The following is a 57,671-nucleotide window of genomic DNA, read 5'->3' as shown; positions in this document are numbered from 1 at the left end:
CCGCGCATCGTGCCGAAGTAATGGTCGAACGAGCGATTCTCCTGCATCAGGATCACGATGTGTTCGATGTCGCGGATCGTGCCGGTACGGCGGTTCGCGGGAATGGCGAGCGCATCGCGGATCACGGGCGGGAACAGGTTCAGCGCGGCGGCGCCGGCGGTGCCGGCGGCGACGCGAAGGAAGTCACGACGGTTCGATCGGGTCATGGTCGTTATCGTGCGGTAAAGGGGGGAGCCGGTTGGCGGGACATGCGGAAAGAGTCGGCGCGGCCGGGCGCAGGATGCGGCTGCGCCGGTCGTGCCGCCGCGAGCATAGCGAGGAATCGGTGTCATTCATGTGAAGTCCGGAAACGTTTGCAGGTGCGGACCGGACAGGACTCGGACGGCGTTGTGCCGACGATCGGACTGCGCAGGAGGAGCGCGGCGGCGGCGCGAGTGGCACGCCGGAGCGGCGAGGGGGGACGGCGGCGGCGCGATGCGGGGGCGATGCAGGGGGGCGATGCGGGCGCGTCAGGCGTCGGTCACCCACGCGCCGAACCATTCGCTCGGGCGCGCGATTTCATCCTGCGCGGCGACGAGTTCGAGCTCGTAGCGGCGCGCGTCGTAGGTCGCCTTCACGACCGCATGCACGGCCGCGAGCGTGTGCTCGAACGCGGCGCGCACGGAGTCGCCGCGCAGCCGGCGCGCGACGAAAATGGCGCTGGTGAGGTCGCCGACGCCGACCGGATGGCGCGGAAACGCGTACAGCGGCCGCTGGCCGATCCACGCTTCGGTTTCGGTGACGGCGAGCATGTTGAAGCGGTCGGCCGGGCTGTTGCGGTCGTGCAGGTGCTTGACGAGGACGATCTTCGGGCCGCGGCGGATCAGCGCGCGGCAGGCGTCGACGGCTTCAGCGACGGTCTCGATGCGCCGCCCGGCGAGCTTCTGCAGCTCGGTGTGGTTCGGCGACATGCCGTCGGCGAGCGCCGGCACTTCCTGGACGATGAATTCCTCGACGCCGGGCTCGGGCCGGATGCCGCCCGTCTGGCCCATCGCCGGATCGCAGAAGTACCATGCGTTCGGGTTCATCGCCTTCACCGAGCGGACGATCTCGACGGCCGCGCGCGCTTGCGGCGGCGAGCCGAGGAAGCCGGACAGCACCGCGTCGCAGCGCTTGAGCGCGCCGATTGCAGCGATGCCGTCGACGAGCTGTTCCATCTTGGCGGCGTCGATCGCGCTGCCGGCCCAGTGGCCATACTGCATGTGATTCGACAGCTGGACGGTGTTGAGCGGCCAGACGTTGACGCCGAGGCGCTGCATCGGGAACACGGCCGCGCTGTTGCCGGCATGTCCGTAGATGACATGCGACTGAATGCTGAGGACGTTTTTCATGGATGTTCGCCTGCAGGCGTTTCAGGGTCACGTCACACGATACCCGAGTTCGTCGCGCGCGCGGAAGTCGCACGGCCATCGAGTGTTGCGCGCCGTCGTCAGCCCGACCGCGTAGAATCGCGGTGCACGAAGCCGCCCGGCTGCCCGCGTGCATTTCCCATTACCGTGATCGCCCGCCATGCCTTCGATTTGCAAGATGTTGTCCCTCGCGTGCGCCGCCGTGCTCGGTGCGGGAGTCGCCGCCGCATGCGCGACGTCAGTCGCGGCCGCCGTCCCGGCACCGGCCGGCAATGACGGGCCCGCGTACGGCCCCCGCCTGGAAGGTTTCGCCTATCCGGAGCCGGTGCACCGCTACGCGTTCGTGTCGCAGCGCGAAACCCTCGAGATGATGTACATGGACGTGCAGCCGACGCACCCGAACGGCCGCACCGTCGTGCTGCTGCATGGGAAGAACTTCTGCGCGGCGACCTGGGAGGACACGATCGGCGTGCTGAGCCGCGCCGGCTATCGCGTGATTGCGCCGGACCAGATCGGCTTCTGCAAGTCGTCGAAGCCCGAACGCTACCAATATAGCTTCCAGCAGCTCGCGCGCAACACGCATGTGCTGCTCGAGTCGCTCGGCGTGAAATCGGCGACGATCGTCGGGCATTCGACGGGCGGGATGCTCGCGATGCGTTACGCGCTGATGTATCCGAAGGCGACCGACCAGCTCGTGCTGGTGAACCCGATCGGCCTCGAGGACTGGAAGGCGCTCGGCCTGCCGCCGCTGTCGGTCGACTACTGGTATGCGCGCGAGCAGAAGACGACGGCGGACGGCATCCGCCGCTACGAGCAGGCGACCTACTACGCGGGCAAGTGGGCGCCGTCCTACGAGCGCTGGGTGCAGATGCTCGCCGGCATGTATCGCGGCCCGGGCCGCGACGCGGTCGCGTGGAACTCGGCGCTGATCTACGACATGATCCTCACGCAGCCGGTGGTCTACGAACTCGGTGCGATCCGCGTGCCGACGCTGCTGCTGATCGGCGACAAGGACACGACCGCGATCGGCAAGGACGTGGCGCCGCCCGACGTGCACGCGAAGCTCGGCCGTTACCCGGAACTCGCGAAGCGCACGCAGGCGGCGATTCCCGGCGCGCAGCTCGTCGAATTCCCGGCGCTCGGCCACGCGCCGCAGATCCAGGACCCGGATGCGTTCCACAAGGCGCTGCTCGACGGGCTGGAGGCGGCGCACCCGCAGTGACGCAACGGCGGGCGCACCTGTCCGGTCAGCGGGTTTCGTTCGCGAGTTCGTCGCGGATCTGCGCCGCCAGTTCGAACGAGCGCACCCGCGCGGCGTGATCGTGGATCTGCGCGGTGATGATCACCTCGTCCGCGCCCGTCTGCGCGATCCGGTCGCGCAGCTTGTCGCGCACCGTGTCGCGCGAGCCGACGGCAGCGAATGACAGCGCGTGCGCGACGTTCGCGAGTTCGAACTCGCTCGCCTCGAGCGCGTCGACGGGCGGCGGCAGCTTGCCCGGCGTGCCGCGGCGCAGGTTGATGAACTGCTGCTGCAGCGACGTGAAGAGGCGCCGCGCCTCGTCGTCGGTATCGGCCGCGAACACGTTGACTCCGACCATCGCATGCGGCTTGGGCCACGCGGCCGACGGCCGGTACTGCGCACGATAGAGCTCGAGCGCCCGCATCAGGTAGTCCGGCGCGAAGTGCGACGCAAACGCGAACGGCAGCCCGAGCATCGCGGCGAGCTGCGCGCTGAACAGACTCGAGCCCAGCAGCCACACGGGCACGTCCAGCCCCGCGCCGGGCACCGCGCGCACGCGCTGGCCGGGCACCGGTTCCTCAAAATAGCGCTGCAGCTCGGCGACGTCGTCCGGAAACGCGTCGGCGCTCCCGATCAGGTCGCGGCGCAGCGCGCGCGACGTGGTCTGGTCGGTGCCGGGCGCACGGCCGAGCCCGAGGTCGATGCGCCCCGGATACAGGGACGCGAGCGTGCCGAACTGCTCGGCGATCACGAGCGGCGCATGGTTCGGCAGCATGATTCCGCCCGAGCCGACGCGGATCGTGTTCGTCGCGCCCGCGACATGACCGATCACGACGGCGGTCGCCGCGCTCGCGATACCGGGCATGTTGTGATGTTCGGCGAGCCAGTAGCGCCGGTAGCCCAGGCGCTCCGCGTGCCGCGCGAGATCGACGGTGTTGCGGAAAGCCTGCGCGGCGTCGGCACCGTCGGGGATGGGGGCGAGATCGAGTACGGAAAACGGAATCATCGGGTGGCCTTCGAAAGGGAGGAGCGCGGTGATGCGCATGCGCAACAGAGGCTGACGATTTTGCCAAAGGGTTCCGGAACGCGCTGGCGACGCACGGATACCCATGCGCCTTTCAGGGGTGCAAGGTGAGGTGTCGTGATCGTCGCAAAAATCGTTCTAATCGCCAAATAATTACTAATCTTTACGGCGATTGGGCATGTCTTCGCATCGACGTACAAAATTCCACGAAACGTTTGATTTTCAAGACTGCAATACGCCTGCAAAGTGCTTACGCTAACGTGAATGTAGTGGCACCAGAATGGTTCCGCGGCCGCACAGCTTTGCTGAAATCGCACCAGTCCGTTTCGCGAGGTGCCGCGCGCGGGCTGGCGCGGGCTGCTAAAATCCGGCGCCTGTCCATGTTGTGCCGATGATAGCCATTCGAATCTTCCCGCATCCCGTCCGGGCATCGCGCGAGGATGTGCCACGCGAAGCCGGGCATGGCCGCTTTCGGGGAATGGGCCGTGCCTCCCCATTACAGACGCTGCTGGAACAAGGAGTCGGGTCGTGCTCGCGTTCGTTGCTGTCGGAATACCCAATCACGTTCAACCCGGTTCGATCGATCGGCGGGGTGCCCACGTCGCCGGAGGGCGTCGCGCATGACACCGACCGTCACGCTGCTTGACTGGCTTCTGATCGTGTTCACGCTGGCCGCGGCCGGCTATGCGCTCGTTGCGGCCTTCGCGCCGCGCCCGCGCACGCCGCGCACCGCCGCGCGCGACGGCTTCGAGCCGGTCAGCGTGCTCAAGCCGCTGTGCGGCGCGGAGCCGCACCTGTACGAGAACCTCGCGACGTTCTGCGAGCAGCGCCACCCGCGCCATGAAGTGCTGTTCGGGGTCGCGTCCGCGGCCGATCCGGCCGTCGCCGTCGTCGAGCGGCTGCGCGCCGACTATCCGGAATGCGACATCACGCTGGTGATCGACGCGCGCGTGCACGGCAAGAACCTGAAGGTCAGCAACCTGATCAATCTGGCCGAACGCGCGAAATACGGCCGCATCTTGATCGCCGACAGCGACATCGCGGTAAAGCCGGACTATCTGGAGCACGTGACGGCGCCGCTCGCCGACGCGTCGGTCGGTGTCGTCACGTGCCTGTATCATGCGCGCAGCGTCGGCGGGTTCTGGACGCGGATCGGCGCGCAGTTCGTCGATGCCTGGTTCGCGCCGTCGGTGCGGATCACGCACCTCGGCCGCTCGAGCCGCTTCGGCTTCGGCGCGACGCTGGCGCTGACGCGCGACACGCTCGAGCGGATCGGCGGTTTTCTCGCGTTGAAGGACGAGCTGGCCGACGACTTCTGGCTGGCCGAGTTGCCCCGCCGCCTCGGGCGACGCACCGTGCTGTCCGAGGTCGAGGTCGCGACCGACGTGATCGAGCCGTCGTTCGGGCCGCTGTGGCACCGCGAGACACGCTGGCTGCGCACGATCCGTTCGCTGAACCCGACCGGCTTCGCGTTCCTGTTCATCACGTTTACCGCGCCGTGGCTCGTGGTCGGCGCGGCGCTCGCGCTGCGTCTCGACGGCACCTTCGTCGGCACGCTGGCGGGGGGAGCGGCCGTCGCGGGCGCGTTCGGGCGGCTGGTGCTGCACGCGCGCGGCGAGGACGGCTGGCGCGCGTTCTGGCGCGATCTCCCGCTCGTCGCGGTGCGCGACACGCTGCTCGCGCTCGAATGGCTCGCGGCCGTGTTCGGCACGCAGGTCGTGTGGCGCGGCGCGAGGATGACGGTCGTCGGCGCCGAACGCGCGACGGCGGCGGTGGAAGGCGGGGACGGCCGCTGAGGTACGTTCCCCGAGGGAGCCGGCCATGCGCCCGTTCCCGATCGAATCCGGCCGGCGGGCCGAGACGTGCCGCGCGGCCGGCCGCGCGACGCGACATGACAGAGAGGCGGGCGCCGGCAGGGCGGCCCGCGGTTGATTGACTGAATCGTTGAAACGAATCGAACTATGCAGGCTACCGGAGCATTCATGAAAACGCTGTTCTTGCAGGCCCCTTCGTATGACGGCTTCGACGGCGGAGCCGGTTCGCGCTATCAGGCGAAGCGCGAAATCCGTTCCTTCTGGTACCCGACGTGGCTCGCGCAGCCGGCCGCGCTCGTGCCGGGCAGCCGCGTCGTCGACGCGCCGGCCGACGGCCTGTCGGTCGAGGAGACGCTGAAGATCGCCAACGACTACGACCTCGTGATCATCCACACGAGCACGCCGTCGTTCCCGACCGACGCGATGTTCGCGCAGGACCTGAAGAAGATGAAGCCGTCGATGCTGGTCGGCATGGTGGGCGCGAAGGTGATGGTCGATCCGCACAACTCGCTCACGGCGAGCGAGGCAATCGACTTCGTGTGCCGCGAGGAATTCGACTACACCTGTAAGGAAATCGCCGAAGGCAAGCCGTTCCCACAGATCAAGGGCTTGAGCTGGCGCGCGAAGGACGGCTCGATCGAGCACAACGAAGCGCGTCCGATCCTCGAGAACATGGATGAACTGCCGTTCGTCGCGCCCGTCTACAAGCGCGACCTGAAGATCGACAACTACTTCATCGGCTACCTGAACTATCCGTACGTATCGATCTACACGGGCCGCGGCTGCAAGTCGCGCTGCACGTTCTGCCTGTGGCCGCAGACGGTCAGCGGCCATCGCTACCGCACGCGCTCGGTCGAGAACGTGCTCGCGGAAGCGAAGTGGATCCGCGACAACATGCCGGAAGTGAAGGAACTGATGTTCGACGACGACACCTTCACCGACGACTTGCCGCGCGCCGAAGCCATCGCCATCGGCCTGGGCAAGCTCGGCATGACGTGGTCGTGCAACGCGAAGGCGAACGTGCCGTACAAGACGCTGAAGGTCATGAAGGAAAACGGCCTGCGCCTGCTGCTGGTCGGCTTCGAATCCGGCGACGACCAGATCCTCGTGAACATCAAGAAGGGCGTGCGCACCGATTTCGCGCGCCGTTTCAGCGCGGACTGCAAGAAGCTCGGCATCAAGATCCACGGCACCTTCATCCTCGGCCTGCCGGGCGAGACGCAGGACACCATCAAGAAGACGATCGAGTACGCGAAGGAAATCAACCCGCACACGATCCAGGTGTCGCTCGCCGCGCCGTATCCGGGCACGACGCTTTACAAGCAGGCCGTCGAGAACGGCTGGATGGAAGAGAACAAGACCATCAACCTGGTGAGCAAGGAAGGCGTGCAACTGGCGGCGATCGGCTATGCGCACCTGTCGCGCGACGAGATCTATCACCATCTCGAGCAGTTCTATCGCCAGTTCTACTTCCGTCCGTCGAAGATCTGGGAGATCGTCCGCGAGATGCTGACGAGCTGGGACATGATGAAGCGCCGTCTGCGCGAAGGCGTCGAGTTCTTCCGCTTCCTGCGCGCGCACGAGGCCTGATTCGTGACGACGCAGCGGGCGGCGCGGGCGCTGATCTTCACCGCGGACGACTTCGGGCTGCATCCGCGCGTCAACGCGGCGGTCGAGCGCGCGCATCGCGACGGCGTGCTGAACGCCGCGAGCCTGATGGTCGGTGCGCCCGCGGCGCAGGATGCGATCGAACGCGCGCGGCGGCTGCCGTCGCTCGCGGTCGGCCTGCATCTCGTCCTCGCGGACGGGCCGGCCACGCTGCCCGCGCATGAGATACCCGCGCTCGTCGGCCGCGACGGGCGGTTCGGCGACGCGATGGCGAAGGACGGCTGTCGCTTCTTCTTCCTGCCGCACGTGCGTGCGCAACTGCGCCGCGAGATCCGTGCGCAGTTCGACGCGTTCGCGGCGAGCGGCCTGCCGCTCGATCACGTGAACGCGCACAAGCATTTCCACCTGCACCCGACCGTGCTGTCGCTGATCATCGAGATCGGCCGCGACTACGGGCTGCGCGCGGTGCGGCTGCCGTACGAAACGAGCGCGCCCGCGCTGCTCAAGCCGTGGATCGCGCTCGTGCGCGCCCGGCTCGATCGCGCAGGGCTCGCACACAACGACTACGTGGTCGGGATCGAGCATACGGGCGCGATGGACGAGCGCGTGCTGCTCGACGCGCTCGCGGCGCTGCCGCCCGGGGTCGGCGAGATCTACTGTCATCCGGCCGAAGCCGGCGACGGCCCGATCACGCCGACGATGGCCGCTTACCGTCCGGTCGACGAACTGGACGCGCTGCTGTCGCCGCGCGTCGCGGCCGCGCTGAAGGCGGCCGGCGTCGCGACCGGCGGGTTTGCGGACGTGTTCGGCCAGTCCGCGGCGCGGCGCGGCACACGCGCGTCGCGCGAAGCGGGGGCGCAGCCGTCATGACCAAGTGGATCAAATGGCTCGGCTGGCCGGTCGGCATCGGGATCCTGCTCGCGCTGGGGCTGCACGAAGGCGTCGGCGACGTGTCGCGGATGCTCGAGCGCGCCGGCTTCGCGCTGCTGTGGCTCGTGCCGTTCCACGCGCTGCCGCTGCTGCTCGACGCATATGCGTGGCACCAGCTGCTCGACCGGCGCGCGTCGCTCTCGTTCCTGTGGTGGATCGCGACCGTGCGCGAAGCCGTGAACCGGCTGCTGCCCGTGGTCGGGATCGGCGGCGAGCTGGTCGGGATCCGGATGGCGCGCTGGCAGGTGCCCGACGCGAGCCGCGTGACCGCGTCGGTGATCGTCGAGGTGCTGGTGACGATCGTTGTCCAGTATGCGTTCGCGGCGCTCGGCCTCGTGCTGCTGCTCGCGACCACGCACGACATGGGCGGCGGCACGATCGGCCTTGCGCTGCTGCTGACGCTGCCGCTGCCGGTGCTCGGCGTCGTGCTGATGCGGCGCGGCGGGATCTTCCACGCGATCGAGCGGTTCGCGGGGCGCCTGCTCGGCGATTCGCACCGGCTGCTGCAGGGCGTCGACGGCCGCCGGCTCGATGGCGACATCGACGCGCTGATGTCGCGCACGGCGCTGCTGTTCAGCGCGTTCTTCTGGCAATTGTCGGGCTACGTGCTCGGCGCGCTCGAAATCTACTGGGCGCTCGCGCTGCTCGGTCATCCGGTATCGATCGGCGGCGCGATCGCGATCGAGGCGATGACGCAGGCCGTGCGGCATGCGGCGTTCATGGTGCCGGGCGGCCTGGGCGTGCAGGAGGCGACCGTCGTGCTGCTCGCGCAGATGTTCGGCGTCGATCGCGAGACGGCGCTGTCGCTCGCGCTGGTCAAGCGCGGGCGCGAGGTGCTGTTCGGCTGCCTGGCGCTCGGCTCGTGGCAGCTTGCCGAACTCGTGCGCACGCGCCGCCGCATCCGTGCGGTGCCGGCCGTGCCGCGCGCACCGCACGCGCGCCGCGAGGCCGACACGCAAACCGAAACGACGCATTGAACACGAGACGGGCCGCACGCCCGTCTCGCGCTTTTGGCGTGGCGCGGGTATCCTTGCCGCGTGTTTTCTCGACGCGTATTTCTTCCGATGATTTTCCGTTTCCGGCTGCTTCCCGTGACGATGCTGGCCGCCGCGCTGGCGCTGACCGGCTGCGACGACAAGCAAGGCAATCTCGACGTGCAACGCATCAGGGATTTTTTCAACGCGATCAAGCCGGCGCCGCTGCTGCTCAAGGGGCTGAAGGCCGGCGTATCGACCGAGGCCGACGTGCGCGGCACGATGGGCAAGCCCGAGACCGAGCGCACCTTTACCGACGGCTCGAAGCGCCTCGAATATCCGCGCGGCCCGATGGGCAACCAGACCTGGTTCGTCGACCTCGACGCGAGCGGGCACTACATGGGCGCGACGCAGGTGCTGACCGCCGAGAACTTCGCGAAGGTGCGCCCCGGGATGAACGAGGACGAGGTGCGGCGCCTGCTCGGCAAGCCGGGCGACATCGCGCAGTACCCGCTGAAGCCCGAGACGGTATGGAGCTGGCGCTGGCTCGAGGACGGCGTCAACACCGACGCGTTCTTCAACGTCCATTTCGGCCCGGACGGGCTTGTCTATACGACTTCGCGCTCCGACATCCTGAAGGGGCGGTGAACCCGCGTGCGGCGCTATATCGAAAAAGCGACCGGAAAATTGCAAAAAGCCCGCTTCCCGGTGTGTTATCCGACTGTCAGGAAGCGGCTTTTTTCCTTTTGAAACAGCAGGCTACGCGTTGCCGGCAAATGATGGGATGAATTGCTGCAACGCAGCAATCGCATGCGAGGTGATTTGAGGCAATCAATTTCGCTTGCGACTATCCGCGTCAGCCCGGCGCGGAACAGATATGTGCGCCGGTGTTCATATCAACACTGGAGACGCGCGTGTTCCTTTACGGCTTTGGTCCCGTCCTCTGGGCCGGCACCGTGCAGACCATCGAGCTGTCGGTGCTGTCGCTCGCCGCTGCGGTGGCGCTGGGGCTGATCGGCGCGGTGGCGAAGCTGTCGCACAACCGGGTGCTGCGAGCGATCGCGACCGGTTATACGACGCTGATCCGCTCGGTGCCCGATCTCGTCCTGATGCTGCTGTTGTTCTACAGCATCCAGATCTGGTTGAACCAGTTCACCGACCTCGTCGGCTGGGACCAGATCGACATCGATCCGTTCGTCGCCGGCGTGCTGACGCTCGGCTTCATCTATGGCGCGTACTTCACCGAGACGTTCCGCGGCGCGTTCCTGTCGGTGCCGCGCGGCCAGCTCGAGGCCGGCGCGGCGTACGGGATGAGCGGGATGCGCGTGTTCGTGCGGATCATGTTTCCGCAGATGATGCGCTTCGCGCTGCCGGGCATCGGCAACAACTGGCAGGTGCTCGTGAAGGCGACCGCGCTGGTGTCGATCATCGGCCTCGCGGACGTCGTGAAGGCCGCGCAGGACGCCGGCAAGAGCACGTTCAACATGTTCTTCTTCATCCTCGTTGCGGCGCTGATCTACCTCGCGATCACGACCGTTTCCAACCTCGTGCTGATCCAGCTCGAGAAGCGTTATTCCATGGGCGTGCGGCACGCAGAACTATGATCGAGATCCTCCAGGAATTCGGCCAGGCGTTCCTTTACTGGGACGGCCAGCGCCTCTCCGGCCTTGCGGTGACGCTGTGGCTGCTCGTCGCGTCGATTTCGCTCGGCTTCGTGTGCGCGGTGCCGCTCGCGGTCGCGCGCGTGTCGAAGAAGAAGTGGCTGTCGATGCCGGTGCGGTTCTACACGTACGTGTTCCGCGGCACGCCGCTCTACGTGCAGCTGCTGCTGATGTACACGGGCATGTACAGCCTCGAGTTCGTGCGTTCGCACTCGCTGCTCGACGCGTTCTTCCGCAGCGGCTTCAACTGCGCGATCCTCGCGTTCGCACTGAACACCTGCGCGTACACGACCGAGATCTTCGCGGGCGCGATTCGCGCGATCCCGCACGGCGAGGTCGAGGCGGCGCGTGCGTACGGGATGTCGCCGTTCACGATGTACCGCCGCGTGATCCTGCCGTCGGCGCTGCGCCGTGCGCTGCCGCTGTACAGCAACGAGGTGATCCTGATGCTGCACGCGACCACCGTGGCGTTCACGGCGACCGTGCCCGACATCCTGAAGGTCGCGCGCGATGCCAATTCCGCGACCTACATGGCGTTCCAGTCGTTCGGGATCGCCGCACTGATCTATCTTGCGGTATCGTTCGCACTCGTCGCGGCGTTTCGCCGGGCGGAGCGCCACTGGCTCGCGTATCTCGCGGCCGGCCGTCATTGATTTCACTTCGAGGAGAGCCAGTTGGCCGAGATCACTCAAACGAGCGCGTCCGCTTCCGTCAAGCTTGCCGCGGTCGATATTCACAAGCGCTATGGCGATAACGAGGTGCTCAAGGGCGTGTCGCTGAACGCGAAGGCCGGCGACGTCATCAGCATCATCGGCGCCAGCGGTTCGGGCAAGAGCACGTTCCTGCGCTGCATCAATTTTCTCGAGCGGCCGAATGCGGGGCAGATCGTCGTCGACGGCGAGGCCGTGCGCACGAAGACCGACCGCGCCGGCGCGCTCGAGGTCGCCGATCACAAGCAGTTGCAGCGCATCCGCACGAAGCTTGCGATGGTGTTCCAGCACTTCAATCTGTGGGCGCACATGAACGTGCTCGAGAACGTGATGGAAGCGCCGGTGCACGTGCTCGGCATTCCGAAGAAGGAAGCCGAGGAGCGTGCGCGCGAGTACCTGGAGAAGGTCGGCCTCGCGCCGCGCGTGGAGAAGCAATATCCGTCGCACCTGTCGGGCGGTCAGCAGCAGCGTGTCGCGATCGCGCGCGCGCTGGCGATGCATCCGGACGTGATGCTGTTCGACGAGCCGACGTCGGCGCTCGACCCGGAACTCGTCGGCGAAGTGCTGAAGGTGATGCAGAAGCTGGCCGAGGAAGGCCGCACGATGATCGTCGTCACGCACGAGATGGGTTTCGCGCGCAACGTGTCGAACCACGTGATGTTCCTGCATCAGGGGCGGACCGAGGAAGAGGGCGATCCGAAGGAGGTGCTGGTGCGCCCGCAGAGCGAGCGTCTGAAGCAGTTCCTGTCGGGCAGCCTCAAGTAACGCGAAGGGCGGGTTTCATACGTGGTACCGGTGTCTCGTCCCGCAGGCGCCACCCGCACGACGCAGGTGGTGATCGTTGCATTGCCGCCCGTGTCGATGTCGGGCGTGGGTCCGATCGTCGATGCGTTGCATCTCGCGAACGAGATCGACGGGCGCTTGCTGTATCGCTGGCAGGTGTGTTCGTGGGACGGGCGGCCGGTGCCGCTCGTGGGCGGTGCGCAGTGGCATGCCGATGCGGCGTTCAACGATGCGATCGCGTGCGACTGGCTGATCGTCGTGTCGGAGCGGTTTCAGCAGTTTGCCGATTATCGGCTGTTTCTCGCGAGTCTCGCGCGGGTCGGGCAGCGCACGCCGGTCGTCACGGGTATTCACCACGGCGTGTGGTGGCTCGCGATGGCCGGGCAGCTTTCCGGATATCGCGTGAGCGTGAACTGGGAGACGTATCAGCAGTTCGCCGAGCAGTTCGAGCGGTCGATCGTCACGCAGCAGATCTTCGAGATCGATCGCGATCGGGCGACCTGTGCGGGTGGGCAAGCCACCGTTGACTTCATGCTGGCCATGATCGGCCGCGAACATGGGGCGGATCTTGCGGAGCGGATCGCCGATGCGCTCGGGGCCGGGACGCTGCGGAGTGGTGAGGAGCGCCAACGGATTCCTTTTGTTACCGCGCCCGGTGAGCGGCATCCTCGGTTGAATGATGCTTTGCTTTTGATGGAAGCCAATATCGAGGATCCTTTGACGACCGATGAGATCGCCGGGCTCGTTGGCGTTTCACGCCGGCAACTGGAGCGGCTCTTTCGGCAGTATCTCGGGGCGATGCCCTCCAAGTATTACCTCAATCTCAGATTGCTCAAGGCAAGGACGCAGTTGCAGCGGACCAGCAAGTCAGTCGTTCAGGTCAGTCTCGCTTGTGGGTTCTCTTCTGCTGCGCATTTTTCCAATGCGTACCGCGAAAGGTTTGGGGTCACACCTCGGGAAGATCGACGGGCGTGGCTCGAGAAGCAGACGGGCGGTGGCAGCGAGCCTCGCGGGGGCGCGCTTGTGGAGCGCGGGAAGGATTAAGTGGTTTGTTGCGGGGCGCCTGCGTTTGACGTGAAGCACCTGTGATCGTGTCGGTCTATTAGCGTCGCCCCTGCGCGGGGCGGCGGTTACTTTTCTTTGTCTTGCCAAAGAAAAGTAACCAAAAGAAAGGCGCTCGGATAACGCATGACTTCCCGGTGCCGTAGCCATCGGAGTGGCCCTCGCCTAAGTGTCGGCGCCAGTCGGGAACCCGGAGTGGTTCGAGCAATGGTTCTGACCCGCCACACCACCCAACAGAGCGGTATACCGCCCGCTAGCTCCGTCCTCGCTTCGCTCGGCCGACGGGTCCAAACATCCCCCCTTTGCAACGCTATCGGTCGATTGGTTTCCACAATCGTGGCGGGTGGCGCATCAATCCAATAAATCGAAATCGTCGTTGCAGTGCAACGGGCACTTCACTGATTGGGGGAACTGATCAGTCGGTGTTTGTAGGTGGTGCGCAGGCGCATGAATTGCGATTGAAGAACCTTGCAGCCGAGCGTAGCGAGGATGGAGCTAGCGGGCGGTATACCGCTCTGTTGGGTGGTGTGGCGGGTCAGAACCATTGCTCGAACCACTCCGGGTTCCCGACTGGCGCCGACACTTAGGCGAGGGCCACTCCGATGGCTACGGCACCGGGAAGTCATGCGTTATCCGAGCGCCTTTCTTTTGGTTACTTTTCTTTGGCAAGACAAAGAAAAGTAACCGCCGCCCCGCGCAGGGGCGACGCTAATAGACCGACACGACCCCAGGTGCTTCACGAAAACGCGAGCGCACCGCCAGAACCCCCCCAAACCACAGCCCCCACCCGAAAGGGCAAAATATCCCGAAGAAAAGCGCTTCCGATAGAACCCGTCGCAAATCTGCAAGACGCTTGCGCCACCCTTACCTAAACTTGATCCTGTTGAACCCTCTTACGAAACCGAAAGGAACGACCATGACGACCTCGACCGTGACCCGCCAGACATTCGACGAAGTGATGGTGCCGGTATTCTCCCCCGCGCCGTTCGTGCCGGACCGTGCAGAGGGCTCCCGCGTGTGGGACACGGCCGGCCGCGAATACGTGGACTTCGCCTGCGGCATCGCCGTGACGTCGCTGGGCCACGGCCACCCGGAACTGCTGAAGGTCCTGGACGAACAAGGCCGCAAGCTCTGGCACATCGGCAACGGCTACACGAACGAGCCGGTGCTGCGCCTCGCGAAGCGCCTCGAATCGCTGACCTTCGCCGACCGCGCATTCTTCGCGAACTCGGGCGCGGAAGCGAACGAAGCCGCACTGAAACTCGCACGCCGCGTCGCATTCGACCGCCACGGTGCCGACAAGTACGAAATCGTGTCGTTCGTCCAGTCGTTCCACGGCCGCACGTTCTTCACGGTCAGCGTCGGCGGCCAGCCGAAATACTCGGAAGGCTTCGGCCCGGTGCCGGCCGGCATCAAGCACCTGCCGTTCAACGACATCGAAGCCGCGAAGGCCGCGATCGGCCCGCAAACCTGCGCGGTGATCGTCGAGCCGGTGCAGGGCGAAGGCGGCGTGATTCCGGCCGATCCGGCCTTCCTGAAAGCGCTGCGCGAAGCATGCGACGCCCACGACGCACAGCTGATCTTCGACGAAGTGCAAACGGGCGTCGGCCGCACGGGCCAGTTCTACGCCTACATGGACACGGGCGTCACGCCGGACATCCTCACGACCGCGAAGGCGCTCGGCAACGGCTTCCCGATCGGCGCGATGCTGACGACGAACGAACTGGCCGCGTACTTCAAGGTCGGCGTGCACGGCACGACGTACGGCGGCAACCCGCTCGCCTCGGCGATCGCGGACAAGGTCGTCGAACTGATCGGCGACCCGGCCCTGCTCGAAGGCGTGCGCGAACGCAGCGCGCGACTGAAGGGCGCGCTGGAACGCATCAACGCACGCTTCGGCCTCTTCAAGGACATCCGCGGCAAGGGCCTCCTGGTCGGCGCGGAACTCACCGCCGCATTCGACGGCCGCGCGAAGGACTTCGTCACCGCCGCCGCCGACAACGGCCTGATCATGCTGATCGCGGGCCCGAACGTGCTGCGCTTCGTGCCGTCGCTCGTGATTCCGTTCGACCTGCTCGACGAAGGCGTGAAGCGCTTCGAGAAGGCGGTCGAGCAGGTGCTCGCGGCTCAGGAAGCCACCGCGCGCTGATCGGCGCACCCATCGCAGACAGGAACGACGATGCTATTTGTTCGCCCCGGCAAACTCACGGATCTCGATGCGCTCGCGCACATGGCGCGCACCGCGCAGCCGGTCCTGCACTCGCTGCCGCACGACCGCGCCGCGCTCGAAGCGCGCGTGGCGCTCTCCGAGGATTCGTTTCGCGCGGATGTCGACTTCGCCGGCGAGGAGTTCTACCTCTTCGTGCTCGAGGATTCGTCGACGGGCAAGCTGCTCGGCACGGCGAGCATCGTGGCCGCGGCCGGCTACTCGGAACCGTTCTACGCGTTCCGCAACGACGCACTGATCCACGCGTCGCGCGAGCTGCACGTGAACCGCAAGATCCACGCGCTCACGATGTCGCACGAGCTGACCGGCAAGAGCCGGCTGGCGGGCTTCTACGTCGATCCGTCGCTGCGCGGCGACGCGGCCGCGCACCTGATCTCGCGTGCGCGGATGATGTACATCGCCGCGAACCGCCGCCGCTTCACGCCGGAAGTGTTCACGCTGCTGCTCGGCGTGAGCGACAACACGGGCGCATCGCCGTTCTGGGAAGCGGTGGGCCGCAAGTTCTTCGGCCGCGACTTCACCGACGTCGACATCGCATCGGGCGGCCGCAGCCGCACGTTCATCGCGGAAGTGATGCCGGCCTATCCGCTCTACGTGCCGCTGCTGCCGGAAGCCGCGCAGCGCGTGCTCGGCGAGCCGAACGAAACGGCACTGCTCGCGTATGACATCCATCTCGAGGAAGGCTTCGAGCCGGACCGCTTCGTCGACATCTTCGACGCGGGCCCGGTGCTGACCGCGCAGGTCGACCGAACCGCATGCGTGAAGCACGGCGCGGAGCGCACCGTGCGCGAAGCGGCGCGGCAGCAGGGCGATGTCGCGTACATGGTGTCCACCGGCAGCGGCGAATCGTTCCGCTGCGTGCTGGCCGACCTGCCGGGCGGCACGGCCAATGCGCCGCTGGCCGGCGACGCGCGCGCGGCGCTCGATGTGAAGGATGGCGATGTCGTGCGCTGCGTGCCGCTGCACCGCCGCGACGATGAAGACATGAAGGGAGACGCAGCATGATCGTCGTTCGGGTCGTACAAACGGGCGACGTTGACGCGCTCGTGTCGCTCGCGAAGGAAACCGGGCCGGGCCTGACCACGTTCAAGCCCGACCGCGACGCGCTCGCCGCGCGCATCGAGCGCACGCGCCGCACGCTCGAGGGCGAGGCCGCGCCCGGTGAAGCCGGCTACTTCTTCGTGATGGAAGAGTCGAAGACGGGCGACATCGCGGGCGTATGCGGGATCGAGACGCAGGTCGGTCTCGAACAGCCGTTCTACAACTATCGCGTGAGCACGGTCGTGCACGCGAGCCAGGAGCTCGGCGTGTGGACGCGGATGTCCGCGCTCAACATTTCGCACGACCTCACGGGCTATGCGGAAGTGTGCTCGCTGTTCCTGAGCCCGCGCTATCGCACGGGCGGCGTGGGCGGCCTGCTGTCGCGCTCGCGCTTCATGTTCATCGCGCAGTTTCGCGAGCGCTTTCCGGAACGCATCTGCGCGGAACTGCGCGGCCACTTCGACGAAGACGGCACGTCGCCGTTCTGGCGCGCGGTCGGTTCGCACTTCTACCAGATCGATTTCAACGCGGCCGATTACCTGAGCTCGCACGGCCGCAAGTCGTTCCTCGCGGAACTGATGCCGCGCTACCCGGTGTACGTCGACCTGCTGCCGCAGGATGCGCAGGACGCGGTCGGCCTCACGCACCGCGACACGCTGCCGGCGCGCAAGATGCTCGAGGCGGAAGGGCTGCGCTACCAGAACCACGTCGACATCTTCGACGCGGGCCCGGTGCTCGAATGCCACGTCAACGACCTGCGCACGGTGCGCGAGAGCGTCGTCGTGCCGGTCGCGATCGGCGTGCCTGACGCACGGGTCGATGCGCCGCGGTCGCTCGTGTCGAACACGTCGCTGAACGATTTCCGCGTCGGCGTCGCGCCGGGCGTGGTCGCGAACGATTCGTTCGTGTTGTCGGCCGACGATGCCGTCGCGCTCGACGTCAAGGCCGGCGATCCGGTGCGCGTGCTGCCGCTCAAAGTCAAACAGGGATAAACGAATCATGACGGAACTCTTCATCGATGGCGCCTGGGTCGCAGGCTCGGGCCCCGTGTTCGCCTCGCGCAACCCCGGCACCGACGCGATCGCATGGCAGGGTGACAGCGCGTCGGCGGCCGACGTCGACCGCGCGGTCGCGAGCGCGCGCCGCGCGTTCGCCGGCTGGTCGGCGCTCGACTTCGAAGCGCGCTGCGCGATCGTCAAGCGCTTCGCGGCGCTGCTCACCGAGCGCAAGGAAGCGATCGCCACTGCAATCGGCCGCGAGACGGGCAAGCCGCTGTGGGAAGCGCGCACCGAAGTCGCGGCGATGGCCGCGAAGGTCGGCATCTCGATCCAGGCCTATCAGGAGCGCACCGGCGAGAAGCGCCAGGACATGGCCGACGGCGTCGCGGTGCTGCGCCATCGTCCGCACGGCGTCGTCGCGGTGTTCGGGCCGTACAACTTCCCCGGCCACTTGCCGAACGGCCATATCGTGCCGGCGCTGATCGCGGGCAACACGGTCGTGTTCAAGCCGTCGGAGCTCGCACCGGGCGTCGCGCGCGCGACGGTCGAGGTGTGGCAGGAAGCCGGGCTGCCGGCCGGCGTGCTGAACCTCGTGCAGGGCGAGAAGGACACGGGCATCGCGCTCGCGAACCATCGGCAGATCGACGGCCTCTTCTTCACCGGCAGCTCGGATACCGGAACGCTGCTGCACAAGCAGTTCGGCGGCCGTCCGGAAATCGTGCTCGCGCTCGAGATGGGCGGCAACAACCCGCTCGTGATCGGCGAAGTCGAGGACATCGACGCGGCCGTGCACCACACGATCCAGTCGGCGTTCCTGTCGGCCGGCCAGCGCTGCACGTGCGCACGCCGCATCTTCGTGCCGCAGGGCGCGTTCGGCGACCGCTTCCTCGCACGCTTCGCCGACGTCACGTCGAAGATCACGGCCGACGTGTTCGACGCCGATCCGCAGCCGTTCATGGGTGCGGTGATCTCGGCACGCGCGGCCGCGAAGCTCGTCGACGCGCAGTCGCGCCTGATCGAGCAGGGCGCGAAGCCGATCATCGCGATGACGCAGCGCGATCCGCGCCTGGGTTTCGTGAACGCGTCGATCATCGACGTGACCGGCGTCGCGAACCTGCCCGACGAGGAGCACTTCGGCCCGCTCGCGCAGATCGTCCGCTACGCGACGTTCGACGAGGCGATCGAGCGCGCGAACGACACGGCATTCGGCCTGTCCGCCGGCCTGCTCGCGGACGACGCGAACGCATGGACGCACTTCCGCCGCACGATCCGTGCGGGGATCGTCAACTGGAACCGCCCGACCAACGGCGCATCGTCCGCGGCGCCGTTCGGCGGCACGGGCCGCTCGGGCAACCATCGTCCGAGCGCGTACTACGCGGCCGACTATTGCGCATATCCGATGGCGTCGGTGGAAAGCACGCAACTGACCTTGCCCGCGAGCCTGTCGCCGGGCCTGCATTTCTGATCGAGGGAACGACGATGAACGCACAAGAAGCCAATTTCGACGGACTCGTCGGCCCGACCCACAACTACGCCGGGCTGTCGTTCGGCAACGTGGCGTCGCTCAACAACGAGAAGTCGGCCGCGAATCCGAAGGCGGCCGCGAAGCAGGGGCTGCGCAAGATGAAGCAGCTCGCGGATCTCGGCTTCGCGCAAGGCGTGCTGCCGCCGCAGGAGCGGCCGTCGCTGCGCCTGTTGCGCGAGCTGGGCTTCTCCGGCAAGGACGCGGACGTGATCGCGAAGGCCGCGAAGCAGGCGCCCGAACTGCTCGCCGCGGCGAGCTCGGCGTCGGCGATGTGGACCGCGAACGCGGCCACCGTCAGCCCGTCGGCCGACACGAGCGACGGCCGCGTGCACTTCACGCCGGCCAACCTGTGCAGCAAGCTGCATCGCGCGATCGAGCACGAAGCGACGCGCCGCACGCTGTCGACGCTGTTCGCCGATCCCGCGCACTTCGCGGTGCACGAGGCGCTGACGGGTACGCCGGCGCTCGGCGACGAAGGCGCGGCGAACCATACGCGCTTTTGCGCGGAATACGGCCAGCCGGGCGTCGAGTTCTTCGTGTACGGCCGCGCGGAATACCGCCGCGGGCCGGAGCCGAAGCGCTTCCCGGCGCGCCAGACCTTCGAGGCGAGCCGCGCGGTCGCGCATCGCCATGGTCTTGACGAAACGGCGACGGTCTATGCGCAGCAGGATCCGGACGTGATCGATGCGGGCGTGTTCCACAACGACGTGATCTCGGTCGGCAACCGCGACACGCTGTTCACGCACGAGCGCGCGTTCGTCAACAAGCAGGCGATCTACGACACGCTGACGGCCGCGCTCGATGCGCGCGGCGCGCGCCTGAACGTGATCGAGGTGCCCGACGCGGCCGTGAGCGTGAACGACGCGGTCACGTCGTATCTGTTCAACAGCCAGCTGCTGTCGCGCGCGGACGGCTCGCAGGTGCTCGTCGTGCCGCAGGAATGCCGCGAGAACGCGAACGTCGCCGCCTATCTCGACCAGCTCGCGGTCGGCAACGGCCCGATCCGCGACGTGCTCGTGTTCGACCTGCGCGAAAGCATGAAGAACGGCGGCGGCCCCGCGTGCCTGCGCCTGCGCGTCGTGCTGAACGACGCCGAGCGTGCGGCCGTCACGTCGAACGTGTGGATGAACGACACGCTGTTCGCGTCGCTCGACGCGTGGATCGAGAAGCACTACCGCGACCGTCTCGCACCGGAAGACCTCGCCGATCCGACGCTGCTCGACGAATCGCGCACGGCGCTCGACGCGCTCACGCAGATCCTGCGCGTCGGGTCGCTTTATGATTTCCAGCGCTGAGTCCCGCATGTCGGCCGCCGCGCTGCTCGACGACTTCCTCGCGTTCACGCTCGCGGGTGACGCGCCGGACGTGAAGGACGGCGCGTGCGCGGACGGTGCGGTGCGCTGGCAATGGCTCGGCGACGGGCTGCTCGCGCTCGAGCCGGCGGCTGGCGACCATGCCGATGCTTCGGCGCGCGCGAGCGTGCTCGTGTCGGCCGGCGTGCATGGCGACGAGACCGCGCCGATCGAGCTGCTGTCGATGCTCGTGCATGATCTCGCAGCGGGCACGCTGCCGCTCGCGTGCCGGCTGCTCGTCGTGCTCGGCAACGTGCCGGCGATGCGCGCGGGCGAACGCTATCTCGACGACGACCTGAACCGCCTGTTCAGCGGTCGTCACGCGCACGTGCCGGCGAGCCGCGAAGCGCCGCGCGCGAAGCAGCTCGAAGCGGCCGCCGCCGCGTTCTTCGCGGCCGCGCCGGCGGGCGGTGCGCGCTGGCACGTCGACATGCATACGGCGATCCGCGCCTCGGTGTTCGAGCAGTTCGCGCTGCTGCCGCACACGGGCACGCCGCCGACCCGCGCGATGGTCGAATGGCTCGGCGACGCGCGCATCGCCGCCGTGCTGCTGCATACCGCGAAGGGCAACACGTATTCGCACTTCACGGCCGAGCAGTGCGGTGCGCTCGCATGCACGCTGGAGCTCGGCAAGGTGCGGCCGTTCGGCCAGAACGACCTGTCGCGCTTCGCGCCGGCCGACCGTGGGGTGCGCAGGCTCGTGTCGGGCGCCCCTCGCGATGTCGACGCTCGGGGCGGCCATCCGCCGTTGCCGCGCGTGTTCACCGTGATCGACCAGATCACGAAGCAGAGCGACGCGCTCGAGCTGTTCGTCGCGGCCGACGTCGCGAACTTCACCGCGTTCGCGCGAGGCACCGTGCTCGCGCAGGACGGCGACTACCGCTACACGGTGAAGCACGACGAGGAGCGCATCGTGTTCCCGAATCCGACGGTGAAGCCGGGTTTGCGCGCGGGCCTGCTCGTCGTCGACACGACGCGCGACACGCTCGCCGCACTCGTCTGACCCATGACCGGTTGCGCGCGGCTGCGGTGATCCGCGGCCCGCGCGTCGCCGCGCGGCATCCCCGTTTTACGATGACGCCCGCACACGCCGCGCAGACGGCCCGCGCGTCGCGCTTGCGTATTTGCGACATCGTCTTGCGAGTTCGATGGGCCGCCCGGTCGCCGCCGGCGCACGCAGCGCAGCATCGCGCGCCGGCGGCTGCTTTGGCGTATCGGGCCGCGCGGATTGGTACAATCGCGGCCTTGCGGCTGTTGCGCCGCATCAAGGCGCGGCATCGGGATTGTCGTTGTCATCCGACCCTGCAATGATGCATGCGCCCGTAGTTCCGGAACATTCGAGTATCGAGGAGAACACCTGATGAAGTTGGATTGGCGTAAAGTGGCCGCGCACGCGGTAGTGGCGGCATCGGCCGTGGCGGCAGGCAGCGCGATGGCTGCGGATCTGAAGGAGATCCGGTTCGGCGTCGAGGCCTCGTACGCGCCGTTCGAATACAAGACGCCCGACGGCAAGCTGACCGGCTTCGACATCGACATCGGCAACGCGGTGTGCGCGAAGCTGAAGACGAAGTGCGTGTGGGTCGAGAACGACTTCGACGGCCTGATCCCCGCACTGCAGGCGCGCAAGTTCGACGCGATCAACTCGGACATGACGATCACCGACCAGCGCAAGCACGCGATCGCGTTCACCGATCCGATCTACACGATCCCGAACCAGCTGATCGCGAAGCAGGGCAGCGGCCTGATGCCGACCCAGCAGGCGCTGAAGGGCAAGCGCGTCGGCGTGCTGCAGGGCACGATCCAGGAAGCGTACGCGAAGAAGAAGTGGGCGCCGGCCGGCGTCGAAGTCGTGCCATACCAGACGCAGGACCTGGCCTACGCCGACCTGAAGTCGGGCCGTCTCGACGCGACGTTCCAGGATTCGGAAGCGGGCTCGAAGGGCTTCCTGTCGAAGCCGCAAGGCCAGGGCTTCGGCTTCGCCGGCGGCACGGTCAGCGATGCCGAGATCCTCGGCTCGGGCGTCGGCTTCGGCCTGCGCAAGAACGACGCGGCGCTGAAGACCGCGCTCGATCAGGCGCTGAAGGAGCTGAAGGCCGACGGCACGATCGACAACCTCGCGAAGAAGTACTTCAGCGTGCCGGTCACGCTCAAGTAAGCGTTTCGATCCGTCGCACGATGCAGCCGGCCGCTTTCGCGGCCGGTTTGCGTTTGGGGCACCGCGTGTCGCACACGTGCCGGCGGGGCGGCCGCCGGTTGCGTGCCGCTTGCGTCACGCGGGGAAGAACCGCCCCAGTTCGCGCGCGAGCTCGTTGAGCACGCTCATCTCCTGCTGCGTGATCTTGCGCGCGGGCTGCGCGCCGGCCCAGTCGCCGTACAGAAGCGCGACGGTCTTCGTGCCGACGCGCACGGGCAGCAGCACGAATGCGCGCGTATCTTCCAGCGCATCGAGGTACCACGCGGGCAGGCGCTTCACCATCTTCGGCTCCTGCGCCTGCTCGATGAAGATGCCGACCGAGTTCGTGATCGCGAGGTGGAAGACATCCGGCTCGAAGCGCTCGTCGAAGCACAGCCGGTCGAGCGCCGCGTCGACGCCCGGGCCGAAGCCGAGACGCGCGGCGAACCTGCCGTCGTCTCGTCGCACGAACATCACGGTGCGCGTGAACGCGAGGCCCGCGAGCAGGCTTTCCGACGCGAGCGCGAGCACCGGCGTCAGCACGTGCTCGGACGGCAGCGCGCGCAGGTCCGCGAGGCCGGCTTCGAGGCACGCCTCGGGCTCGGCCTGCGCCCGTGCGATCGCATCGGCGTTCGCGCGCAGCTCGACGATCTCGCGCATCACCGTGTCGCTTGCTTCCTCGCGCGCGAGGCGGTCGGCGATCTCGACGAGCGCGTCGGAATCGATCTCCAGCGCCGTGCCGTAGTGCTGCGCAAGTGCCGCGATGCGCGCGTCGCGCTGCGGGCTCGCGGGCATCGTGAGCGCACTGGCGAAGTCGGTCGAGCAGCGGCTCACCGCGCGCAGCCAGTGCACGCGGTCGGGGCTGTCGTCGGCCGATGCATCGGGGGCGCGGCGGCGGTCGTCGTCATCGTCATCCTCGTCGAGCCTGTCGGCGTGCGCGGCGCGACCGTCGCCGTCGGCCATCCCGGCGCGGATCACGTCGGGCAGCCGCCAGCTCGCGGCGGCCTCGAGGCCGATCTCGTCGAAGCCGACGCCCAGCACGTCGATGCACGCGGCCGCTTCGTCGCCGTTCAGCTCGGCGGCGCGGCGGCGGATCCGGTCCCATTCGCTGTCGAGATAGCAGACCACCAGCAGCTTGCCGACCTGGCGCATCAGCGTGCAGACGACGGCTTCCTCGCCGCCGCGCAGCTCCGCATGCTCGGTCAGCTTGCGGGCGACGCAGCCGGACAGCAGCGCGCGGTTCAGCTCGAGTTTCGCGTCGATGCGGCGCGGCGTGCTGTGATGGAAGTGGTCGACGAGCTTCAGCCCGACGACGAGATGGCCGACCGTGTCCATGCCGAGCACCATCAGTGCTCGCGTGACGGTCGTGATGTTGCCGCCGAATGCCATGTACATTGCGGAATTCGCGAGCCGCAGCACCTTCTGCGTGAGCGCGAAGTCCGACAGCACGACGCGCACGAGCGCGGTGAAGTCGAGGTCGTCGTTCTTCATCGCGGCCATTGTCGCGCGCAGCGATTCCGACAGCAGCGGGAAGTCGCCCCGTTCGTTCATCCGGGCCCACAGTTTGTCGAGCAGCGCCGAGCGGGACAGGTGTTCGGTGATTGACATACGGATTTGTCCGGTTCGCCGCGCGTCAGGCGGCGTGCAGGCGCAGTTGCCGTGCCTCGAAGCGCCGCGCGAGCTCCTCGGACGGCAGCGCCTGGCAGACGAGCCAGCCCTGGATATGGTTGCAGCCCATCTCGGTCAGCAGCTCGCGCTGCGCCTCGGTCTCGACGCCTTCCGCGACGAGCTCGAGCTCGAGCGTCTGCGCAAGGCCGACCACCGCCGACACGATCGCGCGATCGTTGCGCGACGTCAGCAGGTTCTCGACGAAGCTGCGGTCGATCTTCAGCTTCGCGAGCGGGAAGCGCTGCAGGTACGCGAGGCTCGAATAGCCGGTACCGAAATCGTCGATCGCGAAGCGGATGCCGAGCTCGGTCAGCTCCTCGAGCAGCACCTTCGCCTGCACGGGATCGTGCATCAGCAGGCTCTCGGTGATTTCCAGCACGATGCGGCGCGGGTCGATGCCCGTCAGCGCGATCGCCTCGCGCACGCTCTGCGTGAAGCGCGGGTCGCGGAACTGCTGCGGCGACACGTTGACCGCCACATACTGCAGCGCGAGCCCCTGGCGATCCCAGGCGACGAGCTGCATGCACGCGGCCTTGAGCACCCAGTTGCCGAGATAGTTGATCAGGCCGATCGATTCGGCGAGCGGAATGAAGGTCGCCGGCGGCACGAGGCCGTGCACCGGATGACGCCAGCGGATCAGCGCCTCGACGCCGTCCACCGCGCCGGACTGGCTGCGCGTGATCGGCTGGAAATGGAGCGAAAACTCGCCGTTGCGCACGCCGTCGTACAAGTCGGCCTCGAGCTTGAGCCGTTCCGCGTCGGCCGGGTCGCCGACCGGCTCGTGAAACGCGAGCGCATTGCCGCCCGACGCCTTTGCCTGCGCGAGCGCATGGTCGGCGCGGCGCAGCAGCGGGCTGTGGTGCTGCGCGCGATGGGGCGCCGCGCGTTCATCCGGGTACAGCGCGATGCCGATGCTCGCGGACAGGTGCACGGTCTGCCCCTGGTACGCGTAGGGTTCGCGCACCGCGGCCTGCAGCCGGCGCGCGAGCGCGTCCGCGGCGTCGCTTGCGCGCGTGCGGTCCGGTGCGGTGAACACGATCGCGAACTTGTCGCTCGCGACGCGCGCGAGTTGCTCGCCGGGCGCGACGAGCGCCTGCAGCCGCTGCGCGGTGTCGCGCAGCAGCGTGTCGCCGGCGTCGTAGCCGAGTGCGCGATTGATGCGCTGGTAGTCGTCGAGGTCGAGCAGCAGCAGCGCCGCGCACGTGCCGCTCTCGTCGGCGGCCTCCTGCGCGCGCATCAGCGCGGGCACGAGCGCGGACAGGTTGTCGAGCCCCGTCATCGGGTCGTGATGCATCTCGTACGTCAGGCGAGCTTCGAGCGCGCGCCAGGCCGACACGTCGAACGCCGCGATCGCGAAGCCGTCGACGCCGTGGTGGCGGCTCTTGAACGCGCGGATCTCGACGTCGAGCGGGTAGGTGAGCGACTTCACGATGCACATCGTCGCCTTCTCGACCTGGCCGGAACGCGCGGCGCGCGCAAGCAGGCCTTCGAGCGCCGCGGTATCCTGTTCCGCGATCAGGTCGCGCAGCGTCAGCGTGTGCAGGTAGTCGCGGTGATAACCGATGAAGCGCAGGCTCGCGTCGGATACGTACAGAAAGCGCAGCTCGCGGTCGACATGGGCGAGGAAATCCACCGTGCCGACCGTCTGTTCCAGCCAGTTGCGCACGGTGTCGTCGCGTCGCGGCGTGCCGGCGCGCGCAGGCATCAGCGCGCCGCCCGACCAGGCGAAGCGGCGCAGCGTATGCAAGGCATTGCGCCAGGAGCCCTTGCGTGGCGTCTGTTTCCTGTTGGCTTCCATGTGTCTCGCTGACGTGAAGGGCTGGAACCGGTTGTCCGGAAGGAATAACGGCAGGCGGCGCGGAATCTTTAACCGGCCGGCGGCGGCTGGCGCTGCCGCTCGACCGGGTTGTGCACACCGGTGTTCGACAGGCGAACGCCGGTGTGGCCTACATCGAGGCTGACTTTATAAGAAATGAGGACGCAGATGAAGCGAAAACTGTTGGCGGGCGCCGCGGCGGCGCTGCTGGTGGCCAGTCATGCGCGGGTCGCGCAGGCGGAACTGAAGCCGGGCGACACGGCGCCCGGCTTTACGACGCAGGCGTCGCTGGGCGGCAAGACTTACACGTACTCGCTCGCCGATGCGCTGAAGCGCGGGCCGGTCGTGCTGTACTTCTACCCGGCCGCGTTCACGAAGGGTTGCACCATCGAGGCGCATGCGTTCGCGGATGCGGTCGATCGTTACAAGGCTTACGGTGCGACGGTGATCGGCGTATCCGCCGACAACATCGACACGTTGACGAAGTTCTCGGTGAGCGAGTGCCGCAGCAAGTTCCCGGTCGCGGCCGATCCGGACGCGAAGATCATCCGCGAATACGACGCGAAGCTGCCCGCGCTCGATCGCGCGAACCGCGTGTCCTATGTGATTTCGCCGGAAGGGAAGGTGCTGTACGAGTACACGAGCCTGTCGCCCGACAAGCACGTCGAGAACACGCTCGGCGCGGTGAAGGCGTGGGCCGACGCGCATCCGAAGCAGTAAGCCGCGGGCAGCAAGCCTGCTGCAAAGCGGCCCGCATCGCGGGCCGCGGGCACGGACGCAACGCGCCGCCCGGCGGCGGCGCGGGCATGCATTACGCGCGCAATGCCTGTTCGATCGGCACGCTGCCGCCGACGAAGCCGACGACCTTGCGCGAGATGCCCAGCTTGATCGCCTCGATCGCGGCCCATGCGACATCCTGGCGCGACACCGGCGGCGCCGCGTCGAGCGGCGCCTCGGTCAGCGCGATCTTGCCGACGCCCGGGCCGTCCGCGAGCGGGCCGGGGCGCAGGATCACGTAGTCGATGCCCGACGCGATCACGTGCTCGTCGCCTTCGCGCTTCATCTGCGAGTAGTGGCGCAGCGCGTCGCCGCTGCGCTCCGGCCAGTACGCGGTCAGCGAACTGATCACGACCAGCTTCTGCACGTTGTAGGCGAGCGCATGCTCGGCCGCGCGCGCGACCGCGTCGCGGTCGATCTGCTCCTCTTCGGCGGGGCCTTCCGATTCCGCCGAGCCGGCCGCGTAGATCACGTGCGTGATGCCCTGGAACGCGTGCGAGAAATCGCCCGTCAGATCGGCCTCGACGACCTTCGCGCCCGGCAGCGCATAGCCGTGCCGGCGTACCAGCGCAGTCACCTCGAATTCCGGCTGCTCGAGCAGCAGATCCGCGCAGGCCCGGCCCGTGCGGCCGGTCGCGCCAATCAGCAATACCTTCGTCGTCATGAAACCGCTCCTTGCTCGATGCGTCATCCTTCCAGATAGGGACGGACGACCGATACTCAAGTGTATGTCGATTTGGGCCGGCGGCGCGCGGGTAATTGGGGCTGTACCGTCCGAGGCGTGCCGGCGCGGCCGTGCCGGGCCCCGTCGGCACGCCGCCGCGCGCATGGATTGCGGGATCGACCCGCCGACCGGCTATCATGTGCGCGATGCATTTTTCGCCGCCACGCAATACAACGCGGCGGCCAACCGGTTGGAGTACACATGGCATTACCCCTGGACAACGTCAGCATGGCCGTGTTCTGCGACTTCGAGAACGTCGCGCTCGGCGTGCGCGACGCGAAGTACGAGAAATTCGACATCACGCCCGTGCTGGAGCGGCTGCTGCTGAAGGGCAGCATCGTCGTGAAGAAGGCGTATTGCGACTGGGAGCGCTACAAGGGCTTCAAGGCGTCGATGCACGAGGCGAGCTTCGAGCTGATCGAGATTCCGCACGTGCGCCAGTCGGGCAAGAACTCGGCCGACATTCGGCTCGTGGTGGACGCGCTCGATCTCTGCTACACGAAGTCGCACGTCGATACGTTCGTGATCATCAGCGGCGACTCGGATTTTTCGCCGCTCGTGTCGAAGCTGCGCGAGAACGCGAAGAAGGTGATCGGGGTCGGCGTGAAGAAGTCGACGTCGGACCTGCTGGTCGCGAACTGCGACGAATTCATCTTCTACGACGACCTGGTGCGCGAGCAGCAGCGCACGCTGGCCAAGCGCGAACAGCAGCGCACGGGCAACGGCGGCGCGAAGCGCCCCGACGAGCCGTCGCGCAAGCCGGAGCTGGAAGCGCGCCGCAGCGAGGCGATCGCGCTCGCGGTCGAGACCTTCGACGCGCTCGCGTCCGAGCGCGACGACGTCGGCAAGATCTGGGCGTCGGTGCTCAAGAGCGCGATCAAGCGCCGCAAGCCGGACTTCAACGAGTCGTATTACGGCTTCCGCGCGTTCGGCAACCTGCTCGACGAAGCGCAGGCGCGCGGCCTGCTCGAAGTGGGGCGCGACGACAAGTCGGGCGCGTTCGTGTCGCGGCCGCGCCAGCCGGTTGCGGCGGAGCCGGTGGCGGCGGCACGGGATACGGGCGGTGCGCACCATGGTCATGGCGGGCGTCATGCGGAGGCTGCACCGGCCGGGCGCGAGCCGCGGCGTCGCGGGCAGCAGGCGGCCGCGGCCGTGCAGGAAAGCATGCAGGTCGACGTGGAAGAGACGACCGTTGCCGATGTCATGAGCGAAGCGGCGATCGTGCCGGCAGCGACGGCCGAAGCCGCCGAAGCGGCCGACACGCACGGTGACGCGAAGGACGGCCGCAAGCGCGCGCGCAAGAGCGCGGCGAAGAAGACCGGCGCGAAGAAGGGCGCCGGTGCGAAGGCGGCTGGCCGCCACGCGGCGGCGCAGCCGGACGATGCGGCGCACGGCGGCGCGAAGCAGGGTGGCGGCAAGCACGCGGAAGGCAAGCACGCCGAAGCGGCGCATCGCGACGCGGAGTACGGCGACGACCGGCACGTCGCAGCGCAGCACGCGGCGCCGACGGCCGGCGAGTACGGTGCTTCGGCGGTTGTCGCGCAGCCATCGCGCGAAACGGCACCGGCCGCACCGGTTGCCGAATCGACCGGCGAATCGACCGGCGAAGCGGCGGGTGACGCGGCGACCGCCGCCAAGCCGAAGAAACCGGCCCGCAAGACGGCCCCCCGCGCCCGCCGTCCGCGCAAGACGGCGCCCGCCGCCGAGTAACGGCTTCAGGGCCGAGCGGCGTCCGACCGAGGGCGCCGCCCGCGTCACCCCGTCGGCCGGTGCAACACCGGCCGGCGCGTCCCGCTATCCGTTCAGCACGTACGGTTGCGTCATCACTTCGAGAAAGTGACCGTCAGGATCGTCGAAATACACACCGCGCCCGCCGTTGTGGCGGTAGATGTCACCGGCCTGCCGCTTCGCCGGATCGGCCCAGTGCGGCAGCCCGCGCTCGCGAATGCGCGCATACACGCGATCGAAGCCGGCTTCGTCGGTCAGAAACGCGTAATGCTGGGCCGTGATCTCTCCCTCTTTTTCGTAGAAATCGAGCGACACGCCGTTGTCGAGCGGGACCACCAGCATCGGGCCGAACGGCGTCGGCGCCGGCAGTTCCAGAAGCTCGGTGAGGAAGCGGCTCGACGCGTGCTTGTCGCGGCACCAGACGATCGTATGGTTCAGCTGGACGTTCATGGCGGGTCCCCGGGAAGGGGCGCGAGGGTGGGCATGGACACACGATAGTCGATCGCCGCCGGCGTGCAAGCACGTCGAGCGGCCGCGTGATGCGGCCGCTTGCCGCCGTTATCCGCTTACTCGCCGGCCACCGCCGCCCCGCCCGAATTGCCGCGGCGGTTGCGGCGCTTCTCGGCCCACACGCGCAGCCGGTCCATGTACAGATAGACGACCGGCGTCGTATAGAGCGTCAGCATCTGCGACATGATCAGGCCGCCGGCGATCGCGATCCCGAGCGGCGCGCGCAGCTCGGCGCCGTCGCCGTGGCCGAACGCGAGCGGCAGCGCGCCGAGGAGTGCCGCCATCGTCGTCATCATGATCGGCCGGAAGCGCAGCAGGCAGGCCTCGTGGATCGCATCGAACGACGACTTGCGGCCGTTGCGCGTCTGGTCGATCGCGAAGTCGACCATCATGATCGCGTTCTTCTTCACGATGCCGATCAGCAGGATCACGCCGATCAGCGCGATGATGCTGAACTCGGTCTTGAACAGCAGCAGCGCGAGCAGGGCGCCGACGCCGGCCGACGGCAGCGTCGACAGGATCGTGATCGGGTGGATGTAGCTCTCGTACAGGATCCCGAGCACGATGTAGACGGCCAGCAGCGCCGCGAGGATCAGGATCGGCTGGTTGTTCAGCGATTGCTGGAACGCCTGCGCGGTGCCCTGGAAACTGCCGACGATCGTCGGCGGCACGCCGATCTGCGCCATCGTCTGGTAGATCACCTGGGTCGCCTGCGACAGCGACACGCCCGGCGGCAGGTTGAACGAGATCGTCGTCGCGACGAACAGGCCCTGGTGATTGACCGACAGCGGCGTCGTGCTCGGGCCGAAGGTCGCGATCGCGGACAGCGGGATCATCGTCGATTTCGACGTCGACACCGCCGCGCCCGACGACGCGCTCGACTTGCCGCTCGACGCGATCGAGTTCAGCGCCTGGTTGCGCGCGGAATCGGACGCGATCGCCGCGGCGCTGGTGGCGGCCGTGCCGGCGCTGGACGTGCCGGCCGAGGTCGCGACGAAGGTGCCGGCCGCCGCGTTGGTCGTCTGCGAGCCGTTCGCGCTGCCGCCCGACGTGCTGATCCACACCTGGTTCAGCATCTCCGGGCTCTGCCAGTATTTCGGCGCGACTTCCATCACGACGTGGTACTGGTTCAGCGGGTTGTAGATCGTCGAGACCTGGCGCTGGCCGAACGCGTCGTACAGCGTGTTGTCGATCTGCGCGGGCTTGATGCCGAGCCGCGCGGCGGTCGCGCGGTCGATCGTCACCATCGCCTCGAGGCCGCCTTGCTGCTGGTCGGAGTTCACGTCGGTGAGCTCGGCACGCTTCTGCAGCGCCTCGGTCAGCAGCGGCCCCCACTTGTACAGCTCGGCGCTCGAATCGCCGAGCAGCGTGAACTGGTACTGCGCGTTGCTCTGCCGGCCGCCGACGCGGATGTCCTGCGCGGCCTGCAGGAACGTGCGCGCGCCTGCAACGTCGGCCAGCGGCTTGCGCAGCTGCTGGATCACCTGGTCGGCCGACAGCTTGCGCTCGGTGCGGTCCTTCAGCGTGACGAACATGAAGCCCGAGTTGGTCTGGGCGCCGCCCGTGAAGCCCGCGGCGCTCTGCACGTTCGGGTTGCTCTGCACGATCCGCATCATCTCGGAAAACTTCAGCTTCATCGCCTGGAACGACGTCGACTGGTCGGCCTGGATGCCGCCGATCATCAGCCCGGTGTCCTGCTGCGGAAAGAAGCCCTTCGGCACGATGATGTACAGATAGACGTTCAGCCCGATCGTCGCGAACAGGATCAGCAGGACCAGCAGCGGACGACGCAGCGCCCACGACAGCGAGCGCTCGTAGCCGCGCTGCAGCCGCGCGAAGAAGCGCTCGAGGAAGCGCCCGAGGCGGCCTTCCTCCTGCACGTCGTGCGGCTCGCGCAGCAGGCGCGCGCACATCATCGGCGTGACCGTGAGCGATACCGCGAGCGACACGGCGATCGCGAGCGACAGCGTCAGCGCGAATTCGCGGAACAGGCGTCCGACGATGCCGCCCATCAGCAGGATCGGCAGGAACACCGCGACGAGCGAAATGCTCATCGACAGCACCGTGAAGCCGACCTCGCGCGCGCCGTCGAACGCGGCCTGCAACCTTGGCTTGCCGTTCTCGATGTGGCGCGTGATGTTCTCGAGCACGACGATCGCATCGTCGACGACGAAGCCGGTCGCGACGATCAGCGCCATCAGCGACAGGTTGTCGATCGAGAAGCCGAGCAGGTACATCGCGCCGAACGTGCCGATGATCGAGATCGGCACCGCGACGCTCGGGATCAATGTCGCGCGCCAGTTGCGCAGGAACAGGAACACGACCATCACGACCAGGCTGACCGCGATCAGCAGCGTGTGCTCGGTGTCCTTCAGCGACGCGCGGATCGTCGTCGAACGGTCGAGCACCGGCGTGACCGTGATGTCGGCAGGCAGCGACGCGGTGAGCTGCGGCAGCGCCGCACGCACGCGGTCGATCGTCTCGATGATGTTCGCGCCGGGCGAGCGGTACAGGATCACGAGCACCGCGCGCTTGCCGTTCGACAAGCCGAGGTTGCGCAGGTCCTCGACGCCGTCGACGACTTCGGACAGGTCGGCCAGCCGCACGGCCGCGCCGTTGCGGTAGGCGACGACCAGGTCGCGGTATTGCGACGCCTGCGAGGCCTGGTCATTCGTATAGAGCTGGTAGTGCTTCGGGCCGAACTCGATCGCACCCTTCGGGCTGTTCGCGTTCGCCGACGCGAGCGCGGCCCGCACGTCCTCGAGGCCGATTCCGTAGTGGAACAGCGCATGCGGTTCGAGCTCGACGCGCACGGCCGGGTTCGCGGAGCCGCTCAGCGACACCTGGCCGATCCCGTCGATCTGCGACAGCGACTGCTGCAGCACCGTCGACGCGGCGTCGTACAGCTTCGCGGGCGACGACGTATCCGACGTGAGCGACACGATCATGATCGGCGAGTCGGCCGGATTGACCTTGCGGTACGTCGGGTTGCTCTTCAGCGACGCGGGCAGGTCGGCACGCGCCGCGTTGATCGCGGCCTGCACGTCGCGCGCGGCGCCGTCGATGTCGCGGTTCAGCCCGAACTGCAGGATGATCCGCGCGTTGCCGACCGTGCTGGTCGACGTCATTTCGCTGACGTCGGCGATCGAGCCGAGGTGCCGCTCGAGCGGGCTCGTCACGCTGGTCGCGACGGTCTCGGGGCTCGCGCCGGGCAGCGACGCCTGCACCGAGATGGTCGGGAAGTCGACCTGCGGCAGCGGCGACACCGGCAGCTTGATGAACGCGAACAGGCCCGCGAGCGCGACGCCGAGCGCGAGCAGCGTCGTCGCGACGGGGCGGGTGATGAAGGGGCGCGACAGGTTCAACGCTTACGCCCCCGTGTGCTTGCCGGCGTGGGGGCCGTGCCGCTCGAACCAGCCGCGCACGCGGCGCGCGAGGTTGTCGAAGCCGAGGTAGATCACCGGCGTCGTGAACAGCGTCAGCACCTGCGACACGATCAGGCCGCCCGCGATCGCGATCCCGAGCGGCTGGCGCAGCTCGGAACCCGCGCCGGCGCCGACGATCAGCGGCACCGCGCCGAGCAGCGCGGCGAGCGTCGTCATCAGGATCGGCCTGAAACGCAGCAGGCATGCCTGGTAGATCGCCTCGCGCGGCGGCTTGCCTTCGACCCGTTCGGCCTCGAGCGCGAAGTCGATCATCATGATCGCGTTCTTCTTCACGATGCCGATCAGCAGCACGATCCCGATGATCCCGATGATGTCGAGGTCATGCCCCGTGATCATCAGCGCGAGCAGCGCGCCGACGCCGGCCGACGGCAGCGTCGACAGGATCGTGATCGGGTGGATGTAGCTCTCGTACAGCACGCCGAGCACGATGTACATCGTGACGACCGCCGCGAGGATCAGGAACAGCTGGTTCGACAGCGATGCCTGGAACGCGAGCGCCGCGCCCTGGAAGCGCGTCTGGAACGAGCCGGGCAGGCCGATGTCCTTCTCGGCGGCGCCGATCGCCTTCACGGCCTCGCCGAGCGACGCGCCCGGTGCGAGGTTGAACGAGATCGTCGTCGACGGGAACTGCGACAGGTGCGCGACGAGCAGCGGCGACGGCCGTTCGTGGAACGACGCGATCGACGACAGCGGCACCTGGCCGCCGCCCGCGGACGGCAGGTAGATGTCGTTCAGCGATTCGGCGTAATGCTGCTCCTTCGGCGCCGACTCGAGAATCACGCGGTACTGGTTCGACTGCGTGAAGATGGTCGACACGATGCGCTGGCCGAATGCGTCGTACAGCGCGTTGTCGACGGTCGCCGGCGTGATGCCGAAGCGCGCGGCGCTCGCGCGGTCGATCTCGACGTAGACCGACTGGCCGTTGCTCTGCAGGTCGGTCGCGACGTCGGCGAGCGACGCTTCCTTCTGCAGCCGCGTGACGAGCTTCGGCACCCAGGTCGCGAATTCGTCCGGGTTCGGGCTCGTCAGCATGAACTGGTACTGCGTCGGGCTCACGGTCGAGTCGATCGTCAGGTCCTGCACCGACTGCATGAACAGCGTGATGCCGGTCACGTTCGCGACGCGCTGCTGCAGGTCGCGGATGATTTGGGCGGACGACTCGGCGCGTGCGTCGCGCGCCTTCAGGTTGATCAGCATCCGGCCGCTGTTCAGCGTGATGTTGCTGCCGTCGACACCGATGAACGACGTCAGGCTCGCGACGTTCGGATCCTTCAGGATCTCGGCCGCGAGCGCCTGCTGGCGTTCGGCCATCGCGCCGTAAGAGATCGACTGCGGCGCCTGCGTGATCGCCTGGATCACGCCGGTATCCTGCGCGGGGAAGAAGCCCTTCGGCACGTAGACGTAGAGCAGGGCGGTCAGCGCGAGTGTCAGCAGCGCGACGACGAGCGTCGAGCGCCGGCGGTTCAGCACCCATTCGAGCGCGACCGCGTAGCGCGCGATCACCCGGTCGATCGTCTGGTGCACGCGCGCCTCGAAGCGGTGGCTCTCGGGCGGCGGCGAATGGCGCAGGAGCTTCGCGCACATCATCGGCACGAGCGTGAGCGACACGATCGCCGAGATCACGATCGTCACCGCGAGCGTGATCGCGAATTCGTGGAACAGCCGGCCGACCACGTCGCCCATGAACAGCAGCGGGATCAGCACGGCGATCAGCGACACCGTCAGCGAGATGATCGTGAAGCCGATCTGCCTCGAGCCCTTCAGCGCGGCATCGAGCCCCGAATCGCCTTCCTCGACGTAGCGCGCGATGTTCTCGATCATCACGATCGCGTCGTCGACGACGAAACCGGTCGCGATGGTGAGCGCCATCAGCGACAGGTTGTTCAGCGAGAAGCCGGCCAGGTACATCACCGCGAGCGTGCCGACCAGCGACAGCGGCACCGACAGGCTCGGGATGATCGTCGCGTAGATGTTCGCGAGGAACAGGTACATCACCAGCACGACCAGCGCGACCGCGAGCAGCAGTTCGAACTGCACGTCGCGCACGGCCGCGCGGATCATCGTCGTGCGGTCGGTGACGATCTGCACGTCGAGCGCGGCGGGCAGCGTCTCCTGCAGCTTCGGCAGTTGCGCCTTGATCGCGTCGACGGTCGCGATCACGTTCGCGCCCGGCTGGCGCTGCACGTTCAGGATGATCGCGGGCGCCGAATTCACCCACGCGCCGAGCTTGGTGTTCTCCGAGCCGGAGACGACCTTCGCGACGTCGGTCAGCATCACCGGGCGGCCGCTCTTGTACGCGACGACCGCGTCGTTGTACTGGTCGGCGCTGGTGAGCTGGTCGTTCGCGTTGATCGTGTACGCCCGCGTCGGGCCGTCGAAGTTGCCCTTCGGCGTGTTGACGTTCAGGTTCGAGATCGTCGTGCGCAGGTCGTCGAGGTTCATCCCGTACTGCGCGAGCGCGGTCGGGTTCGCCTGGATCCGCACGGCCGGCCGGTTGCCGCCCGACAGGCTGACGAGGCCGACGCCCGCGATCTGCGAGATCTTCATCGCGAGGCGCGTGTCGGTCAGGTCCTGCACCTGCGTGAGCGGCAAGGTCTTCGACGTGATCGCGAGCGTCAGCACCGGCGCGTCGGCCGGATTGACCTTCGCGTAGATCGGCGGAGCCGGGAGGTCGGACGGCAGCAGGTTGCCGGCCGCGTTGATCGCGGCCTGCACTTCCTGTTCGGCGATGTCGAGCGGCAGGTCGAGCGAGAACTGCAGCGTGATCACCGACGCGCCGGCCGAGCTTTGCGACGACATCTGGTTCAGCGACGGCATCTGGCCGAACTGCCGCTCCAGCGGCGCGGTGACCGACGACGTCATGACTTCCGGGCTCGCGCCCGGATAGAAGGTCTGGACCTGGATCGTCGGGTAGTCGACTTCGGGCAGCGCGGCGAGCGGCAGGAAGCGCAGCGCGACGAGACCGGCCAGCATGATCGCCGCCATCAGGAGAGCGGTGCCGACCGGCCGGAGAATGAAGAGGCGGGATGGATTCATCGAGCGGTCCGCGCGTTACTGGGCCGCGGGGGCCGCTGCCTGCGACGCGCCGTGCTGGTGTCCGCCGCGGTGGCCGGCCGCACCCGAGGCGCCCGAGGCGCCGGACGCCGCACCGGCGCCGTGCGCGCCCGACGCGCCTTTCGGCTTGTCGGCCGGGATCGAGATCTTCGCGCCTTCGCGCAGCCGGTCGGAGCCGTCGGTGACCACGCGCTCGCCGAGCGCGACGCCGCTGACGATGCTGGTGCGCTCGCCGTCGACCGGGCCGATCGTGACCTTGCGCACCGTGACCGTGTTGTCGGGCTTCACGATGTACACGAACTGGCCGATCGAGCCCGTCAGCACGGCGGCCGTCGGCACGATCGTCGCATTGCGCAGCACGTCGACGAGCAGCCGCGTGTTGACGAACTGATTCGGGAACAGCAGGCCTTCCTTGTTATCGAACGTCGCGCGCAGCTTGATCGTGCCGGTGCTCGTGTCGATCTGGTTGTCGAGCGTCTGGAGCGAACCCGTCTCGAGCGGCACCGTGTTGTTGCGGTTGTATGCGGTGACCGACAGTGTCCGGCCCGCGTTCACCTGCTTGACGATCTGCGGCAGGTTGTCTTCCGACGTCGTGAAGATCACGCTCATCGGCTGCAGCTGCGTGATCACGACGATCCCGTTCGTGTCGCCCGCCGTCACGTAGTTGCCGGGGTCGACCTGGCGCAGGCCGACGCGGCCCGACACCGGCGCCGTGATGCGCGCGTACGTGAGGTTCAGTTTCGCGGAATCGATCGCCGCCTGGTCGGTCTTCACCGTTCCTTCGTATTGCTTGACGAGCGACGCCTGCGTGTCGACCGTCTGCGACGCGATCGAGTCCTGCGACAGCAGCGTCTGGTAGCGCTTCAGGTCGATGCGGGCCGTCGCGAGCAGCGCCGCGTCGCGCGCATGCGTGCCTTCGGCATTGTCGAGCGCCACCTGGTACGGGCGCGGGTCGATCTGCGCGAGCAGGTCGCCCTTCCTGACGATCTGGCCTTCCTGGAACGCGACGGACTGCAGGTAGCCCGACAGCTGCGTCTTCACCGTCACGCTCGCGAGCGGCGTCACGGTGCCGAGCGCGGACAGCACGATCGGCATCTCGCCTTGCGTGGCGGCCGCGACCGATACGGGCTGCGGAACGTTCGCCATGGCGGCGGGGCCGCCGCGGCCGCGATGGCCGCCGCCGGCGCTCGCGCCGGAGGCCGCGCTGCCTGCCGCCGCCGCATCGGCCTGCGCACGGTTCCATGGGTGCCACCACAGCAGGCCGCCGATGACGATGACCGCGAGCGTCCCGATCACCAGCGTGCGGCGCGGGCGGCGCGCGGCGGGGGAGGCGGGATCCTTCGAAGGGGGCGTGGGCTTGTGTTGGTTGTCCATCGTGTTGTGTCAGGAAGGCGGCGCGGCGGGCCGGGAAACGGAAGTGGAGCGGCGCGTGGGCATGCGGTGCCGGGAGGGCCGGCTCGGTCCGGGCCCTTCCGGTCCGCGCGGGAAAAGAGCGGTGCGCACCGCGAAGGCGGCGCGACGATGGGCATGATCCTACGTCCCGCCCCCGTTACAGTCCAGCGGACTATCTTTCAACGGGTTACGGTCGTTACAGAACGCGACGGGACGATGACGGATCGATTACACGGCGCTGCGCCGGGCCGGCGCCCCGCCGATCTCGCGGGTGATTTTCGCGATGCATTCGTGCAGCGCGGGCACCACGTGTTCCTGCAGCCATTCGGGCGGGCACTGGCTGGATGCGCCGCCGCAGTTCACCGAGTAGCGCTGGCCCGACGGACCGACGAACCCGGCCGCGACCGCGTTCAGCCCCTCGCGCCATTCGCCGATCGCGATCGCATGGCCGGCGCGCATCGCGTCCTCGAGGCCGGGGTTCAGGCGCGCCGACACGTGCGGCCAGTCGTCGCCGGCCGTCGCGCGCAGCGCGTCGAGCAGCGTGCGGCGCTCGTCGTCCTCCAGCGCCGCGAGATACGCGCGGCCGACCGCGGTGCGCGCGATGTCCATCCGCGAGCCGATCTCGAGGCGCGTGACGAGCACGGCCGAGCGCGGCCGGATCACGTCGATCGCGACCATGTCGAGCCGGTCGCGCACCGCGAGGTGCACCGACAGCGACGTGCGCTCGGCGAGCTCGATCATGAACGGCCGCGAGCGCGCGCGGATGTCGAAGTTGCGCAGGAAGCCGTGGCTCAGCTCCAGCACCGACGCGGTCAGCACGAAGCGCTCGCTGTCGGGCAGCTGGAACAGGAAGCCGGCGCTGACGAGCGTCGCCGTGATGCGCGACACGGTCGGTTTCGGGATGCCCGTCAATTCGGTCAGCTCGCGGTTGCTGACCGGGGCGTCGGCGGCCGCGATGCGGCGCAGCACGGCGAGGCCGCGCGCGAGCGCGGTGATCTCGTCCGGCGACGATTCGCGGTCTCGGGGCGCGGGAGGCGTTACAGATGTCGACACGAGGGGTTCTCTCTATTTCCGAAACTCGATTTCAGTTTTGTTGGTATTGTAGGATGATTGTCAAAAGATGCATGTTCCGTGGGTGAATCGTTCATTGGATGATATTTTACGGGTTCACCCTTGGTTTATTAGGAAAGCGCTCAAATGAGCCTTGCCGGAAAGTGCGGGAAACGGTGCAAATACCGCTTGACTTGTCGGGCGGAAACAGAAAGAATGTCTCACGTTTTCGAAACATCGTTTCAGGAGTTTAACCGGCAACGGTGTTTCGCGCAGTCTCTCAGGTTCTAGCACGGCCCTCGGAATGGCTAGAACTTTTTTAGCGCCACGGTCTCCGTGGCGCTTTTTTTTGCCCGTCGTCCGGCAGAAGGCCCCGTCCGCCGCGACCGAAAGACCGCCGTTTCGAGACAGCCAGGTTCGCGGTTGGGGCGCTGCCCGGTTGCCCGGCCCACGATTCTAATGAATTTCGGCGCCCGGGACGATTTCCGGAATGCGCCGTCAACCGGCCGTCCATCCGCCTGCGACCCGATGATGCGCCGCGCGGCCGGCGAGCCGATCGCCCGGCAGCCCCGGCACGCGCGAATCCGTGCGACTCGCCGATTTCCTGATTTCCCGATTTCCCGACGCTTCGACGCTCCGATGCCGCGCGCGCCCGGCCGGTTGCCGCGCGCGCACTCGCCGCCGTACTGAGCATGACGCACCCACTCGCCGGGGCCCCCCTATGCAAAAGTAGGGAGGTGACCCATCCCGGCGCACAGCGCTCTTGTCCAGAATTCAGCTACGGGCAGCGCTCATGATCCGGCCGGCCCGCGTTCGCATCAGCGCATGACTTCCAGCGCGAATCGCGCTGACTGGCCCCAGGGACGGAGGTCATATGTCCAGTACCCGCGCGTATGTCGGCAGTGTTGCAGCACTGCTGATGCTGTTGTTCGCCATTCCTTCATTCGCCCAGTCGTTCCGCGTCCAGTGTCCGCCCACCACGACGCTGCATCCGACGGCGCTGCAGCCCGGTGCCGGAGAGCCCGCCTACACCGGGCCCTCCAACACCGGACAGAATTCCGCGCCGACCGGCGTCGTGAACGGTGCCATCAAATGCCAGCAGATCTCCGGCGGCGACGGCTACGCGACGATGGGCGACGGCACGCAGACGTACCTGTTCGCGTTCGGTCCATTGTCGGGGATTTCCGACATTCTGCGAGGACTGCCCGGCACCGAGTTCGCGTCGACGTTCAACACCGTCGGCGATCCGCGCACGGATCCGACCTACAACGGCGCGGTCGGCCTCGTTCCCGATCCGGAATCCTCGCCGCCCGGCCAGCTGGACGGACATGTCGACCCGCGGCCGATCATGGACGTCGGCGTGATGAACGGCAACATTCCGGCGCCGACGATGGGCATCGACGAAGACGACGAGTTCTTCCTCACGCTCACCAACGTCGGGATGATCATGCGGCCGGATCTGTTCGAGCAGCACACGGTGCACTTCCACGGCTATCCGAACGCGTCGGCGTTCTACGACGGCGTGCCGGACGCGTCGGTCGCGATCAACATCGGCGGCAGCTTCACCTATTACTACCTCGCGCCGGATGCGGGCACCTACTTCTGGCACTGCCATATCACGCCGCCGGAACACCTGCAGATGGGCATGGTCGGCCAGATCTTCGTGCGGCCGCGCCAGAACCGCGTGCCTTACGGCGCGTCGCTGTACAACGCGCTGTTGCAGCAGCAGAACGACCTGCGCACGAAGTGCGGCAACGACATCCTGTGCTCGACGCCGCTGCCGCAGTCGAACGGCATGCTGCATGCGAGGAACAGGAGCGGCTCGCCCACGCTCTACGCGTACAACGACGGCGACGGATCGACCGCCTACGACGTCGAGTATCCGCTCCAGATACACGGCTTCGATCCGAACTTCCACTTCGTCGGCATGACGTTCAACCCGGAACCGTTCACCGACATGAAGGACAAGTACTTCCTGCTGAACGGGCGCAGCTATCCGGACACGCTGAACACGGCGGCTCCCGGCACCGCGGGTTCGATGCAGACGCCGGTCGCGGACGGCACGACGCACTTCTCGCAACCGTTGCCGGCGCTGATCAACATTCCCGCGGGCGGCAGGGCGCTGCTCAGGATCTCGGATCTCGACGTGAGCGAGTACCAGACGCTGGCCTCGCTGGGCATCCCGATGCACGTGATCGCGATCAACGCGCGCCTGCTGCGCGACATGGCCGGCAACGACATGACCTACTACACGAACTCGATCACGCTGGGCGGCGGCGAGTCCCTCGACTTGCTCCTCGACGCGAGCGACACGACGAAGTACGCGCCGGGCCAGATCTTTTACCTGTACACGCCGAATCTCGATCACCTGTCGAACGATGCCGAGAACTTCGGTGGCCTGATGACCGAAATCCATATCTGCCGTGCCGTAGACCCCGCCACGAAGGCGTGCTCCTAGGAGAACAACCGTGGGCCACATCATTCACCTCCTGCGAAGCGCCACGCTCACCCGTCTTGCTCGCGTCGGGCGGTTCGGCGCAGCGGCGCTCGCCGCACTCGTCTGCCTGCACGCGCAGGCCGCTGCGCCGGGCATCACCGGCACGCACTTCGACCTGAGCGCCGAGGCGGCGCGCATCAGCCAGCCCGACGGGTCGAGCGTCTACTCGTGGGGCTACGGCTGCCGCACCGCGCCGGCCGGATTCTCGCCGTCGAACATCGCGGGCGCGAACTGTCCGAGCATGCAGATTCCCGGTCCGACGCTGATCGTCAAGCAGGGCGACGTCGTCACGATCACGCTCACCAACAACCTGCCGGCGGCCGCCGGCAACACGTCGATCCTGTTTCCGGGGTTCCAGGTCTGTGCGGCGGCGATGAATCCGGACGGCACGTGCCCCACGGCGTTGACCGGCACGCCGGGCCTGCTGACGCGCGAGGCCGCGCACGGCGGCACGGTCACCTACAGCTTCGTCGCGTCGACACCCGGCACGCACAGCTACTACAGCGGCACGCAGGGCGACCTGCAGATCGAGATGGGCCTGTATGGCGCGATCATCGTCCTGCCGACCAGCGCGCCGGGCACGCTCGCGGTGCCGGCGGGCTGCCGCGCGGTGGCGGGCACGCTGCCTGACGGGCAGCCCGACTACCGCAATGCGGCGGCGGCGTACAACCTCGGCGCGGCCTGCTACGACCGCGAGTACCTGTTCCAGTTCTCCGAGATCGACCCGCGGATTCATACGCAGGCGGAGGAGCAGGCCGCCAACCCGTGCACGCAGCCCAACGGCTGCATGACCGTCGCGACGGAGCCGTATCGCCCGGCCTATTTCATGGTCAACGGCCGCTCGATGCCCGACGACATGGACCCGAACTACGCGGTGCAGTATCAGCACCAGCCATACAACGGCAACCCGCACATGCACCCGGGCGAGCTCGTGCTGTTGCGGATCATCGGCACCGGCCGCTGGCAGCATCCGTTCCACGAGCACGGCAATCACGTGCGCGTGCTGGCGCGCGACGGCAACCTGCTGCTGAGCAAGTCGGATCCGACCAAGGTCGCGGGCCCGCTGCTGTTCACGACCACGACGACGCCGGGCCAGGCGATGGACGGCATCTTCTACTGGACGGGCAAGGGGCTGAACTGGGACGTCTACGGGCACAAGCCCGGCGACGGCAGCGTCTGCATTCCCGACGCGAACGGCTACTACACGCAGGACCCGACCGCGCCGAACTACTACGAGTGGTGCGCCGATCACGACAAGGCGCTCGAAGCGCATCCGTTCGGCAACGTCGGCAGCGGCGGCCCGGTCACGTTGCCGGACGCGAACATCCTGACGAACGGTGCGTGGTACGGCGGCAGTCCGTACCTCGGGCCGGACGCGACGATCCGCGCGACGGCGCCCACCGGCTCGACGCCGCCGAGCGGAACGATCGCGAATCCGCCGGGCAGCGAAGCGGGCTTTGCATTCATGTGGCATTCGCACAATGAACGCGAAATCACCACGAACAACATCTTCCCCGGCGGAATGATGATGATGATGCTCGTCGATCCACAAGTCTTCGTGATCAACGAAGGGAACTAGAGGCGGGGAGAGTTGCGATGAGAGCCAACCAGTTCAAGGCGATGCTCGTCGACCTGCTCAAGGCAGGGGCGGTGGCATCCATTCTGCTCGCGACCGGCGAGGCCGCGTTCGCGCAAAGCGTCACGCTGACGGCGAAGGCCACGACAGCCGCATTGCCCGACGGGCAGCCCGTGCCGATGTGGGGCTACACCTGCTCGGCGGCCGCGACGGCGCCGGCGACCTGCGCGGCGGCGAATCCCGGCGCCGGCGCGAACTGGTCGCCGGTCGTGATCACGGTGCCGCCGGGACCGCTGACGATCAGTCTGACCAACAGCCTGCCGGCGTCGGTGCCGACGTCGCTGGTGATCGTCGGCCAGCTCGGCGGCGGCCTGGGCACGACGGCAACCAGCACGGCGAGCCCGACGCACCCGACGCAGACGGCGACGACCTGGCCGATCGCGGGGACCGGCAGCGGCGCGACGTTTACGCCGCCGCCGCAGGGTCCGCGCGTGCAGTCGTTCTCGACCGAAGTGGCCAAGGGCGCGACGACGACGCTCACGTGGAGCAACTTGCGGCCCGGCACCTATCTGATCGAATCGGGCACGCACCCGTCGATCCAGGGGCCGATGGGGCTGTACGGCGTGCTCGTGGTCCGGACGCCGCCCACGGCGGGCGGGCGTTCGCTCGCGTATCCCAACATCCCTTACGACGCCGACGTGCCGCTCGTGCTCAGCGAAATCGATCCGGTGCAGAACGCCGCCGTCGCGGCCGCCGTGGCGACCGCCGGCTTCAGCGAGACGAAGGTCTGGTCGGGCCTGTCGGGCGGGTGCGGCGATTCGAAATCCGCGTCGTTCGGCACCTGCTATCCGCCGGCGGTGAACTACGATCCGCGCTATTACCTGATCAACGGTGTCGCGTTCGATCGCACGCATCCCAATGCGTCCGCCTTTCCCGCCGCCGCGCCCGTCACCACCGGCCAGGTGCTGCTGCGCTTCGTGAATGCGGGGCTGCGGATGCACGTGCCGTCGGTGGTCGGCGCGCAGACCGGCACCGCCGGCAACTCCGGCTTCTCGCTCGTCGCCGAGGACGGCAATCCGCTGCCGGGTGCGCCGCGCGTGCAGTCGACCGTCTTCATGCCGGCCGGCAAGACCTATGACGTGATGATCAACGCGCCGGCCCAGAACGCACCCGCGCTGCCGGTGTACGACCGGCAATTGAGCCTGTCGACCGACAACCATCGCGACGGCGGCATGCAGGCCTATGTCAGCGTCAACAACGGCGCGCTGCCGACGGCGGGCGGCCAGAACGTGGTCGCCAATCCCGACAAGTACTTCCTCGTGGCGGGTAATCCGCTGACCGTCGCGGATCCGGTAAAAGGCGTCATCGCCAACGACGTCGGCGTGTACGGCGTGCAGATCAAGACACCGCCGTCCGGCGGCACGGTATCGCTGAACCCGGACGGCACGTTTACCTACGTGCCGAACAGCGGCACCACGTCCGATGCGTTCGAGTACCAGGTCAACGGCAATCCGAACATCCACACGACGGTGACGCTGGCTGCGTGCACCGCGGCCGCGAACTGCCTGTCGGGCCCGCCGGTGGCGAGCGATGCCAGCTATACGAGCAACATCGCGTCGCGGCTGCAGATCGGCGCCCCCGGCCTGACCGCGTACGGCAAGGATCCCGCCGGACTGGCGCTGACCGCCACGCTGGCGGGCAGCGTGACGGGCGGCACCGTCACGGTGAATCCGGACGGATCGTTTACCGCGGTGCCGACGACGCCGCCGGTTGGCGCGGTGAATGCCACCGTGACGTTCAAGTACACGGTGGTGAACTCGCAGAACACGGCGAGCGCGCCCGCGACCGCGACGGTGACGTTCCTCGGCGGCAGCGGACTCGCCGTCAAGGTGCTGGATGCGCCGAGCACCGCACCGGGCAAGACCCCGGTTCAGCTCAGCGACTACCGCTGGATCATCGAGGAGGACCGCACGTTCCAGATCGATCCGCGCTGCCAGGTGAACGTGACGCCGCGTCCCGCCGGCTGCCCGGCGCTGCCGGTGCCGAGTCTCGGCACGAACTTCCACAGCAGCTACATGCCGGTGATTGCCGCGGGCTGCGTCGGCACGGTGGCGTGCGAGTCGAAGCAGACCGTGTACGACCCGAAGACCAACACGCACATCCCCGCGGTGTGCGACGTCGGCAACGGCGTGTGCCGGACGAACGCCTCGCAGCAAGTGCCGGTCGATCCGAGCCAGGTGGCGCTCGATCCGACGAAACGCTATTACATCTCGGTCCTGCCGGGCGACGCCGGCAACAGCTTCTCGGCCGGCGCGGGCGCGCCGCAGCCGGTCGATCCGAACAACCCGACCGGACCGCAGCGCCAGTTCAGCATCGCGCAGGACTGTCCGTCGGGCCCCGGCGGCGCGGACTTCGCGCCCGGCACGGGCACCTGCGGGCACACGATGGGCGGTGCGCCGATCGCGCCCGCGCAGAAGAACGTCAACGTGCTGGTGCAGGAAACGCCGTTGCAGACCGCGAAGATCTCGGTGTTCGTCTTCGAGGACGATGCGCCGGTCAACGGTGAAGTGGACGTGAGCGGCGGCACCGACGAGTTCGGCACGGCCCACGAGCCGGGCCTCGGCGGGTTCGAAATCAAGCTCTTCGACGACGCGGGCGGCACGGGCGACGCAACCGGGCAGATGACCTACGACATGTTCAACATGCCGCTGTCCAACTCGCTGCAGGGCACGCTCGATCCGCTCACCGGGCTGGATGCGTGCCCGATATCCCGCCAGGCCGACACGTTCGACCCGGTCACCGGCAAGCTCACCGGCACCGACGGCCTGGTCGGCATGATCCCGACCTGCCCGAAGTACGAGTCGGACGGCAAGACGCTGTCGCCGCTCGTGGGCCAGGCGGTCATCGCGAACATGATGCCCGGCCGCTACGGCGTCGTCGCGACGCCGGCGGCCGACCGGATCAGCCGCGGCGAAGAGTGGCTGCAGACGAACACGCTCGACGGGCAGAAGGCGCACGACGCGTTCATCAAGGTCGGCGGCCCGTCGTACTTCCAGGAATTCGGGCCGGCGGGCTTCCACGTGTCGATCGGCTTCGCGAATCCGAAGGTCATCAATGACCGGCTGCCCGTCGTCTGCACCGGCAGGACGTGCAACAACGCGGTGTCGGGCCAGGTCACGAACCTGCACTACAGCCGTCCGCCGAACGAGAACCTTTATAGCTCGGGCTCGCGCGATTCGCTGGGCTTTACGCAGTGCTACGTGAGTATCGGCGACACGGACGGCGAGGACATCGCGTTCACCAAGTGCGACGCCGACGGCAAGTTCTCGTTCGCGGGGCTGCCCGACGGCACGTTCCGGATCACGATCTTCGATCAATGGAACGACCAGATCGTTGACGGACTGGCGACGGCGGTGCAGCTCGCGGGCGGCCAGAGCAAGGACCTGGGCCAGCTCGCGGTGCTGCAGTGGCACACGAACCTGTACACGCGGAGCTTCATGGACCTGAACGGCGACGGCGTCTCGCAGGACAGCGAGCCCGGGCTGACGCTCGTGCCGACCAACATCCGGTTCCGCGACGGCAGCTATTCGAACTTCAACAACACGGACCTGAACGGCTTCGCCGGATTCAACGAAGTGTTCCCGCTGTTCAACTGGTATGTGGTCGAGGCCGATACGACGCGCTTCAAGCAGACGGGCGTGCACGTGGTCTATGACGCGGGCGGGCCGGTCGACGGCACGACCGGCGGAGGCAGCTCGAACATCGCGGCGAACTTTGCGAACACGACGGAAACCTCGACGGGGCAGTTGCCGGCGAACCTGCGCGTGCCGGGGGCCGTGTATTGCGACAATGCCGACTGCGGTGCCGGCCAGCGGACGGGCACGACGCCGTCGACCGGCCGGGTCGATCCGCCGTGGGTGACCACGGAGGGCTGGCAGGGCTTCTCGGGCCAGAACTCGTTCATCGAGTTCGGCAAGAAGGCCTTCGGCCCGACCGAGAACGGCGGCATCAAGGGTGAAGTGATCTACGCGTCGACGCGGCCGTTCGACGATCCCGCGCTGCTCCTCCACACGAGCTGGACGCCGGACATTCCGAACGTGACGGTCAACCTGTATCAGGAGAGCACGGCCGCGGACGGCACGCAGAGCCTGACGCTGGTCGACACGACGAAGACCTCGAGCTGGGACGACTGGGCGCAAGGCTTCCGTTCCGACGGCGCCACGCCGAACATGAACTGCCCGGGACAGGAAGCGAGCGACCCGTTCTACGCGGTCACGCTGAAGAACAGCCCCCAGTGGCTCGATCCACAGCATCGCGCGCTGCCGTACAACGCGCAGTACAAGTGCTACGACGGCATGCACGCGTTCAACCAGGTGCAGCCGGCGCCTTACGACGGGATGTACCAGTTCCCGAGCGTGACGGCCAGGAACCTGCAGAGCGGCCTGCCTACCGCCACGAACTGCAAGATCTGCGTGGCTAACCCGTCGGGCGACGGCACGCAGATGCTGCCGGCCGGTAAGTACGTGGTCGAAGTGATCGTGCCGCCCGGGTACGAGCTGGTGAAGGAGGAGGACAAGAACATCCTGATCGGCGACAACTACATCGCGCCGGTCTCGCAGCAGTTCGGCGGGCTCGGCACCATCTTCATCCTGCCCGACCAGGCGGCGATGAATTCGACCTTCAACCCGACCAATGCGCAGAACCCGACGACGGATCTCGGTTCGTTGCCGCGGCACGAAGGCGACACCGGCAGCGTCGAGACGTTCTGGCCGTGCGTCGGCGAGCTGCGCATCGTGCCCGACTACATCAGCCTGTTCCCGGGCTCGCAGGAAGTCGCGCCGTTCGCGGGCGCCTCGCGGCACCTGTGCGATCGCAAGGAAGTGACGCTGACCAACGAGATGTCGGTGCTGGCGAAGTTCTGGCTGTTCAGCTCGACGCACGTCGCCGCGCACTACACCGGCTTCATGCTGGACGACTTCTCGTCGGAATTCGACCCGTATTCGCCGCAGTTCGGCGAGAAGTTCGCGGTGCCGAACGTGCCGATCTCGATCAAGGATTTCGGCGGCAACGAAGTCGCGCGCACCTACTCGGATTCGTGGGGCATCTTCAACGGGCTCAACTATTCGACCTGGGAGGTCAACCCGCCGAATCCGACGGGTTACGCGCCGACCATGATGGTGGCCTGCATGAACGATCCGGACATGCCCGACCCGGCGCATCCGGGCCGGACGATTCGCGACCCGCTGTTCAATCCCGGGTACAGTCAGTTCTGCTACGAGATTCCGTTCATGCCGGGGCAGACGCAGTACATGGATACGCCGGTCGTGCCGGTGCAGGCGTTCGCGGAAGGCTACAACCCGCCCGACTGCGCGTATCCGGACGCCACGCCGGCGATCGCCAGCGTGACCGGCGATGCGAGCGGCGGGGGCGCGGGGCCGTGGGTCAGCGCGCCCGGCCACCGGCTGACGATCAACGCGCTCGGCGACCAGCCCGTGTCCAACAACGCGTACAACGGGCCGGCGGCGAGCACGACGCCGTTCAACCAGAAGTTCGTCACGCGCCACTACGGCTTCGGCAACCGGCCTGCGTCATGTTCGGCCGGGCCGTGCCAGAACGTCACGATCGGCGGCCTGCCGGCGGTGGTGACGTCGTGGAGCGATACGCAGATCCAAGTCATCGTCCCGCCCTTGCTCGGGCCGCAGGGTGCCTGCACGATCCAGCAGCGCGGCGTCGCGACGCCGACCGGCTGCGGCGAGCTCGTCATCACGGCCGCCAACGGCAAGCGTTCCGTCGATACGGTCACCGTCACGGTGGGCGGCAAGCCGCCGACCTACGTCGGCGGCGAGAATGCGACGGGCGACGCGCTGCAGCAGGCGATCAACAACGCGACGCCGGGCGACATGATCGTCGTCGGCCCGGGCACCTACAACGAGATGCTGGTGATGTGGAAGCCGGTCCGGCTGCAGGGCGTCGGCGCGCCGTCGGTGGTCGTCAACGCGAACACCCACCCGTCGGGCAAGATGGACACCTGGCGCAAGCTGGTCGATTGCCTGTTCGGCGTGGCGATGAATGGCGCGATGATCTCGAGCACGAATCCGTTCGATCCGAACGATCCGTCCAATGCCTTCTGCACGGCGAAGATGCGACGCCAGGTCGATCCGATTCCGTTCGAGCCGATCGTCGGCTGGGACAGCAACCTCAACGGCAACCTCGGCGAAATGCTGCTCGAGCCGTCGCTGATGGGCGCCTATGAAGGCGCGGGCATCACGGTGCTGGCCAAGGGCGTGCGGGACGTGCTGGTGGGCGGCGTACGGCAGCCCGATCCGAACTGCACCGCGAACGGCATCTGCACGCCGCTCGCGGGGCCGACCCTGCGCCAGCCGAACCCGCCGGACTGCGTCAACTACCCGAGCAACTTCAAGTGCAATCCGTCGCGCATCGACGGCATCAGTGTCACGAACAGCTCGCAAGGCGGCGGCGGGATTTTCCTGCACGGCTGGGATCATCTGATGGAGGTGTCGAACAACCGCGTGTTCTCCAACGCGGGGACGCTGACGGGCGGCATCGCGATCGGCCAGGTCGAAGTGCCGGACGGCACCATCGCGGGCGACGGCGTGACCGAGCTGCCTTACCTGTTCAACAGCAACGTGAACGTGCACCACAACTACGTCACGTCGAACGCGTCGTACGGCGATGAAATCAACTCGAGCACGCCATCGTCGGCCGGCGGCGTCGTCTTCTGCACGGGCGCCGATTTCTATCACTTCAACTACAACTGGGTGTGCGGCAACCTGAGCAGCGGCGATGGCGGAGGCGTCGCGCACTTCGGGTTCAGCTACAACGGCGACATCTCGCACAACTGGGTGCTGTTCAACCAGAGCAACAACCCGACGTTGCCCACCTACGGCGGCGGCATCATCGCCCAGGGCGTGCCGCCGGACGGGACCTTCTGCGAGAACGCGCCGGTCGACCTGGATTGCGCGCCCGAGCTGTCGGACGGCACCGGCCCGAGCCTGACGATCGACGGCAACCTGATCATGGGCAACACGGCGGAAAGCGGCAAGGGCGGCGGGCTGCGGTTGCAGCAGGTGAACGGCACCGACGTGCAGCGCAGCCCGAACAACGCGGCGAACTGGTACACGGTGCGCGTGATCAACAACATCATCGGGAACAACGTGGCGGGCTGGGGCGGCGGCGGCGTCTCGCTGCAGGACGCGGTGCGCGTCAGCTTCGTGAACAACACGGTCGTCTCCAACGACGCGACCGCGACGGCCGGCGTGCTGTTCAATACGCAAGGGGCCGCGCAGGCGAACGTCGGGCCGCCGAACTGCACGACGGTTGGCGCGGAAACGACCTGCAACCCGATCACGACGTCGACCTATCAGCCGGCCGGGCTGGAGACCGCGCGGCACACGACGAACTTCATCTCGGCGTTCACCAGCGCGGGCGTGGCGTGCCCGGCGGGGTTGCCGAACTGCACGACGTTCTCGAATCCGCTGCTGACCAACAACGTGTTCTGGCATAACCGCACGTTCTACATCACGGTGAGCGGACCGAATCCGAACATACCGGGGCTGCAGAACGCGGTCGCGCTGAACCCGACGTTGAACCAGGCCACGCATTCGACGGGTTACTGCGATCCGAACGCGGTCTACTGGGATATCGGCGGATACGGCGACACCGGGCCGGGCAACCATCAGTCGGGGCTGACCATGAGCCCGCGGTACTCGATCCTGACCGACGCGGGCGATTATCCGGGCGCGAACAACGTCGGGACCGATCCGGCGCTGGCAAGCCTGTACTGCAACGGTTCGCGCGTGCCGCCGGAGGGAGGCGGAAACGGCTTCGCGGTGCCGCCGGGCATCTCGGACACGGTGCTGCCGAACCCGTTGTTCAGCCTGCTGCCGTCGGCGGTGCCGGACGAAGGCAACCAGTGGATCAACATGTCGTACGGCCCGCTGTCGCTGTTCAACATGTCGATCGTGCCGGGCGCCGCGGGCTACGGCGTGCTGCTGGGCAACTACTCGATCACGACGGCTTCACCGGCGCGCGATACCGGCACGCCGACGGGCGCGCCGAACCACGACATCTTCGGCACGCAGCGGCCGCAAGGCACCGGCTACGACCGGGGGGCGGTGGAGTTGTCGGCTGGCGGCACGCCGGTCGATCCGCTCGCGCTGAACGCGCAGCCTTCCGGCCTGCTCGGGTTGTTGCCGCCGGGGTTGAACATCTTGACGGGAGTGGCGCCATGAAATCCTCGCGTTCCCTTGGATGGCGGGCGGCGTGCTGCGCGGGCGCCGCCTGCGTGGCCGCCGCGCTGGCCCAGCCGGCCGCGGCGCAGCAGCCGGCGCGGCAGCAGGCGCAGCCGGCGTTCGCCCGGCACTCGCCGTATCGGCCGGTGGGCCTGCCGCAACGCGCGAAGGTCTACTACCAGATGACGCGCGGCGTCGACAACATGCGGGTGCGTCACACCGCATCGGACAACCTGATCCGCTTCAGCTACCGCGTGACCGACCCGGCGGCGGCGAAGCGGCTCGGCGACAAGAGTGCGACGCCGCACCTGTACGGGCAAACGAGCCACGCGCTGCTCGACATCCCGGTGATGGACAAGATCGGCCAGTTGCGGCAAAGCGGTCCGCTGCAGGCCGGGCAGGAATACTGGATGGTGTTCTCGAACAAGGGCAACGCGATCAAGCCGGGCGAGCGCGTCAACGTGCTGGTCGGCTCGTTCCATATCGACGGCCTGGTGGTCGAATGACGCGCGGCAGGGAGCCGCGGCATAACGCAGGGAGACAACTCATGAATCGCTTTCTTTTGACGGGGATGTCGGTGGCGGTGGCGGCGGCGATGGGCCTGCTGGCGACGACGCCCGATGCGAGCGCCGCCTCGGCCGCGGGAACGGCCCAGGCCAGGGCCAGGGCCAAGGCCACGGCCAAGGCCGCGCCGGTGGCGCGCATGAGCGCGACGCAGATCGTCGAGCGCAACGTCGCGGCGCGCGGCGGGCTGCAGGCATGGCGCGCGGTCGGCTCGCTGACGATGACGGGGCTGATCGAGGCCGGCGGCAAGAAGAACACCGCGCTGCCATTCGTGATGACGATGAAGCGGCCGCACAAGAGCCGCTTCGAAGTGCGCTTCAACGAGCAGACGGCGTTCCAGGTCTACGACGGCGCGCGGGGCTGGAAGGTCAGGCCGTTCCTCGGGCGCGACGAGGTCGAGCCCTATACGCCGGCGGAAGCGAAATCGGCTGCCGCCGCGGCCGAGCTGGACGGGCCGCTCGTCGATTACGCGAGCAAGGGCACCACGGTCCAGCTGGTCGGCACCGAGCAGGTGGAAGGACATGGCGCATACGTTCTGAAGCTGACGACGAAAGAGCACGCGGAACGCCGGGTCTGGATCGATGCGTCGAGTTTTCTCGAGCTGAAGATCGACGGGGAGCCGCGCATGCTCGACGGCAGGATGCACACCGTCGCGATCTACTACCGCGATTACCGGAAAGAGAACGGTCTCGACATCCCGCATGTGCTGGAGACCGTGGTGGCGGGCGTCAGGCCGACGCACAAGCTGACGATCCAGAGCGTGAAGGTGAATGCGCCGACCGACGACGCGTTGTTCGCGATGCCGCAACTGGCGATGGCGAAGACGCCCGGCCGTTAGTCCGGCGCCGGGTATCCGGACGGGGGAGACGGACATGAAGCGTAACGCGTTGTGGGTGCTGGCCGGCTGCTTTGCGGCGGCCATGTTCCTGGTCGAGCAGATACCGGCCCAGAGCCTGAGTGCGGACCAGATCGTCGAGAAGAATGTCGCCGCGCGAGGCGGGCTCGACGCGTGGCGAAAAGTCCAGACGATGGTCTGGATCGGGCACGTGGATAGTGCCAATGCCGTGGCGCCGAACCTGCCGTTCGTGCTGGCGATGAAGCGGCCGAACAAGACGCGCTTCGAGGTGACCGTGCTGAACCAGCGGGCCGTGCGCGTGTTCGACGGCCGGGATGGCTGGAAGCTGCGACCGGGCGCGACCGGCAGGACCGATTTGCGGCCGTATACCCCCGACGAATTGAATTTCGCGCGCGACGAGCAGGTGATCGACGGGATGCTGATCGATCACGAGGCGAAAGGAATCGGCGTCACGCTCAACGGTGTCGAGCAGGTCGGCGGGCGCGAAGCGTACCGGCTCGCGGTGAAGCTGCCGTCCGGCCTGAGCCGCCATGTGTGGATCGATGCGCGGACGTTCCTCGAGGTGAAGTACGACCGCGTGGTGCGGGATCTCCGCGGCCAGCCGGTGAGCGTGGAGGTGGCCTACCTCGATTACCGGAACGTCGACGGCTTGCAGATGCCGTTCACGATCGAATCCGGCGGGGCCGCGTCGGCCAGGAAGGACCGGCTGACGATCGACAAGATCGCGCTCAATCCGCCGCTCGGGGACGCGATCTTCGCGAAGCCGGCTGCGCCGGGACGCCGCGGCTCCGTTTCGGTCGATGTCGACGCGACGCCGGCGATGCGCGGCAAGCCGATGCCCTGATCATGAACGGTGCCCGCATCCTGCGACACGCGATCGTGCGGGGCGCGCTGCCGCGCGTACGGCGCCGGCTCGCTGGCTGGGTCGGCGTTGCGCTGTTCGCGCTGCAGTTGGTGCCGTCGCCCGATGCGCGCGGCGCGTCGGGCGAGCCGCCACCGGCGCCGGCGAGCGCGGGCGCGGGCGCGGCGATCTTCCGGCAGGGCCTGCTGGGTTCGGGCGAACCGCTCGAAGCGGTGCACGACGACGGCGTGCGGCTGCACGGCGCCGCGGCGGCCTGCATGAATTGCCATCGGTACAGCGGCCTCGGCGCGCGCGAGGGCACGAGCAACATTCCGCCGATCACCGGCCGTTATCTGTTTCAGCCGCGCGTCGAGAATCCCGACGACGCCAAGGTTCCCTTCGTGCCGGGCATGCGCTTCAATCGCGAACCGTATACCGATGCGACGATCGCGCGGGCGATCCGCGAGGGCCTCGATTCGGAAGGCAAACCGCTCAGCGCGCTGATGCCGCGGTATGCGCTGAACGATGCGGACATGAAGGCACTGATCGACTACCTGAAACGCCTCGACCGGCACGGGCCGACGGGCGTCGACGACACGGTGCTGCATTTCGCCACGATCATCACGCCGGATGCGGACCCGGTGAAAAAACGCGGCATGCTCGATGTGCTCGTGAATTACTTCCACGACAAGAACGTCTTTCCGCTGGGTGCGACGCCGGCCCTGCGCTCGACGCGCAAGATGATGTTCATGGTCAACCGCCGCTGGGCGCTGCACGTGTGGCAACTCGAGGGGCCGCCCGACACGTGGCATGAGCAGTTGCGACAGTATCTCGCGCGGCAACCGGTGCTGGCCGTGGTGTCGGGACTGGGCGGCCGGAACTGGGCGCCGGTTCACGATTTCTGCGAGCAGGAGGCGGTGCCCTGTCTGTTTCCGAACGTCGAGGTGCCGATCGAAACGGATCACGATTTCTATTCCGTGTATTTCTCGAAGGGCGTGCTGCTCGAGGCTGGGCTGATGGCCAGGCGCATGCTCGACGAGGCGGGCGCGGGGCCGGCCGCCAACACGGTGCGAACGGTCCGGCAGGTCTATCGCACGGGCGACAACGGCGAGCGCGGCGCGCAAGCGCTTGCCGCCGCGCTGAAGACGCACGGCATCGCGGTGTCGAACCAGGCGCTTGCGCCCGGCGAGCCCATCGCGCGCGCGCTGCACGGCGTGTCGCGCGACGACGTGCTCGTGCTGTGGCTGCGGCCGCCCGACATCGCCGCGCTCGGCCATGCGCCGCCCGCGTCGGACACGGTCTACATGTCGGGGTTGCTCGGCGGGCTCGACAACACGCCGCTGCCGACGAACTGGCGCGGCGTGACGCGCATCGCCTATCCGTTCGACTTGCCGGAAGGGCGGCGCGTGCGCGTCGACTATGCGTATGGCTGGTTCTCGATCCGGCAGATTCCGGTGGTCGCGCCGCAGGTGCAGGCGGACACCTATCTCGCGTGCGGCCTGCTCGCCGAAACCCTGAGCCACCTGGTCGATGCGTTCGTGCGCGAGTACCTCGTCGAACGCATCCAGGACATGCTCGAACGCCGCATCCTGACCGGCTACTACCCGCGCCTGACGCTCGCGCCCGGGCAGCACGTGGCGTCGAAGGGCGGCTATATCGTCCGGTTCGCCGGGCCGGACCGAATGAAGCTCGTCGCCGACGGCGGCTGGATCGTTCCGTGAGCGATGGTGCGGGGCGAAGGGATCGGGTGGAGATCAGACCGCGTTAAGGGGGAGTTGCCCCATGCCGGTTCCGGCCGGCGGTTCGCACAATGAAGACATCGCGCGACGCTCGAAGGTCGCGCAGGCGAGTGGCGGCATATGGCTTTGGGGAGAAGCAGCCATGACAACGTTTCTGGTCGACCCTGGCGCAGGTCATCGCTGGATGCGGCGCGGCGGGATGGTCGTGCTCGCGGCGTTCGCGTTGCTGCAGGCGTCCATCGCGCAGGCGCTGCCGATCTTCGCGCGCCAGACCGGGCAGAGCTGCGTCGCGTGCCATGCAGGCGGGCAGTTTCCCGAACTGACGCCGTACGGGCGCATGTTCAAGCTGAACGGTTATACGTTGGGCGAGCGCACGATTCCGCTCGCGGCGATGGCCGTCGGCGACCTGAGCAAGACGAGAGCCAACACCGACGCCAGCGGTAATCCCGTCACGCCGAAGAACGGCCTGCCGATCTTCGACTTCGCGAGCGTATTCCTCGCCGGGAAGATCACCGACCATCTCGGCGGTTTCGCGCAATTCACCTATGCGAACTACGATCATCAGGATGCCAACGGAAAATGGAAGGGCTGGTGGGCGTCGGACAACACCGACTTCCGCTTCGTCGACCGGATCATCTCTCCCGCCAACGACCTGATCCTCGGCCTGACGCTGCACAACAATCCGACCGTGCAGGACGTCTTCAATACCGCGCCGGCCTGGAGCTATCCGTACCTCGGCTCGGCGATCAGCCCGGTTGCCGGCGTGCCGGTCACGCCGATCATCGAGGGCGGTCTCGAGATGCAGGTCGTCGGGATGGGCGCTTACCTGTACTGGAACAAGCTGGTCTATGCGGAGCTGACCGCCTACAGCACGGCCGATGGGATCTGGTCGTTCCTGAGCAAGGGCAACCACGCGGGCAACCCGGACCACCCGCAGGTCTATCTGCGTGGCTACAACCCGTATGCGCGTATCGCGCTGACGCGCGAATGGGGCCCGCATAACATCATGGTCGGCGCGTTCGGGTTGAGCGTCGACATCTATCCGAACGACCCGAACAGCTTTCCGATCTTCGGCACGGGCGTGACGCGCTATCGCGACTACGGTTTCGACACGCAGTATCAGTACCTGCTGGAGCCGCACACGATCACCGCGCAAGCGCGCTACGTGCGCGAAAACATTCATGATCCGAATAATTTCGTCGTGAGCGACAACACGGCAGCGAACCTGAATTCGTTGCGGCTCAAGGCGTCGTACATCTACCAGGCCAAGTATGGCGTCAGCCTGTCGTTCTTCAATACGACGGGCACCGCGGACAGCACGCTGTATGCGGGGAGCGCGAACTTCCATCCGAATACGCAGGGCTGGACGCCGGAAATATTCTGGATACCCGATCAGCACATTCGAATCGGCCTGCAGTACACGCACTTCACCAAGTTCCTCGGCGCGAAGACCAACTACGACGGCATGGGGCGCAACGCGAGGGACAACGATACGTTGTTTCTCTATCTATGGCTCGCTTCCTTCTGACTTCCCGTCCGGCCTTTCCCGCGCATCCGGCCGACTGGACCACGCGCAACGGGAGAGGGGCGCGCATCTCGCATCGCGTGTCGATGCGCATGCGCGGCGGCGCCAAACGGGATCGCATCGGAAGGCGGCAGAAAATGTGGCAGGGAGGTCGGTGACATGAACAAGGTGGCCCATCTCGTCTCGCTCGCGATGATGCTGGCCGGGGCCGGTTGCCACGACCTGGAGCGGTCGCGGCAAGTCGACAACCCGGCCGTGGCGGGCAAGACCATCGCGCTGCAGGTGTGCTCCAACTGCCATGGCGCGACCGGCGTCTCGGTGTCGCCGCAGTTTCCGAAGCTCGCCGGGCAACGCAAGGAATACCTCGTCGATCAGTTGACGGACTTCAAGCATCACGCGCGCGCCGATCCGAATGCGAAGCGGTACATGTGGGGCTTCACACATCTGACCGACGCGCAGATCGACGACATCGCCACCTATTTCTCGAGCCAGCATGCGGGCCTCGGCGAAGCCGGCGATCGCGCGCTGATCGACGCGGGCAGGGCGATTTTCGTCTCGGGCCTGCCGGACAAGGGCGTCGCGGCGTGTATCGGATGTCATGGCCAGCATGGGGAAGGCGTCGACCGGTTCCCGCGTCTCGCCGGTCAGCATGCGGATTACGTGCTGAAGCAGCTCAGGATCTTCCGGGAAACCGACACGCGGCCACGCGGCGCGGTCATGAAGAGCGTGTGCGCGAACATGACGGAGCAGGAAATGCGCGCCGTCGCGGTATTCGTCGAGGCGTTCCCGGCGGAACCCGAGACAGTGGCGAGCCCGCCGGCCGATCAATGAGCCGGCGGCGGTGAAGCCGGCGCGCGGGGCGCGCACGCAAGCCGGCGCCGACGGCGATCTTTTCGGTGTCTCGTCTCCCCCGGGGCGGGGCACTGCTTTTTATTTCAGCCGTGCGCGGCGACATCGTGGGGATGATGATGAAGGTGATGCGATTCACTCGCGGCGGTGCGGCTTCCATTGCCGCGCCGTCGTACCGGCAAACGGATGCGATGCGCGAGGTTCGGGCAGTCGAGCCGGACGACGACCGTCCGTTCCTCGCACGCCTGTCGGTCATCGACTGGCTGTTCGCCCTGGCACTCGTGGTCGGCGCGGGCT

At 67.5% G+C, this 57,671-nt stretch carries 39 protein-coding genes (1 of these 39 running past the window's edge); 28 read left to right on the top strand and 11 right to left on the bottom strand.

Annotated elements, in window-relative coordinates:
* Together DIE21_RS32405 and pdxY are read right to left on the bottom strand one after the other, a co-directional pair.
* A protein-coding gene (locus tag DIE21_RS32405) for a phosphocholine-specific phospholipase C (protein WP_124501502.1) crosses the window boundary here: on the bottom strand, positions 1 to 206 show its 5' end (the start). 1,939 nt of this gene lie to the left of the window's left edge; only the first 206 of its 2,145 coding nucleotides appear in the window; the start codon lies at positions 204 to 206; the stop codon falls past the left edge of the window.
* 303 nt (positions 207 to 509) lie between these two features.
* Positions 510 to 1,370 (bottom strand): pyridoxal kinase PdxY, encoded by an 861-nt coding sequence (gene pdxY, locus DIE21_RS32400; RefSeq protein WP_124501501.1) that lies wholly within the window; start codon positions 1,368 to 1,370, stop codon positions 510 to 512.
* Positions 1,371 to 1,548: 178 nt separating this feature from the next.
* Between pdxY and DIE21_RS32395 the strand changes: the two genes are divergently transcribed.
* Positions 1,549 to 2,610 (top strand): alpha/beta fold hydrolase, encoded by a 1,062-nt coding sequence (locus DIE21_RS32395; protein WP_124501500.1) that lies wholly within the window; start codon positions 1,549 to 1,551, stop codon positions 2,608 to 2,610.
* A gap of 25 nt (positions 2,611 to 2,635) precedes the next feature.
* Here the strand turns inward: DIE21_RS32395 and DIE21_RS32390 are convergent, their stop codons facing one another.
* A complete protein-coding gene (locus DIE21_RS32390; protein WP_124501499.1) occupies positions 2,636 to 3,634 on the bottom strand; it encodes an LLM class flavin-dependent oxidoreductase in 999 nt (332 codons plus the stop codon).
* 638 nt (positions 3,635 to 4,272) lie between these two features.
* Here DIE21_RS32390 and hpnI point away from each other — a divergent pair.
* The 16 genes from hpnI (at position 4,273) to DIE21_RS32295 (ending at position 22,492) form a co-directional block, all read left to right on the top strand.
* Positions 4,273 to 5,448 (top strand): bacteriohopanetetrol glucosamine biosynthesis glycosyltransferase HpnI, encoded by a 1,176-nt coding sequence (hpnI, locus tag DIE21_RS32385; protein WP_124501498.1) that lies wholly within the window; start codon positions 4,273 to 4,275, stop codon positions 5,446 to 5,448.
* A gap of 165 nt (positions 5,449 to 5,613) precedes the next feature.
* On the top strand, positions 5,614 to 7,056 hold the full coding sequence (hpnJ, locus tag DIE21_RS32380; protein WP_311767468.1) for a hopanoid biosynthesis associated radical SAM protein HpnJ: 1,443 nt from the start codon (positions 5,614 to 5,616) through the stop codon (positions 7,054 to 7,056).
* Between the two features lie 3 nt (positions 7,057 to 7,059).
* On the top strand, positions 7,060 to 7,944 hold the full coding sequence (gene hpnK, locus DIE21_RS32375) for a hopanoid biosynthesis-associated protein HpnK (protein WP_124501496.1): 885 nt from the start codon (positions 7,060 to 7,062) through the stop codon (positions 7,942 to 7,944).
* On the top strand, positions 7,941 to 8,981 hold the full coding sequence (locus tag DIE21_RS32370; RefSeq protein WP_124501495.1) for a lysylphosphatidylglycerol synthase domain-containing protein: 1,041 nt from the start codon (positions 7,941 to 7,943) through the stop codon (positions 8,979 to 8,981). The genes hpnK and DIE21_RS32370 overlap by 4 nt, the downstream gene beginning before the upstream one ends.
* 87 nt (positions 8,982 to 9,068) lie before the next feature.
* Complete coding sequence (locus DIE21_RS32365; protein WP_124501494.1) at positions 9,069 to 9,626, top strand: hypothetical protein; 558 nt, start codon at positions 9,069 to 9,071, stop codon at positions 9,624 to 9,626.
* A 266-nt stretch (positions 9,627 to 9,892) separates the two neighbouring features.
* Positions 9,893 to 10,582, top strand: a complete 690-nt coding sequence (locus tag DIE21_RS32360; protein WP_059523652.1) for an ABC transporter permease — start codon at positions 9,893 to 9,895, stop codon at positions 10,580 to 10,582.
* A complete protein-coding gene (locus DIE21_RS32355; protein WP_059447650.1) occupies positions 10,579 to 11,292 on the top strand; it encodes an ABC transporter permease in 714 nt (237 codons plus the stop codon). The genes DIE21_RS32360 and DIE21_RS32355 overlap by 4 nt, the downstream gene beginning before the upstream one ends.
* 21 nt (positions 11,293 to 11,313) lie before the next feature.
* On the top strand, positions 11,314 to 12,114 hold the full coding sequence (locus DIE21_RS32350) for an ABC transporter ATP-binding protein (protein ID WP_124501493.1): 801 nt from the start codon (positions 11,314 to 11,316) through the stop codon (positions 12,112 to 12,114).
* A gap of 21 nt (positions 12,115 to 12,135) precedes the next feature.
* The gene (locus DIE21_RS32345) at positions 12,136 to 13,176 is read left to right on the top strand and encodes a GlxA family transcriptional regulator (protein ID WP_124501492.1); all 1,041 of its coding nucleotides are present in this window, start codon (positions 12,136 to 12,138) and stop codon (positions 13,174 to 13,176) included.
* Between the two features lie 934 nt (positions 13,177 to 14,110).
* Positions 14,111 to 15,343 (top strand): aspartate aminotransferase family protein, encoded by a 1,233-nt coding sequence (locus DIE21_RS32330; RefSeq protein ID WP_124501490.1) that lies wholly within the window; start codon positions 14,111 to 14,113, stop codon positions 15,341 to 15,343.
* Positions 15,344 to 15,373: 30 nt separating this feature from the next.
* Positions 15,374 to 16,426, top strand: coding sequence for an arginine/ornithine succinyltransferase subunit alpha (gene aruF, locus DIE21_RS32325; RefSeq protein ID WP_124501489.1), 1,053 nt, complete (start codon positions 15,374 to 15,376; stop codon positions 16,424 to 16,426).
* Complete coding sequence (gene astA, locus DIE21_RS32320; protein ID WP_124501488.1) at positions 16,423 to 17,454, top strand: arginine N-succinyltransferase; 1,032 nt, start codon at positions 16,423 to 16,425, stop codon at positions 17,452 to 17,454. The genes aruF and astA overlap by 4 nt, the downstream gene beginning before the upstream one ends.
* A gap of 7 nt (positions 17,455 to 17,461) precedes the next feature.
* The gene (astD, locus tag DIE21_RS32315; protein WP_124501487.1) at positions 17,462 to 18,925 is read left to right on the top strand and encodes a succinylglutamate-semialdehyde dehydrogenase; all 1,464 of its coding nucleotides are present in this window, start codon (positions 17,462 to 17,464) and stop codon (positions 18,923 to 18,925) included.
* 14 nt (positions 18,926 to 18,939) lie between these two features.
* On the top strand, positions 18,940 to 20,280 hold the full coding sequence (astB, locus tag DIE21_RS32310; RefSeq protein WP_124501486.1) for an N-succinylarginine dihydrolase: 1,341 nt from the start codon (positions 18,940 to 18,942) through the stop codon (positions 20,278 to 20,280).
* A 7-nt stretch (positions 20,281 to 20,287) separates the two neighbouring features.
* Positions 20,288 to 21,340: a succinylglutamate desuccinylase gene (gene astE / locus DIE21_RS32305; RefSeq protein ID WP_185642888.1), complete on the top strand. Its 1,053-nt coding sequence runs from the start codon at positions 20,288 to 20,290 to the stop codon at positions 21,338 to 21,340.
* Positions 21,341 to 21,697: 357 nt separating this feature from the next.
* Positions 21,698 to 22,492, top strand: coding sequence for an ABC transporter substrate-binding protein (locus tag DIE21_RS32295; protein ID WP_124501484.1), 795 nt, complete (start codon positions 21,698 to 21,700; stop codon positions 22,490 to 22,492).
* A 114-nt stretch (positions 22,493 to 22,606) separates the two neighbouring features.
* Here the strand turns inward: DIE21_RS32295 and DIE21_RS32290 are convergent, their stop codons facing one another.
* Entirely contained in the window at positions 22,607 to 24,118 is a 1,512-nt protein-coding gene (locus DIE21_RS32290) for an HDOD domain-containing protein (RefSeq protein WP_124501483.1), read from the bottom strand.
* 25 nt (positions 24,119 to 24,143) lie between these two features.
* Positions 24,144 to 25,883, bottom strand: a complete 1,740-nt coding sequence (gene cdpA, locus DIE21_RS32285) for a bifunctional diguanylate cyclase/phosphodiesterase (RefSeq protein WP_221622410.1) — start codon at positions 25,881 to 25,883, stop codon at positions 24,144 to 24,146.
* A 279-nt stretch (positions 25,884 to 26,162) separates the two neighbouring features.
* On the opposite strand from cdpA, the gene DIE21_RS32280 reads away from it, so the two are divergent.
* A complete protein-coding gene (locus DIE21_RS32280) occupies positions 26,163 to 26,714 on the top strand; it encodes a peroxiredoxin (RefSeq protein WP_124501481.1) in 552 nt (183 codons plus the stop codon).
* 91 nt (positions 26,715 to 26,805) lie between these two features.
* Here the strand turns inward: DIE21_RS32280 and DIE21_RS32275 are convergent, their stop codons facing one another.
* Positions 26,806 to 27,435 carry an SDR family oxidoreductase gene (locus tag DIE21_RS32275; RefSeq protein ID WP_124501480.1) on the bottom strand — a complete coding sequence of 210 codons (630 nt, stop codon included), beginning with the start codon at positions 27,433 to 27,435 and terminating at the stop codon, positions 26,806 to 26,808.
* A 261-nt stretch (positions 27,436 to 27,696) separates the two neighbouring features.
* On the opposite strand from DIE21_RS32275, the gene DIE21_RS32270 reads away from it, so the two are divergent.
* On the top strand, positions 27,697 to 29,205 hold the full coding sequence (locus DIE21_RS32270) for an NYN domain-containing protein (RefSeq protein ID WP_124501479.1): 1,509 nt from the start codon (positions 27,697 to 27,699) through the stop codon (positions 29,203 to 29,205).
* Positions 29,206 to 29,289: 84 nt separating this feature from the next.
* On the opposite strand, the gene DIE21_RS32265 is transcribed toward DIE21_RS32270, so the two are convergent.
* The 5 genes from DIE21_RS32265 to DIE21_RS32245 form a co-directional block, all read right to left on the bottom strand.
* On the bottom strand, positions 29,290 to 29,673 hold the full coding sequence (locus DIE21_RS32265; protein WP_409364663.1) for a VOC family protein: 384 nt from the start codon (positions 29,671 to 29,673) through the stop codon (positions 29,290 to 29,292).
* A gap of 116 nt (positions 29,674 to 29,789) precedes the next feature.
* On the bottom strand, positions 29,790 to 33,098 hold the full coding sequence (locus DIE21_RS32260; RefSeq protein WP_124501477.1) for an efflux RND transporter permease subunit: 3,309 nt from the start codon (positions 33,096 to 33,098) through the stop codon (positions 29,790 to 29,792).
* 3 nt (positions 33,099 to 33,101) lie between these two features.
* The gene (locus DIE21_RS32255; RefSeq protein WP_124501476.1) at positions 33,102 to 36,215 is read right to left on the bottom strand and encodes an MdtB/MuxB family multidrug efflux RND transporter permease subunit; all 3,114 of its coding nucleotides are present in this window, start codon (positions 36,213 to 36,215) and stop codon (positions 33,102 to 33,104) included.
* A 15-nt stretch (positions 36,216 to 36,230) separates the two neighbouring features.
* Positions 36,231 to 37,607 carry an MdtA/MuxA family multidrug efflux RND transporter periplasmic adaptor subunit gene (locus DIE21_RS32250; RefSeq protein ID WP_124501475.1) on the bottom strand — a complete coding sequence of 459 codons (1,377 nt, stop codon included), beginning with the start codon at positions 37,605 to 37,607 and terminating at the stop codon, positions 36,231 to 36,233.
* Between the two features lie 246 nt (positions 37,608 to 37,853).
* A complete protein-coding gene (locus DIE21_RS32245; RefSeq protein ID WP_124501474.1) occupies positions 37,854 to 38,678 on the bottom strand; it encodes an IclR family transcriptional regulator in 825 nt (274 codons plus the stop codon).
* 871 nt (positions 38,679 to 39,549) lie between these two features.
* On the opposite strand from DIE21_RS32245, the gene DIE21_RS32240 reads away from it, so the two are divergent.
* The 9 genes from DIE21_RS32240 (at position 39,550) to DIE21_RS32200 (ending at position 57,356) form a co-directional block, all read left to right on the top strand.
* Entirely contained in the window at positions 39,550 to 41,133 is a 1,584-nt protein-coding gene (locus DIE21_RS32240) for a multicopper oxidase family protein (protein WP_124501473.1), read from the top strand.
* Between the two features lie 10 nt (positions 41,134 to 41,143).
* Positions 41,144 to 42,751: a multicopper oxidase family protein gene (locus tag DIE21_RS32235; RefSeq protein ID WP_185642887.1), complete on the top strand. Its 1,608-nt coding sequence runs from the start codon at positions 41,144 to 41,146 to the stop codon at positions 42,749 to 42,751.
* 17 nt (positions 42,752 to 42,768) lie between these two features.
* Positions 42,769 to 51,000, top strand: a complete 8,232-nt coding sequence (locus DIE21_RS32230; RefSeq protein ID WP_185640732.1) for a choice-of-anchor Q domain-containing protein — start codon at positions 42,769 to 42,771, stop codon at positions 50,998 to 51,000.
* The gene (locus tag DIE21_RS32225) at positions 50,997 to 51,506 is read left to right on the top strand and encodes a hypothetical protein (RefSeq protein ID WP_124501472.1); all 510 of its coding nucleotides are present in this window, start codon (positions 50,997 to 50,999) and stop codon (positions 51,504 to 51,506) included. Before DIE21_RS32230 ends, DIE21_RS32225 begins: the two co-directional genes overlap by 4 nt.
* A 41-nt stretch (positions 51,507 to 51,547) precedes the next feature.
* Positions 51,548 to 52,402, top strand: a complete 855-nt coding sequence (locus tag DIE21_RS32220; protein ID WP_124501471.1) for an outer membrane lipoprotein-sorting protein — start codon at positions 51,548 to 51,550, stop codon at positions 52,400 to 52,402.
* 34 nt (positions 52,403 to 52,436) lie between these two features.
* Complete coding sequence (locus DIE21_RS32215; RefSeq protein ID WP_124501470.1) at positions 52,437 to 53,264, top strand: hypothetical protein; 828 nt, start codon at positions 52,437 to 52,439, stop codon at positions 53,262 to 53,264.
* Between the two features lie 2 nt (positions 53,265 to 53,266).
* A complete protein-coding gene (locus tag DIE21_RS32210) occupies positions 53,267 to 54,982 on the top strand; it encodes a c-type cytochrome (RefSeq protein WP_124501469.1) in 1,716 nt (571 codons plus the stop codon).
* 160 nt (positions 54,983 to 55,142) lie between these two features.
* A complete protein-coding gene (locus DIE21_RS32205; protein WP_185642886.1) occupies positions 55,143 to 56,528 on the top strand; it encodes a cytochrome C in 1,386 nt (461 codons plus the stop codon).
* 156 nt (positions 56,529 to 56,684) lie between these two features.
* Positions 56,685 to 57,356, top strand: coding sequence for a cytochrome c (locus tag DIE21_RS32200; protein WP_124501468.1), 672 nt, complete (start codon positions 56,685 to 56,687; stop codon positions 57,354 to 57,356).
* Positions 57,357 to 57,671: the final 315 nt, after the last annotated feature.

It is taken from the genome of Burkholderia sp. Bp9140 (assembly GCF_003853425.1).
In the GTDB taxonomy this organism is placed as follows: Bacteria; Pseudomonadota; Gammaproteobacteria; order Burkholderiales; family Burkholderiaceae; genus Burkholderia.
Note: the sequence above shows the minus strand (reverse complement) of the source record. Positions and strands in the feature narration are given on the sequence as shown.

What these genes read in the sequence shown, in the direction of transcription:
- aruF (WP_124501489.1), top strand. Translation starts at nt 15,374, where the DNA reads ATGCTATTTGTTCGCCCCGGCAAACTCACGGATCTCGATGCGCTCGCG.
- DIE21_RS32210 (WP_124501469.1), top strand. Translation starts at nt 53,267, where the DNA reads ATGAACGGTGCCCGCATCCTGCGACACGCGATCGTGCGGGGCGCGCTG.
- DIE21_RS32295 (WP_124501484.1), top strand. Translation starts at nt 21,698, where the DNA reads ATGAAGTTGGATTGGCGTAAAGTGGCCGCGCACGCGGTAGTGGCGGCA.
- DIE21_RS32225 (WP_124501472.1), top strand. Translation starts at nt 50,997, where the DNA reads ATGAAATCCTCGCGTTCCCTTGGATGGCGGGCGGCGTGCTGCGCGGGC.
- DIE21_RS32370 (WP_124501495.1), top strand. Translation starts at nt 7,941, where the DNA reads ATGACCAAGTGGATCAAATGGCTCGGCTGGCCGGTCGGCATCGGGATC.
- DIE21_RS32395 (WP_124501500.1), top strand. Translation starts at nt 1,549, where the DNA reads ATGCCTTCGATTTGCAAGATGTTGTCCCTCGCGTGCGCCGCCGTGCTC.
- DIE21_RS32240 (WP_124501473.1), top strand. Translation starts at nt 39,550, where the DNA reads ATGTCCAGTACCCGCGCGTATGTCGGCAGTGTTGCAGCACTGCTGATG.
- DIE21_RS32355 (WP_059447650.1), top strand. Translation starts at nt 10,579, where the DNA reads ATGATCGAGATCCTCCAGGAATTCGGCCAGGCGTTCCTTTACTGGGAC.
- astD (WP_124501487.1), top strand. Translation starts at nt 17,462, where the DNA reads ATGACGGAACTCTTCATCGATGGCGCCTGGGTCGCAGGCTCGGGCCCC.
- DIE21_RS32265 (WP_409364663.1), bottom strand. Translation starts at nt 29,673, where the DNA reads ATGAACGTCCAGCTGAACCATACGATCGTCTGGTGCCGCGACAAGCAC.
- astB (WP_124501486.1), top strand. Translation starts at nt 18,940, where the DNA reads ATGAACGCACAAGAAGCCAATTTCGACGGACTCGTCGGCCCGACCCAC.
- DIE21_RS32330 (WP_124501490.1), top strand. Translation starts at nt 14,111, where the DNA reads ATGACGACCTCGACCGTGACCCGCCAGACATTCGACGAAGTGATGGTG.
- DIE21_RS32200 (WP_124501468.1), top strand. Translation starts at nt 56,685, where the DNA reads ATGAACAAGGTGGCCCATCTCGTCTCGCTCGCGATGATGCTGGCCGGG.
- cdpA (WP_221622410.1), bottom strand. Translation starts at nt 25,883, where the DNA reads ATGCCTGCGCGCGCCGGCACGCCGCGACGCGACGACACCGTGCGCAAC.
- DIE21_RS32280 (WP_124501481.1), top strand. Translation starts at nt 26,163, where the DNA reads ATGAAGCGAAAACTGTTGGCGGGCGCCGCGGCGGCGCTGCTGGTGGCC.
- pdxY (WP_124501501.1), bottom strand. Translation starts at nt 1,370, where the DNA reads ATGAAAAACGTCCTCAGCATTCAGTCGCATGTCATCTACGGACATGCC.
- DIE21_RS32390 (WP_124501499.1), bottom strand. Translation starts at nt 3,634, where the DNA reads ATGATTCCGTTTTCCGTACTCGATCTCGCCCCCATCCCCGACGGTGCC.
- DIE21_RS32220 (WP_124501471.1), top strand. Translation starts at nt 51,548, where the DNA reads ATGAATCGCTTTCTTTTGACGGGGATGTCGGTGGCGGTGGCGGCGGCG.
- DIE21_RS32250 (WP_124501475.1), bottom strand. Translation starts at nt 37,607, where the DNA reads ATGGACAACCAACACAAGCCCACGCCCCCTTCGAAGGATCCCGCCTCC.
- DIE21_RS32230 (WP_185640732.1), top strand. Translation starts at nt 42,769, where the DNA reads ATGAGAGCCAACCAGTTCAAGGCGATGCTCGTCGACCTGCTCAAGGCA.
- hpnI (WP_124501498.1), top strand. Translation starts at nt 4,273, where the DNA reads ATGACACCGACCGTCACGCTGCTTGACTGGCTTCTGATCGTGTTCACG.
- DIE21_RS32255 (WP_124501476.1), bottom strand. Translation starts at nt 36,215, where the DNA reads ATGAATCCATCCCGCCTCTTCATTCTCCGGCCGGTCGGCACCGCTCTC.
- DIE21_RS32205 (WP_185642886.1), top strand. Translation starts at nt 55,143, where the DNA reads ATGACAACGTTTCTGGTCGACCCTGGCGCAGGTCATCGCTGGATGCGG.
- hpnJ (WP_311767468.1), top strand. Translation starts at nt 5,614, where the DNA reads ATGCAGGCTACCGGAGCATTCATGAAAACGCTGTTCTTGCAGGCCCCT.
- astE (WP_185642888.1), top strand. Translation starts at nt 20,288, where the DNA reads ATGTCGGCCGCCGCGCTGCTCGACGACTTCCTCGCGTTCACGCTCGCG.
- DIE21_RS32275 (WP_124501480.1), bottom strand. Translation starts at nt 27,435, where the DNA reads ATGACGACGAAGGTATTGCTGATTGGCGCGACCGGCCGCACGGGCCGG.
- DIE21_RS32270 (WP_124501479.1), top strand. Translation starts at nt 27,697, where the DNA reads ATGGCATTACCCCTGGACAACGTCAGCATGGCCGTGTTCTGCGACTTC.
- DIE21_RS32290 (WP_124501483.1), bottom strand. Translation starts at nt 24,118, where the DNA reads ATGTCAATCACCGAACACCTGTCCCGCTCGGCGCTGCTCGACAAACTG.
- astA (WP_124501488.1), top strand. Translation starts at nt 16,423, where the DNA reads ATGATCGTCGTTCGGGTCGTACAAACGGGCGACGTTGACGCGCTCGTG.
- DIE21_RS32365 (WP_124501494.1), top strand. Translation starts at nt 9,069, where the DNA reads ATGATTTTCCGTTTCCGGCTGCTTCCCGTGACGATGCTGGCCGCCGCG.
- DIE21_RS32215 (WP_124501470.1), top strand. Translation starts at nt 52,437, where the DNA reads ATGAAGCGTAACGCGTTGTGGGTGCTGGCCGGCTGCTTTGCGGCGGCC.